The organism is Haloplanus sp. XH21, from assembly GCF_023276355.1.
Classification (GTDB): domain Archaea; phylum Halobacteriota; class Halobacteria; order Halobacteriales; family Haloferacaceae; genus Haloplanus; species Haloplanus halobius.
Genome location: NZ_JALLPL010000002.1, coordinates 1 through 57,671, shown reverse-complemented (window position 1 = coordinate 57,671; position 57,671 = coordinate 1). Strand labels below are relative to the sequence as shown.

At 57.0% G+C, this 57,671-nt stretch carries 47 protein-coding genes (1 of these 47 running past the window's edge); 12 read left to right on the top strand and 35 right to left on the bottom strand.

The annotated features are described in order from the left end of the window. A protein-coding gene (locus MXB53_RS13620) for an archaea-specific SMC-related protein (protein ID WP_248898157.1) crosses the window boundary here: on the top strand, positions 1 to 1,110 show its 3' portion. It extends 828 nt beyond the left edge of the window; only the last 1,110 of its 1,938 coding nucleotides appear in the window; its start codon lies beyond the left edge, outside the window; it ends in the stop codon at positions 1,108 to 1,110. A gap of 18 nt (positions 1,111 to 1,128) precedes the next feature. Here the strand turns inward: MXB53_RS13620 and rdfA are convergent, their stop codons facing one another. Further along, the gene (gene rdfA, locus MXB53_RS13615) at positions 1,129 to 1,758 is read right to left on the bottom strand and encodes a rod-determining factor RdfA (protein WP_345779732.1); all 630 of its coding nucleotides are present in this window, start codon (positions 1,756 to 1,758) and stop codon (positions 1,129 to 1,131) included. A gap of 740 nt (positions 1,759 to 2,498) precedes the next feature. Here rdfA and MXB53_RS15670 point away from each other — a divergent pair. The 3 genes from MXB53_RS15670 (at position 2,499) to MXB53_RS13605 (ending at position 5,235) form a co-directional block, all read left to right on the top strand. After that, positions 2,499 to 2,717, top strand: coding sequence for a DNA cytosine methyltransferase (locus tag MXB53_RS15670; RefSeq protein WP_345779737.1), 219 nt, complete (start codon positions 2,499 to 2,501; stop codon positions 2,715 to 2,717). Between the two features lie 837 nt (positions 2,718 to 3,554). Continuing rightward, positions 3,555 to 4,151 (top strand): hypothetical protein, encoded by a 597-nt coding sequence (locus MXB53_RS13610; protein ID WP_248898155.1) that lies wholly within the window; start codon positions 3,555 to 3,557, stop codon positions 4,149 to 4,151. A gap of 112 nt (positions 4,152 to 4,263) precedes the next feature. Next, positions 4,264 to 5,235 carry a PD-(D/E)XK nuclease family protein gene (locus MXB53_RS13605; RefSeq protein WP_248898154.1) on the top strand — a complete coding sequence of 324 codons (972 nt, stop codon included), beginning with the start codon at positions 4,264 to 4,266 and terminating at the stop codon, positions 5,233 to 5,235. A 381-nt stretch (positions 5,236 to 5,616) separates the two neighbouring features. On the opposite strand, the gene MXB53_RS13600 is transcribed toward MXB53_RS13605, so the two are convergent. The 3 genes from MXB53_RS13600 to MXB53_RS13590 form a co-directional block, all read right to left on the bottom strand. After that, positions 5,617 to 7,089: an orc1/cdc6 family replication initiation protein gene (locus MXB53_RS13600; protein ID WP_345779731.1), complete on the bottom strand. Its 1,473-nt coding sequence runs from the start codon at positions 7,087 to 7,089 to the stop codon at positions 5,617 to 5,619. Positions 7,090 to 7,881: 792 nt separating this feature from the next. Then, the gene (locus MXB53_RS13595) at positions 7,882 to 9,195 is read right to left on the bottom strand and encodes a DUF6498-containing protein (protein WP_248898153.1); all 1,314 of its coding nucleotides are present in this window, start codon (positions 9,193 to 9,195) and stop codon (positions 7,882 to 7,884) included. After that, positions 9,192 to 9,839: a hypothetical protein gene (locus MXB53_RS13590; protein ID WP_248898152.1), complete on the bottom strand. Its 648-nt coding sequence runs from the start codon at positions 9,837 to 9,839 to the stop codon at positions 9,192 to 9,194. Before MXB53_RS13590 ends, MXB53_RS13595 begins: the two co-directional genes overlap by 4 nt. Before the next feature lie 237 nt (positions 9,840 to 10,076). On the opposite strand from MXB53_RS13590, the gene MXB53_RS13585 reads away from it, so the two are divergent. Beyond that, positions 10,077 to 10,475: a DUF8064 family membrane protein gene (locus MXB53_RS13585; RefSeq protein ID WP_248898151.1), complete on the top strand. Its 399-nt coding sequence runs from the start codon at positions 10,077 to 10,079 to the stop codon at positions 10,473 to 10,475. A 93-nt stretch (positions 10,476 to 10,568) separates the two neighbouring features. Here the strand turns inward: MXB53_RS13585 and MXB53_RS13580 are convergent, their stop codons facing one another. Together MXB53_RS13580 and MXB53_RS13575 are read right to left on the bottom strand one after the other, a co-directional pair. Continuing rightward, positions 10,569 to 10,862, bottom strand: a complete 294-nt coding sequence (locus MXB53_RS13580; RefSeq protein WP_248898150.1) for a DUF7521 family protein — start codon at positions 10,860 to 10,862, stop codon at positions 10,569 to 10,571. 324 nt (positions 10,863 to 11,186) lie between these two features. After that, positions 11,187 to 11,531: an ArsR/SmtB family transcription factor gene (locus MXB53_RS13575; protein ID WP_248898149.1), complete on the bottom strand. Its 345-nt coding sequence runs from the start codon at positions 11,529 to 11,531 to the stop codon at positions 11,187 to 11,189. A 303-nt stretch (positions 11,532 to 11,834) separates the two neighbouring features. Between MXB53_RS13575 and MXB53_RS13570 the strand changes: the two genes are divergently transcribed. The 4 genes from MXB53_RS13570 to MXB53_RS13560 all read left to right on the top strand — a co-directional run bounded on the left by MXB53_RS13570 (position 11,835) and on the right by MXB53_RS13560 (position 14,828). Then, positions 11,835 to 12,581 carry a CPBP family glutamic-type intramembrane protease gene (locus tag MXB53_RS13570; RefSeq protein ID WP_248898148.1) on the top strand — a complete coding sequence of 249 codons (747 nt, stop codon included), beginning with the start codon at positions 11,835 to 11,837 and terminating at the stop codon, positions 12,579 to 12,581. A gap of 231 nt (positions 12,582 to 12,812) precedes the next feature. Then, entirely contained in the window at positions 12,813 to 12,965 is a 153-nt protein-coding gene (locus tag MXB53_RS16030; protein WP_486606377.1) for a DUF7837 family putative zinc-binding protein, read from the top strand. A 786-nt stretch (positions 12,966 to 13,751) separates the two neighbouring features. Beyond that, positions 13,752 to 14,342: a DUF7342 family protein gene (locus MXB53_RS13565; RefSeq protein ID WP_248898147.1), complete on the top strand. Its 591-nt coding sequence runs from the start codon at positions 13,752 to 13,754 to the stop codon at positions 14,340 to 14,342. Between the two features lie 3 nt (positions 14,343 to 14,345). Then, a complete protein-coding gene (locus tag MXB53_RS13560; protein ID WP_345779730.1) occupies positions 14,346 to 14,828 on the top strand; it encodes a toxin-antitoxin system TumE family protein in 483 nt (160 codons plus the stop codon). A 348-nt stretch (positions 14,829 to 15,176) separates the two neighbouring features. Here MXB53_RS13560 and MXB53_RS13555 read toward each other — a convergent pair whose 3' ends face one another. Further along, positions 15,177 to 15,788: an ArsR/SmtB family transcription factor gene (locus MXB53_RS13555; RefSeq protein ID WP_248898145.1), complete on the bottom strand. Its 612-nt coding sequence runs from the start codon at positions 15,786 to 15,788 to the stop codon at positions 15,177 to 15,179. A 974-nt stretch (positions 15,789 to 16,762) separates the two neighbouring features. On the opposite strand from MXB53_RS13555, the gene MXB53_RS13550 reads away from it, so the two are divergent. Next, positions 16,763 to 18,346, top strand: coding sequence for a transposase (locus MXB53_RS13550; RefSeq protein WP_248898359.1), 1,584 nt, complete (start codon positions 16,763 to 16,765; stop codon positions 18,344 to 18,346). A 202-nt stretch (positions 18,347 to 18,548) separates the two neighbouring features. On the opposite strand, the gene MXB53_RS13545 is transcribed toward MXB53_RS13550, so the two are convergent. The 24 genes from MXB53_RS13545 to MXB53_RS13430 form a co-directional block, all read right to left on the bottom strand. Then, positions 18,549 to 18,956 carry a DUF8160 family protein gene (locus MXB53_RS13545; RefSeq protein ID WP_248898144.1) on the bottom strand — a complete coding sequence of 136 codons (408 nt, stop codon included), beginning with the start codon at positions 18,954 to 18,956 and terminating at the stop codon, positions 18,549 to 18,551. Next, a complete protein-coding gene (locus MXB53_RS13540) occupies positions 18,953 to 19,771 on the bottom strand; it encodes a ParA family protein (protein ID WP_248898143.1) in 819 nt (272 codons plus the stop codon). Before MXB53_RS13540 ends, MXB53_RS13545 begins: the two co-directional genes overlap by 4 nt. Before the next feature lie 250 nt (positions 19,772 to 20,021). Next, positions 20,022 to 20,891 carry a biosurfactant protein 1 gene (locus MXB53_RS13535; RefSeq protein WP_248898142.1) on the bottom strand — a complete coding sequence of 290 codons (870 nt, stop codon included), beginning with the start codon at positions 20,889 to 20,891 and terminating at the stop codon, positions 20,022 to 20,024. Positions 20,892 to 21,152: 261 nt separating this feature from the next. Next, entirely contained in the window at positions 21,153 to 22,073 is a 921-nt protein-coding gene (locus tag MXB53_RS13530) for a transcription initiation factor IIB (RefSeq protein WP_248898141.1), read from the bottom strand. Positions 22,074 to 22,230: 157 nt separating this feature from the next. After that, positions 22,231 to 23,373 (bottom strand): DNA cytosine methyltransferase, encoded by a 1,143-nt coding sequence (locus tag MXB53_RS13525; RefSeq protein ID WP_248898140.1) that lies wholly within the window; start codon positions 23,371 to 23,373, stop codon positions 22,231 to 22,233. Positions 23,374 to 23,487: 114 nt separating this feature from the next. Next, on the bottom strand, positions 23,488 to 24,408 hold the full coding sequence (locus MXB53_RS13520) for a phospholipase D family protein (RefSeq protein WP_248898139.1): 921 nt from the start codon (positions 24,406 to 24,408) through the stop codon (positions 23,488 to 23,490). 4 nt (positions 24,409 to 24,412) lie between these two features. Beyond that, entirely contained in the window at positions 24,413 to 26,344 is a 1,932-nt protein-coding gene (locus tag MXB53_RS13515; RefSeq protein ID WP_248898138.1) for a DUF1998 domain-containing protein, read from the bottom strand. Positions 26,345 to 26,427: 83 nt separating this feature from the next. Further along, the gene (locus MXB53_RS13510; protein ID WP_248898137.1) at positions 26,428 to 30,333 is read right to left on the bottom strand and encodes a helicase-related protein; all 3,906 of its coding nucleotides are present in this window, start codon (positions 30,331 to 30,333) and stop codon (positions 26,428 to 26,430) included. An 81-nt stretch (positions 30,334 to 30,414) separates the two neighbouring features. Beyond that, the gene (locus tag MXB53_RS13505; protein ID WP_248898136.1) at positions 30,415 to 31,110 is read right to left on the bottom strand and encodes a hypothetical protein; all 696 of its coding nucleotides are present in this window, start codon (positions 31,108 to 31,110) and stop codon (positions 30,415 to 30,417) included. Between the two features lie 19 nt (positions 31,111 to 31,129). Continuing rightward, positions 31,130 to 32,065, bottom strand: a complete 936-nt coding sequence (locus tag MXB53_RS13500; protein ID WP_248898135.1) for a hypothetical protein — start codon at positions 32,063 to 32,065, stop codon at positions 31,130 to 31,132. Positions 32,066 to 32,202: 137 nt separating this feature from the next. After that, positions 32,203 to 34,692 carry a DrmE family protein gene (locus MXB53_RS13495; RefSeq protein WP_248898134.1) on the bottom strand — a complete coding sequence of 830 codons (2,490 nt, stop codon included), beginning with the start codon at positions 34,690 to 34,692 and terminating at the stop codon, positions 32,203 to 32,205. A gap of 58 nt (positions 34,693 to 34,750) precedes the next feature. Further along, the gene (locus tag MXB53_RS13490) at positions 34,751 to 35,017 is read right to left on the bottom strand and encodes a hypothetical protein (RefSeq protein ID WP_248898133.1); all 267 of its coding nucleotides are present in this window, start codon (positions 35,015 to 35,017) and stop codon (positions 34,751 to 34,753) included. A gap of 66 nt (positions 35,018 to 35,083) precedes the next feature. Then, positions 35,084 to 36,217: a homing endonuclease associated repeat-containing protein gene (locus tag MXB53_RS13485; protein ID WP_248898132.1), complete on the bottom strand. Its 1,134-nt coding sequence runs from the start codon at positions 36,215 to 36,217 to the stop codon at positions 35,084 to 35,086. Positions 36,218 to 36,436: 219 nt separating this feature from the next. Beyond that, positions 36,437 to 37,297: a DNA-binding protein gene (locus MXB53_RS13480; RefSeq protein ID WP_248898131.1), complete on the bottom strand. Its 861-nt coding sequence runs from the start codon at positions 37,295 to 37,297 to the stop codon at positions 36,437 to 36,439. 641 nt (positions 37,298 to 37,938) lie between these two features. Continuing rightward, complete coding sequence (locus tag MXB53_RS13475; protein WP_248898130.1) at positions 37,939 to 38,508, bottom strand: hypothetical protein; 570 nt, start codon at positions 38,506 to 38,508, stop codon at positions 37,939 to 37,941. Continuing rightward, positions 38,505 to 38,873: a ribbon-helix-helix domain-containing protein gene (locus MXB53_RS13470; RefSeq protein WP_092663537.1), complete on the bottom strand. Its 369-nt coding sequence runs from the start codon at positions 38,871 to 38,873 to the stop codon at positions 38,505 to 38,507. The genes MXB53_RS13475 and MXB53_RS13470 overlap by 4 nt, the downstream gene beginning before the upstream one ends. Positions 38,874 to 38,966: 93 nt before the next feature. Beyond that, positions 38,967 to 39,296, bottom strand: a complete 330-nt coding sequence (locus tag MXB53_RS13465; protein ID WP_248898129.1) for a DUF8158 family protein — start codon at positions 39,294 to 39,296, stop codon at positions 38,967 to 38,969. 6 nt (positions 39,297 to 39,302) lie between these two features. Beyond that, a complete protein-coding gene (locus tag MXB53_RS13460) occupies positions 39,303 to 39,653 on the bottom strand; it encodes a DUF8105 family protein (protein WP_248898358.1) in 351 nt (116 codons plus the stop codon). A 155-nt stretch (positions 39,654 to 39,808) separates the two neighbouring features. After that, complete coding sequence (locus tag MXB53_RS13455) at positions 39,809 to 40,135, bottom strand: DUF7558 family protein (RefSeq protein WP_248898357.1); 327 nt, start codon at positions 40,133 to 40,135, stop codon at positions 39,809 to 39,811. Beyond that, positions 40,135 to 40,425: a DUF8069 family protein gene (locus tag MXB53_RS13450; RefSeq protein WP_248898128.1), complete on the bottom strand. Its 291-nt coding sequence runs from the start codon at positions 40,423 to 40,425 to the stop codon at positions 40,135 to 40,137. The genes MXB53_RS13455 and MXB53_RS13450 overlap by 1 nt, the downstream gene beginning before the upstream one ends. Positions 40,426 to 40,896: 471 nt before the next feature. Further along, positions 40,897 to 42,930 carry a hypothetical protein gene (locus MXB53_RS13445; RefSeq protein WP_248898127.1) on the bottom strand — a complete coding sequence of 678 codons (2,034 nt, stop codon included), beginning with the start codon at positions 42,928 to 42,930 and terminating at the stop codon, positions 40,897 to 40,899. A 39-nt stretch (positions 42,931 to 42,969) separates the two neighbouring features. Further along, on the bottom strand, positions 42,970 to 47,316 hold the full coding sequence (locus MXB53_RS13440; protein ID WP_248898126.1) for a type IV secretory system conjugative DNA transfer family protein: 4,347 nt from the start codon (positions 47,314 to 47,316) through the stop codon (positions 42,970 to 42,972). Beyond that, positions 47,309 to 49,393 (bottom strand): VirB4 family type IV secretion system protein, encoded by a 2,085-nt coding sequence (locus MXB53_RS13435; protein ID WP_248898125.1) that lies wholly within the window; start codon positions 49,391 to 49,393, stop codon positions 47,309 to 47,311. Before MXB53_RS13435 ends, MXB53_RS13440 begins: the two co-directional genes overlap by 8 nt. Further along, positions 49,390 to 50,094, bottom strand: coding sequence for a TraC-like domain-containing protein (locus MXB53_RS13430; RefSeq protein ID WP_486606380.1), 705 nt, complete (start codon positions 50,092 to 50,094; stop codon positions 49,390 to 49,392). The genes MXB53_RS13435 and MXB53_RS13430 overlap by 4 nt, the downstream gene beginning before the upstream one ends. A gap of 797 nt (positions 50,095 to 50,891) precedes the next feature. Here MXB53_RS13430 and MXB53_RS13425 point away from each other — a divergent pair. Continuing rightward, entirely contained in the window at positions 50,892 to 51,713 is an 822-nt protein-coding gene (locus tag MXB53_RS13425; RefSeq protein ID WP_248898123.1) for an MOSC domain-containing protein, read from the top strand. Positions 51,714 to 51,826: 113 nt separating this feature from the next. On the opposite strand, the gene MXB53_RS13420 is transcribed toward MXB53_RS13425, so the two are convergent. The 4 genes from MXB53_RS13420 to MXB53_RS13405 all read right to left on the bottom strand — a co-directional run bounded on the left by MXB53_RS13420 (position 51,827) and on the right by MXB53_RS13405 (position 56,675). Next, positions 51,827 to 53,794, bottom strand: a complete 1,968-nt coding sequence (locus tag MXB53_RS13420; protein ID WP_248898122.1) for an AMP-binding protein — start codon at positions 53,792 to 53,794, stop codon at positions 51,827 to 51,829. A gap of 134 nt (positions 53,795 to 53,928) precedes the next feature. After that, positions 53,929 to 55,200 (bottom strand): formamidase, encoded by a 1,272-nt coding sequence (fmdA, locus tag MXB53_RS13415; RefSeq protein WP_283102398.1) that lies wholly within the window; start codon positions 55,198 to 55,200, stop codon positions 53,929 to 53,931. Between the two features lie 77 nt (positions 55,201 to 55,277). Then, a complete protein-coding gene (locus tag MXB53_RS13410; protein ID WP_248898120.1) occupies positions 55,278 to 55,802 on the bottom strand; it encodes an AmiS/UreI family transporter in 525 nt (174 codons plus the stop codon). 252 nt (positions 55,803 to 56,054) lie between these two features. Next, positions 56,055 to 56,675 (bottom strand): hypothetical protein, encoded by a 621-nt coding sequence (locus MXB53_RS13405; RefSeq protein WP_248898119.1) that lies wholly within the window; start codon positions 56,673 to 56,675, stop codon positions 56,055 to 56,057. Between the two features lie 110 nt (positions 56,676 to 56,785). Here MXB53_RS13405 and MXB53_RS13400 point away from each other — a divergent pair. Then, positions 56,786 to 57,671, top strand: an 886-nt coding sequence (locus MXB53_RS13400; RefSeq protein WP_248898118.1) for an acetamidase/formamidase family protein, incomplete at its 3' end; no start/stop codon positions are given.

The following is a 57,671-nucleotide window of genomic DNA, read 5'->3' as shown; positions in this document are numbered from 1 at the left end:
GACCGGAAGGACAACATCGAAAGCGAAGTGAGCAATCTCCAGGATGTGATTCAGTTCAACGAGGAACAGTTGGAAGGGAGCGAAGAAGCCGTCACCTCCGCTCTGAATGCCCAAGATGGCGCAGTAACTGATGCGCTTGTCGACGACACTGTCGTCTGTTGGACCTGTGGTTCTGAAGTCGACGAGGAGAGTATCACGCGGACACTCGAACAACTCCGGGACATCCGGCAAGAGAAACTGGAGACTATCCGGGACCTCGATTCGGAGCTGTCCCAGTTGAAAGACAAACAGCAGGAATATCGTCAACAACAGCAGCGAAGAGAGTCTGTCGAGCGAAAGCTCACTGACATCGAGAACGAAGTGGCAGAACGTGAAGAACGTCTGGATAGCCTGCGAGATGAGCGTGAACAGCTCAACGGTGAAATCGAGAATCTTGAATCGGAAATTGAGACGCTGGAGACCGAGGACTTCAGTGAGATTCTGGACCTTCACAAGGAAGCCAATCAACTCGAATTTGAGCTCGAACAGCTCGAATCCGAGTTAGAGGATGTAACGGAGCAAACCAATTCCATCGAAGAGCGCCTTACTGAGGAGACACAGTTGAACTCACAGCGTGAGGAGATCAATACCGAACTGAAGGACCTCCGAACGCGAATCGACCAGATAGAGAAAAGTGCTGTCGAGCAGTTCAACGACCATATGGATGCAGTCCTCGATACCCTCGGATATGAGAACCTCGAGCGCATCTGGATCGAGCGAGTCGAGCGCGAAGTGCGAGAGGGGAGAAAAAAGGTGGAAAAAACTGAGTTTGAACTACACGTCGTCCGGAGTACGGACTCCGGAGCGGCGTATGAGGACACAGTCGACCACCTCAGTGAAAGCGAACGGGAAGTCACCGGGCTGGTGTTTGCCCTTGCGGGCTATCTCGTCCACGAAGTCTACGAACAGGTTCCGTTCATGATTTTGGACTCCTTGGAGGCAATCGACTCGATGCGAATCGCGTCGCTAATCGATTATCTAGCGGATTATCCGGAATTCCTCGTTGTCGCTCTCCTCCCCGAAGACGCACAGGCTCTCGACGACGACTACACCCGCATTACAGAAGTATAGGTCGCAACCAGGCGGTTGCTACGTCTCTCCCTCGCAATCACAGCCGCCACGTTCGAGCAGATCGATGACGCCGTATTGTGCGCCACAGTCCTCACAGAGAACATCAATATCGATGAACAAGCGGAACTCACCGAGCGTAATCCGCCCTGTCGAGCGGAGTCGATCTAGGCTTCCCTCGGTGAGCGACCGAAGTCGGGACTGAAGGCGTCGGATAGAATCAAGAACGCTCTCTACTTGCTCGCTGTCGGAAGGCTGTTCGTATGAAGCATCCCGGTATTCAGTGAGGTACGAGCGAATTGCCTGGTACGAGACGAAATCACGTTCGAGTTGCTCAATATCGACGCCCTCACGTTCGAGGCGGGTTCGAGCCTCAGTCCGCATCCCACTACTCACGTCGTCAGCGGTGAGGAGCCGATAAAGATTGGAGACTTCCCCGTTTACAGTAGAGATGCCTGCAGCAGTCATTGCACTTTCGAGCAGTTGCTTATTAAAGAAATCCGCGAGATCTCGGAGACTTTTGCGCTGTTGGCCTTCGGCCGTCCAGAGCCGTTCAAGTTCGTCACCAAGAGATTCGTCGACATCATATTCAGCGATCATCCTGGCTACCTTGCTCGATCTCCTTGATCGTCCACCGGTATCCTCTGCCATATTTCTGAGTAGCGGGGCCAACATATATAATGGCGGTGCTGTTCAGCCATACTTCCTCACGGTTCAGCTAAGCGGCTGGAATACCGGCCGTAGTGAATAAGTATTCTACATGATTATTCCTGATGAAACGCACCGATTTATCGACCAGTGACAGTAAGAATTGGAGGACGTATCGGGACCTTTTGTCTTCACGCGGCCGCCGAATAATAGCATACTAGTTCAACCAGATTCATAAGTCCTAACAATTTTATTTGAATAATTCGAATCTTATATATTTAGAATCGTATGTGTTCTCGAACAGATATCTATTTCCAAAATTTGTATTTTCTGTAATTTATTGACTCTTTTATCGCGATTTGTTTGATTATTATGATAATTTCTGGTATTTATATTTAAAATTTATACTTTCTCAGGACCAGCGGGAGAACAAATAAATTAAATAATTTGAGGTAATAGGATTATATTAATAAAATTAGTGATTTTGATAAGCAGATATACAACCAAGATGCACCGAACTAAGCCCTGTAACTGATCCAGTGATTCCGACGTAAGCACCGACCATCCCCTTGACGGAGAACAAGGGCAACAATAAGTACCGGATGCTAGAGTGGACCGGACCATCGCCAACAATCGTTGCACATCTGGCGTAGGACGCGAAGGCCTACGTATTGCCGGATTTCCACGAACATGCATATCCAGATCCGGATCCCGAGCGCGCAGAGGTGAAATGAAATCGAGGAATCACGCCTCGGGAGGCGACCCGCCTGCAATCGTTCCCGGTCGGGTATGTGTTCCTCGGACCGTTCACAAGCTGGTTCCGACAGATCGGGAATGCAGTCCCCCCGATAGCCGGGAAACGATTTGGAGTCACACTCTCCCAGTTGGTCACTGAGAAACAGACAGCGATCCGGAAATCACAGAAGAATCAGCCGGAGTCAGAGGCTACAACGGACGATTAGAAGTAGAGGAAGGAGATTTGAATCGCATTTGCTGAGTTACTACTGCATTCTGTACCTGCCAGCTACGCTGAGGAAGCCAGTGAAAGCAAGAATCAGTCGATATAACGGCTTAACCAACAAATCAGAGGTTAGCGAATTTTTGTTGGTTAACACGGTGATCCCACGCAACTCACCACCGGCCCTGTATCCGCTCCCTTGTCCAGAACGGAGGCGTACGGGTACACCCAAACAGTGTCCCGGGTTCACTGCACCGAGTATAGATCACACATCGATAGAGGGGTATGCGCGGTCTCATCTCCTCGGTTACACTTGTAACGGGGAATCGAGAAGGATGCCGGAAATCGGCTTCTGATCCTATCGCTACTGACCGGACAGACGGACGCCACTCGACTAACTAATCATCGTTTGAGTCATGCCGAGTTTTATCTGGAAACATGGTCGAGACGAGGGCACCAGATATGGTCCCCACTCGCAACGCCCGCTTGATAGCGACCCCGACAGCCCAAATCACAGGTCCGGCTCCGAACAGGTTCAGACCCTACACGTTATCACGCCGCCGTTATCACGGAGTCTCGTCCCATGCCTGACTTTGCGACACGGTTTTCGTCGGGGATGAACCGCGCGTTTGAGCATCTACAGCTGGCGCTCGTGCCGATCATATTCGCTCTCCTCGATGCGAACAAGATCCGCGCGATCACGTCGTTCGACGGTATTCATATCGGATTCAAGTTCGGCCACCCACTCTCGGTCGTTACTGTGTGGCAGTTCGTAAGTCTCCCAAGTTCCGGCGTTGCGGTGAGACCGAGACTTCCGCTTGATCAACTCCCTGTCGCGATTGTGACCGCTCCTGCACTGCTGGCGATCCAGACAGCGCTGACGGCAAGCTACTTTGGGAGTCTCCGAAACGCACTCGACGACGAACCGTACCGATTCATCCAGAACAGTCGGCGGTATCTGGTGCCGTTCGCCATTCTGACGGTCCTCCCGGTTCTCATCCTGCTTCCTTTCGCTATCGGTGTCCTCGGAATTGGATCACTCACCAAGAGTCTCAGCGGTGCAGTACTCCTCCTCATTTTTCCGGCACTCGTCATCTTCCTCGTCGCCGGATATCTCTTCTACGCGACGCCATATCTGGTCGTCCTGCGAGATACCGATGTGATCGACGCGGCACGTCAGTCGTACGCGCTCGCGATTCAAGGTGGCCCGTACCTCGCGTACACGGGTGGCTTCGTGCTGTTCGTTCTTCTCGTCTCACCAGTCGTGACTGGAATCGTGGTGAACGTCCCCCTCGTCGGGATTCCACTCGGTGTCATCGGCGGCGGCATTCTTGGCCTCGGCGCGAATTTCGCGACGATGCGCTTCGTTGCCGATATCGATCCAGCGTCAGCGGTCGGCGACCACTGGGAATCGGAGTCTGATAGCTTACCCGAGTGACGGCGTCAATTCTACCCGTGGTATTCATTCGAGCAGGATATTTGGCAAGCAACGACATCATAACTACAGTGATCGGAGAAAACATCATTATTCATCCCGGTGACAGTCGTATATGAAGATCGAACAGGGTACAGCCTTCGAGACCGTCGGAGAGCACGAAATCGACTTTTCGGTAGCTCAGTTGGTAGAAAGCTCCGATTCATTTAGTCGGTGGTTTGTTTCCCAGGCCAACCCTGCTATTGAACTCGGTGAGTACATCGGGGGAGTCATACACGCGAGTTACGCCGGAGAAGGTGAATCTGATATTGAGTTCGGGTTCCTCACGGAAACGGGAGATCGATATATCATGTTAGTAGAAAACAAAATAGATGCCGACAAGCAACCGAATCAAATCGAACGATACTACAACCGAGGTCAGTTCCGTGTCGAACATGACGATTGGGACTCGTATACCGTCTGTTTGTTAGCCCCCGAGAGGTACGTGTCCGAGGAAGATGAGACAGGATTCGACTCAATAATATACTATGAGGACGTACTTGAACAGCTTGGGAATCTCACATACGATGGGGGCGAATTCCTACAGTCAGTGTTTGAGGCAGCTCTGACAAAATCACGCGCGTCAACTACAGCAGATGCTACTGATACCCTACGTGCGATTGAGAACCGGTTCCAGAATGAGACGGATATACCACATCTCGAGCGTGACCCCGAGTACACGGGATATAACAAACGCACTTCATTCAAATCAACGCATCCAGAGCACCACGATGCTATCCGCTACGATATCTTTGTTGGTGAAATCGGAGATGCAGGTCGCACGACGGTCCGATTGCAAATCAAAAGTATAGATGGACTCACAGAGGAAGAACGAGATTCATTAAAATCGATAGCCCCAGACAATAAGGAGATACTTTCGTCCTATAAGTGGCGCTTGGATCGAAAGGTGAACATTGCCTCGAAAAAGGTCGGGCATGAAGCTGTGACCCGAGATGGTTCTTATGACACCTATGTTGACGCAATCGTGGATGAATTACTCACTCTTACAGATACGTTTCATCCAATATACGTCGGTGAGAGTATCTGACGGGGCCTTGGACCAGTCTATTCGAATTTAGAGTCCGCATAGGCGGGATCTGTGGCTTTGATTGTATGAGAACTGCAAAAATATACAGACATCTCAGTTCGGGGGTGGATACACTGATGTTGAATTGCTGAATCGGACCTCTTCAGTACGCCATTCCCATCAGTTATTGAAATTTCGGCAGAGCCGATTAGCGGAATCTCCGCACTTTCAGAACCTCTATACTCGGAACACATATCGATAGAGGTGTGTGACGTGCGTCAGACGCTGGCCACTAATTGATCAAGCAAGCAACGAAAATCCACGTGTGTGCTTCGGTAACAAACAATCTATACACATCGATAGAGGGGTGTGCCGTCGGATCAATCCAGAATAACGGGGTTATCAGGTTTCGTTTCGAATCTGCGCCTGTACAACCGACTCGACTTCATCCGCAGGAACCATATCGATACGCGAGTCCTCTTGGAGTGTCTCCAGAATCGTCTCCGGTCGTTCACCGAACTGGAATTCGAGGAACATCCCGGAGCTAGGCCCATGACTTCGCCGTTCGAAATCGACCAGCGAGTACGTCGTCAGCTCCTTCATCTTGTTGACGTAGGTTTCCTGGTGGTACTGGTCTGCGTCAATCGACTCTGTCAGGAACTGATACACACGATAGCCGGTCGTACTGCGGGCCGAACCGTCGTCCGTTCGTGCTGCGACGGCGGCGGTCGCGTATAGGCAGAGCTTCTTTTGAGTGCTGATACCACGAACGACCTCGAGGACTCGGTTCTTCTCGACTTTGTCCTGGGCTCGCCTGACGTGTTCTTCTCGGACTCGATCATCCCCTTCACGCTCGGCGAGTTCGCCGGCGACCCGCATCAGATCGATCGCCTTTCTCGCATCACCGTGTGTCTGCGCAGCGAAGGCAGCGGCGAGCGGAATGACGTCGCCATCTAAGACGTCATCGTGAAACGCGTCCTGCCGGCGACGAAGAATCGACTGCAGCTGATTCGCATCGTAGTCGTCGAAATGGACGTCTTCCGGGGTGAACGAACTCAGCGCACGACTGCCGACGGACTCCATCATCCGAGCGTCGTTCGAGATTGCAACCACGGAGATATAGGCCGCTAGCTCGTCGTTGGCCCCAGCTCGGGACAGCTGATAGAGCAAGCGAGAGAATGCCGGGTCCTGCTTGTCCCGTCGACCGACGAGCATGTCGAGTTCATCGAGGACGAACACCACCGAGTCGAAATTCTCGTTGACGATCCGATAGAGTTCGTCCCATTTCTCTTTCGTCGCGACGCCGTGTTTCGGGACCTCAATATCGACACCCGCTTCGTCAGCCGCCTGCCTCGCGAGTTCGTAGACTGCCACACCGAGGGTATCGAGATCTTGGCAGTTGACCTCGATCGTTCCGAACTGGATATCACGCGTGTCACAGATACGGCTGATGTTGTTACAGACGGCTTTCGTGATGAGAGACTTACCCGTGCCGGAGGGACCGTAGAGAAAGAGATTCGGTGGCCGGTTGTCACCAAGTGCAACACGGAGCATCTTCGTCACTTCCTGGAGCTGTTCGTCCCGACCGACGATACGGTCTTCCTCGACGACGTAGTTCGGATCGAGCAGTGACCGATCACGGATTAGCCCCTCTTGCTCGTCGAACTCGAGGAGCATCTCTTCGATCGACTGCGACTCGCTCTCGGACTCGTTCGCTGACGACGTCTCGGCAACTGGTTCCCCCGTATCCCCTGCCGCTCCCTTCGAGCGCTGCTCGCCATCGGGAGCGCTCGATGAAAGGTCGGCCTGTGTCGTAATCTCGTCCTCCGGCGTTCTCGAATCCGACCGAGAATCATCGGAGTCGTCAGTACCCATGTCGATGACCATACAGTCTGATGGCAAAAAGGTTCCCCCACCCCTATCGAAGTGTAATGCGGCGTTTCTTGGCTTTGTACGCCTCAATACCACGGCTTGAATAGAATTCAGTGATAACGAGCAGAACCGCCGACGAAGTGTTCTGGAACGTGATCTCAGCGATGTGGGGTGGGACACACACCCCTCTATCGATGTGTTCAGCGGCCCGAAGGGGGTGGGGATATCGAGCATTAAACGAGAGTAAAACAGCATCACGAATAACGGAGCAACCACTCGAGAACGGCGAATACACACGGTTTTGGCAGAAAAGACAGGTAGCACACGAAAAGCAGACTCCACGAGTTCTCGGATCGAGTCGTCGGCTTCGCCTTCTTCTTCTAGCTTTCTAGAACAAACACTCACACACACCTCTATCGATGTGTTCGATGTGTTTTGCTCAACCGTGATTGTGTTGTCTTCCCCACGCCAAAATATCTGAGCGATATCGACATCTCGTGTTTGGTGTAGGATGGTGAGTTACGCCCTCTACACCGTGTTTTTGCTCCGAACCAAGCCGACCATTCCGTACCACCGAGATACCTGTCCTTACGTGATCGGGTGGAACACATCGATAGAGGGGTGTGTCTCTTCCGAGTGCGGTGACAGCATTTGAGCGACTTGGTCGAGCCTCTCTTTCCCTCGAACGAGTTCTCGATACATATCGATAGAGGGGTGCCCCGCTTGCTCTTTGGCTCACGTCCCTTCATTCACCGGCGTTAACCAACACATCTCCCGGATCACAGAATTTGTTGGTTAAATATGACTCACCTGATATCCTCTTCCTGAGTGTATTTCGGCCACGTATCGTCGCCTATCGCTATCCACCACCTTTGAGAACGATAGCAACTGGAGTGAGTGGCCATTATCCTCGATATCAGTCGCTAGCAGGGAGATCTGCGACGAACTCATCTGGAACGTGCGGAATACGGATAGTCCGCCCATCGTGATCGACGGTGAACGTCCGCGTCCCGAACACACGGTCGGCGAACGTTCGATGCGGGTCACTACGCTCCAGTTTCCACCGAGGAAGCCGCCACTGTGGCGTCCTGAACAGTCTATCGTAGCCCACATATCCCGTCCGAGTCGATACTCCATTGCGGAGTATCTCACGAGACCGTCGACGACCCCACAGAGGCCGACGAACACGAGGATGGCGAGCCCAACTCCGCTCCCGAACAGGACGAGTTCCGGATTCGTTCCAAGGGCCCCGAACAAGAGCGAGAGGCCAACGACGAACGCGGTAAGCCCAACCGCCTCCGTTCGAAGCCCCCGGATGACACCGTCGACGAAGACGGCCGACCACCGTGGGCGAACGATATCGACGTGGTCCTGGAGCTCCGCGTCGATAGTCGACCGGCTGTCAGGGGTGTTTGCCCAACCAAAGTCGAGCGCTGAACGCTCGTCGAACGCGACGAGTCGGTCTCGATATACCTCGGCGAGGTCGAACAGCAGCTTAGTACTGACTAGGGCAACGAGAATGACGGTTGCGGGAGCACCCGAGGTGGCTGCCGCACCGCTCACTGTGAGCGCGAGACCAACGACCATGATCGGCCAGATCGCTGTCTGAAGCGCACCTTGGACGGAGACAGATTCGTACTGACCGTTGAGAAAATATTCGGTCATCGTCTCGACGCCCCGGCTGATGACGATGCCGATGATGCCAAGTGCTGCCGTGGACATCGTGTCCGCATCGAATGGGTCGCCTGCTATTGCCACGTCAGTACCGCCGAGTGCGATACCACCGGTGACGAACCAGATGGCACCGAACACCGGGAACAGGACGATGAGTATCGGGATGTTCGCGACCTGGACATCGGGACCGATCCAAGGTACCGCTACGCTGCCGCGCTTGTGCCGGAATGCACCGAGAAGCAAGAGATCAGCGTCGTGTTCTGGCGGCCGCTGTGCGAAGGTCGCTCTGAGAGCGGCGAACCCGAGGCCGACACCGAGCTCAACCCAGTAGACGACGATGAGTGCGGCGATCGACCATCCGAGAAACCCGACACCAACGAGCGGTATGGCGTTGGTGCCGATAACGGCCAGCAGGGGGAGTCGTCGGTCAGTCATCCGACGAGCGTGAGGGCTGCGTCGCGGTCGACGGCGGTATATCCTTGGGCATCGAGAGCGACGGCACGGTACCGTTCGGCGAGCAGCCACTGTGGCAGTCGGTTGAGGCCGAATCGACGATCTGACGCCCACTCGATATCGATGACCGTCTCGGTGCCGCTGGCAGTGATATTCACGTCGTACGTTCCCCATGGATTCTCGCCAGCAGTTACGACGAGGCGAACGTCTGCGTCGTCGATGTCCGTATGCGTCTCCAACTCCATCACGACCGACCGCAGACCGAAGAGATACGAGATCTCGTAGACTGCGCCGTCCGGTGTCGACCGAACGGTATCGGCGATGCCCCACTGAAACGCAAGCATCGGCGGCGTTGCGCCCTCGAAGTCGGCCCGCACCGCGTCGGGTGTCGCGTCGGACATGAGACGCGCAGTCCCTCTAGTTTTGAACAGCGGCGCCCGGACTGCGAGGAGGACCGTTATCGCAATGAGGGCGCCTGTTACGAGGGAGAACGAGAAGATCGACATCGCGACGATGGCGGCGACGAGGAGGGCGACGGCGCCGCTGAGCGGACGTTCGAGTCGTCGATACTGGGCGGCGATATCGACTGCTTCCGACGGTCGATCGACGGTTGGCGCGGAGGGCATATATCACACTGTCGATACGACACCGATAGGCCTTCTGTTTCTCGGGGCTCGGGTCAAACCATCCACCCGCTATCGTCTCTATTGACTGCTATCTACCTCGAGATAGCTGAATCAATCGTGTATCCGAGCCGTGAATTCAGTTCTGGATCGAACACGGGTCGCCTAACCGAAAACTAGTAATTCTGTATTCGTTGTCAATTCCAAGAGCCTTATTTAGACTCGTGAGAAATTATGACTATGCCGCCCTCCCGCTCGCTCCGCGATCGAATCAATCTGTACCGGGGTACCGTTACAGTCGTCTTCCTACTCGTAATTGGTGGGTTCGTATTCGGCATCGAGCGGCAGATCCCACCATCTCTTGCCCTGCTCTTCGGGATGACGTTCGTGTTTCTGCTCGGCAGTACGCTGAACACGGTTCGAGCCCATCCGCTCTATCGCCCTCTTTCAGCAGTCTATACAACGCTCCTCTTTGGCATCGCATACGTCTCTACTGGGTTCGAAACCACGTTCCTGTTAGCGCTGATGGGGCTCTCAATACTGGAGGTCGTCGTTGAAGCGTACAACTACCTGCACGGGACATCTTATCTGCGTCTTGATTTCATGGGAGAGAACACCTCGCAGCAGCTAGATTCGTAAGCTTCTGCCCACTCATAAATGGTCACCGGCGTGTCTCTGCACCGGCCACCAAAGAGATGATTTCTCCTGATTTGGTCTATCTGATAGCCAGGTTCACTCGTAGATGAGGGCGTACAACACCGCACAAAGACCGGTAACAGTTACGAGTCCACGGGAGAGCAGAATGATGCCGGTCCCGGTATCCAGTTGGTTGGCCACCGTAACCGCGACGAAGACACCGGTGGTCAGGAGACCGATCCCAACCGCCAACGACCGCATCTTCGGCGCGTCATTACGCTGGTATCCACGATAGGCTAATGCCGCGACGAAGAGACCGATGACGGCCGTTAGTGCTCGTGACACCAGCGCGATTCCGTCGGGGGAGAGGAGATCGGCGAGGATACTCATCGCGACCCACCCCTATAGACGGCCCATAAGATCGCACCTAGGCCGAGCAGTTCACAGCCGCTCACGAGGACCGACCGGCCAACGGTACCGACACCCGTAACCGTTGGTAGTCCGATTCGCAGAAGTTCCGGAACAGTCGTGAGCAGGAAGAGGCCGAAAGCGAGATACAGCATCCCACGACGCCCCGGACCACGGCGATAGCCACGAACGAGCACCACGGCGATCACGATCGACAGCGCAATCGAGAGTAATGATAGCACGACGACGGCGAGTGCTATCAGTGGCTCAGACGCTGTCGCGCGCAATTGCAACACACGCAACATCTCAGGACAACCCCTCGAATAGATCGGTGAAACGGTCGGATGGATCCGCTGACGAGCGAGTGACGTCGACTTCACACGCACCGTCCGCAAACCTGACCGTCACTTCCTCGACGGTCGCGACATAGCGCTTGTAGTGGTTGCCGTCGGGGTCGACCACCTGCTGTTCGGCCACTAGGCCGACCGACTGGAGTCGGTCGAGACGGCGGTAGGCCGTTGGATCGGACATCTCACAGGCCGTACAGAGTTCGGATGCTGACATCGGTTCGGTGGTGAGTTCGGTGAGGATGGCACGCGCGTACTCGTCGTCGAGCAACGCGAGGAGTTCGACGTCGCCGTCCTCGTCCATATGTTGCCCAGCGAGCGGGGACCAATAAAACGGGCTACCGACTTCCGAGTCGGAAGCCAATCACCTGTTGACACGTCGATGACGACCCTCCGTTTGGATATGCCCCCATTACTAACGGCAGCGTGGGATATCCCACCGTCCCTGCGACGGGGATGGCAGTGGCTTACCTGGCCCGTCTGGAATCGCGACCAACGACGCCTCCGTGCACCACTGCGCGCGTTTCTTCCACTTGTGTCGACATTCCTTGCGCTCGCCTTTCTTCAGTCGACCGTTCGCTCCCGATTCGACCACCCTTGGGTAGAGTTGATCGAACTCGTCGGTTTTGTGTTCATTCTTGCTGTCGGTGCGATTGCCAGTGCGCGATTGGTTGACCGGAGGTCGGTCGCCGAGTATGGTTTCTCGCTCAATCGCCAATGGTGGCGATCATTCGCTGCTGGCGGAGTGATTGTCACGATAGTCAACACCGGTGCCTTCGTGTTCGCTCTCTCCGTCGAGTGGGTGACCATCGTCGGATTCACCGAGACACCGGGCGTCGTCCCATTCCTTCCAGCAATGGCCGTGACGTTCGCCCTCATCGCTGTTGCGGCAGCGTGGGAAGAATTTGTGTTCCGAGCTACGATGTTGAAGAATCTCGCAGAAGGTGCCGATGGATTCCTTCCCCGACGGGCCGCTATCGGCATCGCTATCCTCCTCAGCACCGTCGTCTTTGCCGCCTTGCATGCCGGGAAAGTCACCCACCTCAGTCAGTATGGCTACTACTTACTCGCCGGACTGCTCTTGAGTGGTGCATACGTTCTCACAGGTGATCTGTCCCTCCCGATCGGCTTTCATCTGTGCTACAATTTCACCATGAGTGCGGTGTTCGGTCTCGGCGTCTCACAGCGGACACCCGAAATCTTCGTGCTCGACGTCGTCGGTCCAGTCCGCTGGATTGGTGAGGAAGGACTTGTTCACGTACTATTCGCTGTCGTCGGGGGCGTTCTCTTGCTAATGTATATCTATTGGCGTGACGGGTATCTCTGTTTTCGTGAACGCGTGACACAGTGGTAACCATCTCGAGTCACCTGACACATCCGTGGCGGTTCCGGATACAGTTGACCGGACTGTTCGGCACCTGCCCTCCATTCTATCTAGCCTCTATCGTGACTGTTGATTGGGTGCAACCGACAATTTCGACAGAACTAGTAGAGCAGCGGCTGATATCCCACACAAAGTATACACCGATGCAAAACTCGCCTTTGATTGGAAGGGGGACTGTCACACGCTCCCTTCCCTCCCCTGATGACCAACGGTACCTCGGAGCTTGGCCGGTGTCCAGACTGCGGAGAGGATATTTCTGCAGCGTGGATATTGGTCGAGTACGAGAAAGACGACGGGAGCACCGGGATTTGGGCGGAGTGCCCGGTGTGCGAAACGGTTGTGAGTCCTGAATAGCTCTATTGCAACGCTGTTTCCGAACTCGATTCAAGATCGTTCGATCTATCGTTCTTAACCAACTGATCCGCCATATGCCGACTATTGTTGGTTAAATACTCTCGATCTATCGCCCGTCCAATCACTTACCCGTCTGGCAGACGGATCCAGAGTCACACTCAAGATGGACTCTGACGAACCTTTGCGGTATCAACCAGAACACTATGAAGGCGTTCCGCCGTTTCCTTGCGAGAACTGTGAGACTGCACTTCGATCCCCTAATCGGCATAGCATCTCGTTTCTGTTGCTTGACCAGCTAACGATGCCGATCGTCGGATGTGATGAACATCTGGCACAGTTCGCCTCTATCTGCGGGTACACGACGGAAGCTACCGCGGAACTCCTTGATCACCGGCCTGCTGGTGGTATCGCGTGTCCAAGCTGTCACCTTGCACCCCACAATCCACGTCAGCCCATCATCCCGGTTGAAGACGGTGCTGTCGCAGTTCTCGCTTGTCCTGACCATCAATCTGAACTTCTCACCCGGTTTCAAACCGGACTCGAAACGCAACAGCAACTCACTACTGAACTCAGTTCTCCAGATCTATCCGATGTTCTGTAGTGGTCTTTTCACTCGGCTAGCGCTGGGAAGGCTGGTCGATGGCTGTGTATTCCTGGTGACGGTTAGAGAGACCACCAGCTCAGCATGAATTCGCTCGGCTGGATTTTGCCGGTGTACTATCCTCCGGATAAAGGAATATGGTATTTTGACAAAGAACTATATTCCTCCATACCGTGCGTTGTCATATGAATGACCGAGACCCACCAGAGGAGTTTGCAGATGTCAACGAAGCGGTCGGCGAGGAATGGGAGTCCGAAACGACACCCTACGAGCGCATTCGACACGTCGTTGCGCATACGTACAATCCTGTCTCCGCTGATTCGGTAGCTGACGATGCACGAACCGCTCCAAAGACCGCCCGAAAGCACCTGAACACACTCGCTGACGAGGGGTTTGTCGAGACGACACCCGGCGAACAGGGCGCCACGCTCTATCGTCGCTCACCCGAATCACTCGTCGTCGAACAGGCTGCCGACATCCTTGACCACGTCTCGACCGACGAACTCGTCACGCGAATCCAGGAGATGCGTGAGCGGCTCACCGAGTATCGGTCCGAATTCGGTGTCGACTCTCCCGAAGAATTGGCGGTCAACCAGACGAACCAGGCCCTCAGCGAGACCGGATCCCCACAGGACGAGGTCGACCCAGAGACGATTCGTGAGTGGAAGACGCTCCGTCGGAATCTGGCGTTCGCGACCGCTGCCCTCTCGATCAGCAACGCCGAGCAGTTCGTCGACAGTGACCGTCGCTCGACTGACGACAGCATCCCTGCCTAAGCAATGCAGGATGCTCCTGACCGAGCGGAACTCCATACTCTCCGCGGGGCTACGGATCGGCCGGCGCTACTGACGATTCGTGACGTCGTTGAGAAGATGGAACCGCTCGCGACAGCTGAACTCGACGATTACCTCCATCCATCTACCCTTGAAGTTGTGTTTGACGGCGGGCTGTGTGCGGCCGAGGAGGCCCGAATTGACATCCAGTGGACGACCCGAGATGAGTACAAGTTCCACTACACGGACACGGAAGCGGTGGATCTTCGCTGGGGAAAGCACTCACATGCAGGAGACTACGTTCACGTCTCCGGATTAGAACACTATCATCCACCGCCCGATGCCAGTTCAGATCCCGACGAGGTCGAAGAGTCCTGTATTACACAGTCTCCCGAAGAATTGGTCACCCGAGCGGTCCTCAAACTCTGGCGCGTTGCCTACCATATGGACTCGTATGAACCACTTAACGCAGGTCGTAACCCGCCATAGGAACCAATATGAGTGCTTTCTTCCGCAATCCTTCCCGAGAAGCGAGAACATCTTGAAGATGGCACGAACCTGTCGTTGCTCGCATCAGCCGTTTTTCAGCGCAAGCGGACATATACCGTCGATTCGGATTCAGACCGCCGGTTCTCGGTAAGCCGTGATTGTGGTGGACATTGGTTCCCTGTACGGGTACAATAGCCTTCTTCGTGCTTTCCGAAGTCGTCGACGAGGCGAACTTAGAGCGTGCCCCTTCCCGACCTGTCTTCATCGACCACAACCTCGGAGGATGGATTTGATGCGCGCCTTTTTTCAGAATATTTAATTTGTGGAAATTTAAATGGTTGTCTGTTGCTATCTTCGACGTCTCTGGTAGTACCACAACCCACCAATTATCACGAGCATCGCTATCCCGCCGACAAAAAACATGAGCCCAGGCGGAACAAGCGGTCCAGGGTTGAACGGCCCCGGAACCGGTGTCGGATTGACTGGTTCTGACGGCTCGACAAGTGGTATTTCGTGCGTGATCGCCCATTGAGCGAGGACACTCAAAAATCCAAAAAGGACAACCACCCCGACGACCTGTTCCAGTAGTTCTCGAAGCTCAGACTGCTCGTCAGAGGTGCTCCCGCTGAATACCACCGGTTCAGATGTCGGTGCGTAGATCGACATCTCGACGCCTTTCTCAGAATAGCCTGTTTCTACCTCCTCGATGAGATCCGCATCCCGTAAGTTACGAATGTGATAGTGGACGTTTTGAAGCGACAAGTCGAGAGTGTCGGCTAACTCACTCGGGGGTGCTGGCTCGCTGTGGAGTGCTGCAAGAATACGGCGGGCTGTGGTTGACGAAAGTGCGTCAAAGACGAGATCGGCGTCTTCACTGGTTAGATCAAGAACTCGCGCCGAGGTATTATTCGACTCCGGAAGGGGACGAAATGGGAGGAGTCGCCGGTCGTCGTCCGTCATCCCTCTGAAGAGGTCCGTGTTGTTTTCTTCTTAACGAGTTCGAACTGCGCTTGACATTCGATTCGTCGGGGTCGATCGCCACTCTGTAATTCCCCGACAACTGCGAAGATATACGTCTCCTCCTCAAGATTCGCCGTAATAAATGTCGTCTCCTCAGTATAGGGTGTCGGATGGGGTGCCAGACTGAGGGACCACCTGTGAGTTGATTCTGGACCGATTGAAATCGGCTGTTCGGTACGTTCACCTGACGCACTTTCACTCCAGTTACTCTCTGTCCGACGCATAATCACCCACTCACCAGGGTTGACAACAAATGGATCATCCGATTGGTTTCGGAGCGTTAGACCGAGAGTTTCGACCGTCTGATTGGTTGTAACGACTGTGAAGGTTTGCTCGTCCAACTCGATATACACTGGTTGATTCTCTGCTGATCCTCTATCCGCACAAACCACCCTATCGACTTCAGATCCAAACGTAGGACAGTTTGGCGTTTTAGGTGAAGTGGTGGTGTCCTGTTGATCACTTCCTGCATATCCTGTACCGAGGCAACCAGCTATCAGACCGACGCTACCAACCGTAGCGATGTCTCGTAGGAATGTTCGACGATTCATGTCTGAAAATGCGTAGGGATTGAGGATGGGCCTTGTGTACGATCAAAATTTGGCTATAACTATTAGAGTCCTGTTGCTCCAGTCGTTTGTAATGATGGTGAGAGGGCAGTCTGGATTGCAATCTACGACGAAGCTGGCGGGCTCAAGGACACGATTGTGAATGACCTCGATTCAGCGATATCGTGGGCCACTAATGTATTTTGCCGGTATCGGAAACCCGCTACTCAAGTGATTCGTCGTGGCGGTTGGTCACAGATTTCCACAACTGAACGCCTCACCACACTCGAAGCGTTGATTCTGTAAACTTCCACACTACCTTGTATGACTGGCTCTAGCGGCTCACATCCGAGTGAGAGCCCGCGAATGCGCTATCTGTGTGAGGCGTACCAGCTTGGAATCGCCATCCGAAACGAACTCCAACATACCGATCTCGTTACCGCGGTCGAGAATTTGGACCATTCGGTTGATTCGATTGAAGATGGGTATCCGTCGTGGCATCCTGCTCCCCTCTCCTTTCGCGCGATGGTTCTCTCGTTCGTTTTCATGGAGATTACGGGTGATTCGTATGCCGAGTTCGCACGAAGACTGACCCGGCAACCGGAAGTGGCAACGATCTTCGGGTTTAGTCGAGTGCCCGACGAATCGGCGTTCTCGCGGGCGTGGCGGAATCGATTTGACGACGCTTGCCAGGAATACGTGCAGACCGCAGCTCATTTCGTCGTCAAAGAGGTCCACGACTTCGATATTCCTGCGCCCGAAGTGCGCTCCAAAGAAGAGATCCTTGACGAGCCTCAAGTAGAGGCGGACGCAGCGGAGGACGACTCGTTCTCAGAGAGCGAGATCATCCAGACGACGCGGCTCGCCCGTGATCACGCGTTCGGCTACTTCGAGTCAGACCGGGCCGCGAACGCGTCCTACGAGGACACGCGATTCTTCGAGTTGCAGACCTTCATGGGGATGGTTCGGTGCGGCACCGCCCAGGGAGCCGCGCGCTTCCAGTATCGACGAGGCGAACAGTACGGACCTCATGGAGACACTCATCTCCGCGCTGTCAAGCAATTCGAATCCGAAGAACTTGTGGATGGATTTAATGAAACGACGGATCGGTTGCTCTCGGTCATCGCCTCGGAAGCCTCGTTCCGCCGGCCAGTGACCGTTGCGATCGACATCACGACCATTCCCTACTACGGGGATGTCGAGGAGATGCCGATGGTGAGCGGGACGAAAGACGGTGAGGGGCGGGCGTTCAAATTCGCCACACTCTCGATTGTCGGATGGAATATCCCGCTCGTGCTGGCGGTCGAGCCGGTGCGTGAGAGTTCAGCGTGGGACGAGAACCCACCGAATCAAATTCATCGTATTGTGCGACGACTCGTTCGACGCGCGAAAGAACAGGTCCCCATCGAGACGGTGCTCTGTGACCGCGAGTTCGATTCCATGCGGGTGTTTCAGACACTCTCGAATCTCGACGTGAACTACCTCATTCCAAAGCGCATCACCAGCTCCGAACGCGAGGTGATAGAGCGGATAGAAGAGGATGACCAAGAGGTGGCTGTTGAATCGGCGTCCGTCCATGTGGAGGCTGGGTCGCATCCGATGCGGTTTTTGTATGTGCCGTCGACGAGCGGCGAGGGAACGACCGTCTTCGCGACGAATCTCCGAGTAGGACCGGATGAGGCCGAGACGTTCTGTCGGCGCTACAGCCGCCGCTGGCAGATTGAGAACGAGTACAAGTCCATCAAGGGCGATTTTCTCGCGAAGACATCCTCGAAGGACTATCGGGTTCGATTGTTCTATTTCGTGTTCGCCGTGCTGCTGTACAACATCTGGCGGCTCACGGACTTCCTGCTGAAAGCGGGCGTCGACGACGAGATGGACTACGCACCAGTGTTGACCGCAGGTGAATGTGTCGAGATCGTCGTCTCGGCGTTGATCCCACCCGACTGACCGGCTGAATCCCCGCTGAGTCCGCTGCTCGAAAGTGGCGACACTATTCTGTAGCGCCAAAACTCGCGCAATTTTCCACGTCTATCCGCTAGTTACGTCCATGACGGTTCGATATCGTCCCTCGACCGCCGAGTAGAACCTCGAGGCGACGGAGACATGGCCAAAAACTAGCTCATCCTCCGAAACTGTGCTCTGCACGAGGTCACTCGTCGCCGAGTTCTGAAAGGCGAGCTTGGATTTCCTCAGCATCCGCCTCAGAGAGGGCCTCAATACCGAACTGGACGAGTAGCGGGTAGAAGTGGCGGTTCTTCTTGAACTCGTCCTGCCCCGCCTTGCGGAGCTTCAGCTGGGACTCGAGGTAGGTATCCTCCATCTCGTCGAGGACATCGTCGGGAATGTAGATCGTCCGCCCGTTCCACTCGTCCTTGATGTTCGTCTTCGTTTTGCTCGTTTCGTTCGTTTCACTCGTTGAAGTCGATTCCGTCGTTTCGGTCGATGAACTGGTTTCCACCGTTTCACTCACCTCAGTCGTTTCGCCGGAATCTGCCTCATCGTCCTCCTCTTCGTAGTTGCCCTCGATGCCGGAAGCATCACCCCAGCCGTCGCTCATGCTTCCACCCCCTCAGGTGCGGTCTTCTCAAACGTCTCGTCGAATAGGTCGGCGATCTCGTTGAACAGGTCGCGTGCGTCTTCGACACGCTGGTTCTCCTTACCGAAGCCGAAGACGGACACCCCCTCGCCAATCGACTGAGAGAGGTCGGTCCGCTTCGGGATCTCGAACACCGGGAGGGAGTATGCCGACTTGATCTCCTCGATGGTGTCGCGGTGTTCGGCGTTCTGCTCGACACGGTTACAGACAATCGCGAGCCGATTGATGTCTCCGTAGGCCTGTTCGAGAGAGCTCAGCTGCTTTGCGAAAATCTGGAGGCTGTTGGCGTTGAGCTTCTCGGGAATGACGGGGATGACGACGTTGCCAGTCGCGACGAGGGCGTTGTCGGTGAGGACGTTCAGGGATGGCGGCGTGTCGACGATGATGTAGTCGTAGTCCTTGTCGAGCTCGTCGAGTGTCATCTCCAGCCGCTCGCGACTCTTCGGCGCCTCAAGCAGGGTCTGGATGTTCTTGTTGTTCGCGAGCTTCTCGCTGGCGGGGAGGATGTCGAATTCCTGGTGCTCGACGATGATGTCGTTCACCGACTCCATCTGGTCGAAGTCGAGGACGTCGAACAGCGTTGTACGGTCGGTATCGTAGTACAGATCGTTGTAGCCAAGTGAGCAGGTGAGCCCTCCGTGGTAGTCGATATCGACGAGGAGGACGTCGTGGTTTCGGGCGGCGAGTGCGCCGCCAGTATGAATGACGTCGGTTGTCTTCCCCGCGCCACCCTTCTGATTCGCCACCGTGATTCGTGCGGTATTGGTGTCGGCCATTATCTTCGTTCCTTTCGTTATGTTCGTTTCGTTCGTTTTGGTCGTTTAGTTCGGTGCGTTCGGTGAGGGTGTTTCACTCGGTGAGAGGATTACTACGGTGTTAAAACCAACTGTTCGTTCCACTCGTTGAAGCAAACTCACTCGTTGCCATCAACTCATTCATTCTGTTCGTTACGTTCGTTTCCTTCGTTTTGTTCATCGGGCAGAGGGTGCCAGTTCGTTCCTCAGAATTGGCGAGATTCCTCCTGCCCTATTCGGGAGCAGGCCCGTAGCGACCTGTGCCACACACCTGGCACTCCCAGATTGGTTGGCCCGTCCAGGTCTCGTCAGGGAGCGACTCGCGTGTCCTGAACCGATGTTCTGTTTCTCTCGTACAGTGCTGGCACTCGAGGGCTGTCACGGTCGGAATATCGGCCCCGGTACTGGTGGATTCCGTTTCACGAGGAACTGTTTCAACAGCGACTGCTGGGACGATCCACAGCTGGTCGCCGTGGTCGAGAGCGTGCTCGAGGGATGACTCATCACGAATTCCCTGGCCACGCTCGTCATAGACGCGTGGGATATCCGTCTGAGAACCATCGCTCCTCTCGTCCCACGCTGTCCGCTCACGGGTCGCTGTTAGCAACGCCTCACCGGCCGCTGAGGTCACCTCGGCGGCCGCGGGGAGCGTAGGCCACCGTTCGGTTAGCTGGGGTGCGGGCTCGTCGTCGAGATCGTAGATGAGCGTACAGTCGTCGATCGGCTCGTCGTGACCTGACGTAAGAAGTGTCGCTGCAGCTGCCCCTTTCGCGACAGCACCATAGAACGTCCCGGATTCGACGAGGAAGTGGATCACACCACGGAGTGATTGCTCGGAACTCGCAGCATCCGACGCTGAGGCGGCGTCGAGTTCGTGTTCGAGACAGAACCGGCATTTTTGTTGCGATTCCGGGATCGATGCGCCACAGGAGACACAGGCTCGGTCTGTGTCGGTTGTTCCGTCCGGATATCCGCCCGAATGCGAGGCTTCACGCTGGCGGGTTGGCTGGCCGTCTGCTGGCTGATCCAGCGCTGGGTCCGGCACCAGAGCGCCTTCCCCGACAGGTTGGAACGCGTCTCGGTCTGAGTTGCGGTCCGTCATCGATTCGCTCCGCGTTTCCCCCGGTTTGGTATTTAAACTCAAGGGTGAGGAAATGCGGGGGACGGATTCGGCGCCGACGAAATAAATCCGGGCCGAGACGGAGTCAGTCACGGAGCTCAGCGACCGCTCGACCGACCTCGCGAACGTGCTCACTCCGCTCGATATCAAGTTCTGTCGACAGATACTCGACAGTCTCTTCCAGATCCATACCCCCTGGTAGACTCTCTGCCGGTATGTAGGTACTCCTCCACCGGATGCGTCTCACATCGCTTGGAGTTCGTCTCGCCGGCTTCGGAGCGTCACGACTGACACCTCTGCTGCCGACGCGACGGTGGATTGGGTAATCAACGCGCCCTGCTCTTGGGCGGCCAGATAGACGCAGGCGGCCGCGACGCCCGATGGCTGACAGCCGTTCGTGAGGGCTGTCCCTTCGGCGTGTTCTGCGAGTTCGTTCGCGCGGCGGCGAATGTCGTGGTCTAACTCCAGCTCCGAGATCAGCCGCGGAACGAACGACGTCGGGCGCATTGGTGGTGCTGGGAGCTCTAATTCGCGATTCAGTGTTCGGTAGGCGTTGGTGACACGAGTGGACTCGACTCTGGCGGCGTCGACGACATCCTCGAGGAGGAGCGGGTGTTGGTTACATCGGCAGGTACCGTAGATGCTCGCTGCACCGATGGCTTCGATGGATCTGCCACGAAGCAGATCCTCGCTCTGAGCGCTCCGGAAGAGCTGACAGGCTTGGTCACGAATCGACTCGGAGAGTTCGAGCGTACTCGCCAGCCGGCGTACCTCGCCCAACCCGTGTGCGAGATTCCGTTCCGCTTTGGACCGCCACCGGCCACGGGTCTGTTCGCGCCGCATCCGGGCCAGCCGCCGGCGTTTCTGACTAGAGAGTTCGTTCCCGTGTGCATCGGTTCCGTGGCCGATTTCCGTCGAGAGGCCTCGATCGTAGCGGGCCGCCGTTAACGGTGCGCCTGTTCGCTCGCGCTCGTCTGCATCGTATGCTCGCCACTCTGGCCCGTGATCGATACGTTGCTCTTCGATGACGAGGCCACAGTCCTCACAGACCGTTTCCTTGACGTTCGTAGTGACGTGTCCGTGGCACTCGGGACACTGGTTTGCGCTCGACTCCGTGTAGACGTCTTCGTCGAATCCAGTCGCGTAGATGTCTCTCGTTGCCATTGTTCTCTCCAGTTTAGTGGGAATTCGCCAGTACGGCGAATCCCTCACCCATCGAGGGGGTAGAAAAACTGTAAGACAGCTACGTCAGTGACACATAGATCAGATAAGAGTGCGGCAAAGATTCGCCGACACTAGAGAGTGTCTCTATGGAATCGGATCAACTGGGAAACATCCTCTCGACTGACGGACTATACAACATCGCTTCCACCAAATCCGGAGGTACAGCATTTCCTACGACCCTTTCGGCCGCGCTAATTCGATCAGGTAGTTCGAATTCTCTCGGAAAAGTCATCAGTAGTGCAGCTTCACGAGGAGTTATACTCCGGTTAGCTTCGGGATGAGTGAATCGGCCACAACTTGGGGTCGTGCAACGCGTCGTAAGAGTTGGTGCTGGCTCTTTCCACGCCATTCTTCCATAGGCTGAGCCAGCACCTGAATCAATATTCTGATGGCACTCTCGGATAAGATCCTCGTGCTCGGTTCCTCGGAGATCCATCCAGCTTCCTCCGTCGTCAGGGATTGCCTCCATTAGATCGATGGTTTTCTGCCGATGATTCCTCGCTCGATGGGCTGGATCGTCATCCTGTTTTTCTCCCTTTGACAAGTTCTCCAGATCGTCTCGAACGATCGCATCTTGGACCCACCTCCATCGCTCTCGTTCGTCGTCCTCATCCGGGTTTTCTGTGTGTGTTGGTGACCGAACTGCGATATCGTCTGGGTCCGCACCGTACACACATACGCCAATGGTTCGCTTCCTCCGTTGCGGAATCCCGTAGTTGGCGGCATTAACGAGTTTCAGGTTCACACCGTATCCGCCCTGTTCTTCAGTGTCCTCTTCGCGTGTCAATTTCTCCATTTGATTTCGGAACCACTTGATATAGGCACCCTCTCCCGAACTGAGGATGCCTTGGACGTTCTCAAAGAACACGATATCGGGCTTTTCTTCCCGAATCCGTTCAACAAATGCCCGGAGTAAGTCGTCCTTCGGTTCGTCCTCCGGCCAGGGCGTAGTGTCTCTAAGTGAGCTGAAATTCTGGCACGGAGGGCAACCACAGATTACGTCTACTTCTCCCTTTTCGAGGCCGAAGTGGTCGCGAATCTCGTCGAAAGTCGTTTCCTCTAAATCTGCTTGCAGAGGTTCAAAGTCGACTATTCCCTCGTCCGTGAGATTTCGTTCGTACGTGTCGAGTGCGTCTTCGTCGATGTCAACCGCACCTCTTATTTCAAACCCTGCCTGGTGAAATCCGAGAGAAGCCCCACCAGCGCCGCAAAAGAGGTCAACCACGGTACCTCTGCTCATTACTCACCCATACAAATTCCGACGTCTAATTTTTTGTGATTCAGGTGAAGTTCCCGGTTGGCGAACGAGGGGAGTCGCACCTTCGTAGAGTGTGGGTTAAGCGCTGCCGACATTTTATCGTAATAATGGTAGTTCGACCGGGTCGGCAGCTGTGAACACGTCGTCGAAAACTGCTGCGGTTCGCGTGGCCGGAGCTCCCTCTACGATGATCCCAAATTCGAAGTTGGCGCTGAGATTCGTCTTGGTGAGGTTAGCCGAGCCGACGTAACAGCTAGTTTCATCGACGATGGCAAGTTTCGCGTGGGTTGCGAGCTTGTGCCTGCCCCAATCCGTTTCTTCGTATAGATCGCGAACTTCTAGACGCGATCGACCTTCTCGATCAAGGCCCTCGTGTAACGTGTTTAGCGCATCAATAAGGTCGTCACCAGGATCTTCTGTCTCACGAGTGAGAACGCGTAGGTTGACCCCTCGTTGGGGCAAGCTTGCGAGGTCGTCGACGATGCGCTGGTCAGCGTCGAAGTAAGGGTTCGCGATCCGGACTGTGTCACTGGCCCCGAGGACTAGGTCCCGGGCCCGAGCACTAATCGCGCCAACGGCATCACCCTCACTGAGAGTCACACCGTCCGGAAGGGTCGCAACTAAACTGACGTCGGGTGTACTCTCACGCGAGCGTTCCGTAACCTCTTCGATAGCCAACGCCGCGACGTACTGGCGATCGAGAGTGCGTGCCGCCAATTGCGGAGATACGCGAAAGGTGTAATCGGCGTAACGATCTCCTGTCGAAATCTGCTCGGCCTCAGCGTCCGTCGCGAGGCCAACAAAGACAGCCTCTACTGCCCGCGCCGACAGAGTATATTCCGAGGGTGCGTATTCCTGTAGCGTAGTTTGATTCACCGTGGTTTGGGGTGAGTCCCGAAATTTAGCGAACCCGTCACGAAGGTGTTCGATTACTCTTGGTGGAAGTTGCTGGGCGATTGCGAAATCCCGAGGTGGGTCATCGAAGCCGACCATATCATTCTCTTCACCGTCCGGCATACTATCACACGTTCCAAAACGCAGGCGTAGCTGGTCCACCGACGAGCGCTCGCCGGTCGAGGTGCTCGTTGAACGCCTCACAAGTGACGGTCGTTAGATGAAGGCAAGCGTGACACGCAGCACCGTCGTCGTCCTGACTGCACGCGGGGTCGAGCAGGCATTGTTCGGCAAAGTCGATCGTGTGGTCTACCCACGGGTGAATTCGAGTCTCGAAGAGGGTCGACATCCCACCGAGTGCGAAGTGTTCGGTCGACTTCGCGTACAGAATAATGGCCGGGACGTTCGGTAAGATCAGCTCGGAAATGCTGTCAGTCGCGAGGCCACACTGATCAGATGCCGTGGAAACCAGTGCGTGGCTCATGCTGTGTAAGAGTCGATACGCCGATTCGGTGGGTTCGTGATCGACATCAGAAAATGGATTGTCGACGGCTACGGGATCGACGTTGTTCAAGAGCCACTTCTGGTACGTTTCGTCGCTGGCGTCAGCGTCCGGCGTTACCGATTCGTCGACGACGTTGGCGTCAACTAACCACTCCACGAGGGCCTTGCGGTCGACCTCGAGAATCAGCGCTTCTGACGGACTACGATCGGCGAAAACGGGAATCGTCCCCTCGTCACCGTAAGGATGATCGAACGCGTTCAGGTCGACCTGAGACGGATCTGGAAGTTCCCGGTAATAGCCGTAGAGCACCGAAAGTAGCGGGAAGTTGTCCACCACCCACACTTCGTTCACGTTGATTCGATCCAGCTTATCCTGGTACTTTCGAGCTCGCGGGTACCTCTCTTTGAACTCTGGGGTGAGAACATCCGAAAGTTTCCGCGGTTCTGGGTACGTGCTCGGATCGTAATCGTCGTGTTCGGGATCCCCTTCGTACCCTTCCGTTGAGCGGATGAATGTGAATAGCTGGTCAGCGATCAGAGAGTACGCTCGCTGTTCTCGAGTTTCGTCGTCGCCTTCGGTACCAGGTGGGTCGATTTCACCTCGGGTCTTCTCTGTCACGTACTCACTCGTCAAATGGTCGACGGCGCGCCCCGCGTCAGCCTGCATTTGGAGGTACCTTTCGATTTCATCCTCGGTGTATCCCTCTTCGCGAAGGTTCTCGATTTGCTCTTGCTCCCCGGCGCGAGTCACCATATCCTCGATCGTGTTGTCTTCCGTGAGGGGAACGTCGTCGTCAGTGAATGCAGCCATCAATACTCTAGCCCAGGACTCCTCCCGTTCCAGGTCGTCGCGGTCCATCCCGACTGGCGGAATGGCCACCTGAAGTAACGTGGCTGGATAGTATATCCCCCCACCACCTGGTGGTGTCGGTCCTCCCACGTACTCGTTACAATCTTCGCAAAAGGCACCTAGCGGTCCCATGTCGTCCCCACAATAGTCACAGCGGAACCTCCACGTCGCGGGGTCTCGGGTAGGCTTGTGCAAGTACGGCGCGACGTAGTCGTGCGTTTCGCATTCGTCAGTTGGTCCAGGAGGAAGCGCGTTACCACACTCGTGAGTGACGACGAATGGAACTTGTTGTAATCTGCCCTGGCATCCGTCTCGAGGACAGTCACCGGGATTCTTGTCTTCGCTGTCAGTCGCGTAGTAGTCAGTCGGATTTTGTCTGATGTCTACGCGACGGCACTCCGGTTGGTCACACACCATCGTCAGAGGGAACAACCGTCCTTCGACCTTGCGTGGACGATAAGCGTCGAGGTCAGCGGGAGAGAGTTCGTTCCACGGCGACTCGTCCGCGTTACGGAATCGATCCGCTTGACTACGCATCTCTCCGGTCACTCGGGCGACTGGCAAATCGTTAAACTGCCGCACCTTCACCCCCTTGTCTTTCACCCGCATCGCAACGTCATACTCTCCGTAGTCGAACACGTTTCCGGGGCCGAAATTGTACAGTACCTGTGCGATGCCCCGCATCATGTCGGCCTCTTCGTCCATGCGTTACCACCCCACCGGCGGGACAGACTCGTTAACGAGGGCTCTCTGGACGGTTGGATTTGCCGTAAGGTGTGCTGTCGAAGTCATTGGTTCGTGAAGAGGTTGATGGCCTTGGCAGTGTTCGTGTCCGGTTCGATCGGAATTTGCTCGTCTATGTCACGAAGATTAGTCATCGGTTCTCGCGCACCGACGAGGGGTTCGTCGTTCTCGTCTGTTAGCGTTCCAAACACGTGGGGTAGGAACGTGTTATCGTCGTCAGGTTCAGCGTCAATTAGCGCAGGCCAAAGGTCGTCGAACATCTTCTCTAGCCGCTCCGAGTAGATCGACGCCGCGTCTGCGTCCGACGGAGACGCGTCGTGAACGTCGTACGCTCGAGCAAGGAGATTCTCGACTCGTTGCCGGTCAACGTCAATCTCGTCGCGATGAATTGCTTCTTGAAGGCCTTCCCAGTCGTAGAGACGCTCCGAGAGTTCACCCCCGTACTCTCCGTCAAACAGCTGCAGGAATAGAGCACAGAATAACCCGGAGAACGTTTGCTCGATCCCGTACTTCGCCCACCGCTCGAGCGGCGTAGCCTCTACCAGGAGGTCTTCGTACTCGTGGTGATGATGGAATTGGTGGTAATGGGATTGGTCTTTCACCTGCATCGGGTGGAACGACATATAGACTGACCCTGGATGTTCCCGCCCCACCCGGGAATACGACTGAATGTACTCCGCCGTCGAGCGCGGAGTGCCATGGAACGCTATGAAATTGAACCGCTCGATGTCGATACCGTGCGAGATCATTGACGTCGCGATGACAACGTGAATGGGCTCTTCGCGATCCTCAGGATCAGCTTCGATCTCGTCCTTGTACGTCCGGACCAGGCTGAGTGGCGTTTCGCCCGTCATGAGAACGGGACGAAGGGTGTGATAGTTTCCATCGGCCGTCGCCAGGTTTCGGTTTATCATCGTCCGGACTGAGCGCTTCATCAGTTGGGTGTTGTCCTTCGCGTAGTGATAGGAAACCTGGACCTCGTAGTCGTCGAGAACGTCGATCAATTCATCCTTTCTCTCGTCCTCGCCGGGCGAAAAGTCCAGTTCGTCGTAATCGTATTCTCCTTCGTTGGGGTCTCGGGCAGCTATCGCCGCGTCCAGCTCGGCAGGATTTTCCTGAAACTCTTGGACGATCCGTGCTTGCTCTTCGTGGATGCGGTTGATGGCGAACGTCCGAGATACGTTCCGTGGAATGCCGCCGATCATATTGCGGCCGACTTTCCGCGGGTGGGCGTAAGCGTAGAATGACTGCTTCAGGCGAGGGCCCTGTGCGGGGAAGGTATTGTGTTCCCGACGATATAGTGCCTCTACCTGCCGTTCAGCACCCTTAATGGTCGCAGTCGCCGCGACGACCTTCATTTGCCAACCGTCGCCGAATTCTTCGGCCAAGGTCTGCAGTAACGTCTCGTAATGGGAGTCAAAGGATCCGAATTCTTCTCGAAGCAGGTGAAGTTCGTCCTGAATTATTAACGACGGAGGGTCCACGGAGTCAACCTCTACGAGGTCCTCGTTGTCACACGTGTGCTTCGAGGGATAGTCGTAGTCGTCTACCAGACAGTCCTCTTCTCCGGTGAATCCGTGGTGGGGACACCGCGCCTCAATATGTCCGAGTAGCGTCCGAAATCGACGTTGCATCCCGACGATAGAGATCTTGTCGATCGTCGAAACGACGAACGTGGGCGCGTGGCGGTAGACTTCTCTGTCCGTGACGTAGACGGGCAGGGGTTCTTCACCGTCGTGTAGCTTGACCCACGGACACTCTGAGTGGGTGCACACGTGATCGACGCGTGCTCGTTCGTGGTCACCGTCTATTTCGACGCTCTCGTTCCCACAGAAGGGGCACTCGGAAAGGATGAGGAACTCGTGGTCCTGATCTTCAGGTGAGTCGTCCTTCGCTTCCTGGATCCGATCGACGCGGTCGTAGCGCCGCTCGTCCATCAGCTTGTTTGGAACGTTGTCCTTGCCCACAAAGTAACCTACACTGAACGGATCACCATCGAGGCCGTTCTCGCGACGAACCAGTTCAGCATGTCCGAGCACCTCCGCCGCGCGCTGTAGCTGTTCGAGAGACAAAAACCGAAGCGGGAACTTCGTCAGAGCTGTAGTTCCGAACTCCTTTCCCCGCAATCTGTCGTGAAACGCGGTGAATGTGACTAACCCCAGATACGCTTCGGTTTTCCCACCGCCAGTCGGATAATAAATGACGTCTGCAGTGTCCAGTCGATTCGTCACCTCCCGGTCTGGATCAGCTTGTGCAACAATATCGGGAATCGACATCACGATGAATACTAGTTGAAACAGTCGCCAACCCGGGAAGTCACCCATCTCGATGAACGTCTCATTCAGGAGTGTGAACGCCTCCCGAACTCTGTCTTCGTCGCGAATGAGTTGACGTCCCTGCTCGAATCGTCGACGTTCGTCTCTGAATGAAGATATCGCCTCCTCAAACCGTCGCTCGGCCTCGTCGGACTTGTCAGACAGGACGTCATCTCCAACGTCGAGGTAATGGCCTTCAGCCCTTTCCATCTCATTTTGAAGGATAAGGAGTAAGTCGTCTAAGTCGATCTCGTCAGTCCCGTTCACTTGCTCGGGGAGGTCCTCGAGGACGTGGGTGGGGAGGTCGTCTCCGGACAACGAGGCATTGTCAGCAAGGACATCGAACTGCAGCGGAATTGGTTCACGGGGGAGGTATTTTGACTGTTCGTAGACTGGCAGAGTGACGGTCCGCACACCGACTGGGTCGGGATCAGCCAACGGATTGCGTTCTTCTGCAGGATATATCGGTTCTGCCGCACAGTTCTCCCCTACCGCGTACATTCGGCCGTCGTACTGGTACTCGTCGCGAATCTCGTCGAGCTGGAAAGGCGTGATGTCCGGTCCGTCGACGCTGGCGTCAATTCCCACGTCGAAGAGGAATGCCCGCCACATCTTGTACTCATAGTCGCCGGCGTCAGGGTAGTCCGACCCATGAGTGTTCACGAACGTGGCCTCGATAACGAACCGATCTTCTCCTTCGTCTCGGGACTCTTCTCTGACCTGGACACGCAAATCACCCTCCCAGAGGGGATCGACGACATCACTCGAGTAGGTTTCGTCGATCCATCCGCGAAACGCGGACTCGTCTTCGAGAAGCTCTACCGGAATTTCTCGTCCGTCACGTTCGCTTGTTCCACTAGGTAACTCTCGAAACGCGAGTGGGTCATCACGAACTGTTTCTTCTGCGGCAGTGAACGCTGAAGACAGCGAGACAATTTTCGGACCGGGTTTGTCAGCGAGGGAGTGGAGGTCAGATCCGGTGAGAACCAACTCGTCTCCACAGTGTTCTTTCAGATCGAGTTCAATTCGCTCGTACACTGGAAGCAGATCGACGACTGCTTCTTCCTCTCCGTCGTCACTTTCTCCGTCACCGCCGTCCGATCTGAGGTCACGACCACCGTCCGTTGCCTCCTGTGGCACGTCTGGTTGGTGGCGCGACGATTGAGGCCCTCCACGCTCGTAGGTTGGCGTGCGGTGAAGATGCCTTTCTCCTCCACGTTCACGTTGTTCGTCAACTTCTGGAAATCGACGATAGTAGACGTTGGCACTGGGCGTCAGTTCGACGGTCGCGTCCTCGTCGATGTTCGTCGGGACGCGAAATGTTACTCCAATACGGAAGGGCGCAACGTCTTCCGCGATATCCTGAAATGCTTCGTCCTGAGCCAGAGCCTCGCGGTATTTGTACTGGGAGGCGAGAACACCCGCGAAGTACTGACGAGACGGTTTAGATCCGTAGTGCGTTTGCTCGTTTGGACCTCGACCGGTTAATCGGCGTACTAATCTCCGGGTGATGACGTCGTTTGCGGCTTGATGTTGTCGGAATGTGGGGTCCTCATCAAGTTCATATGCTTCGTCAGGAGGGCGGACGTATCGTGGATTTGATTGAGGTGGAATATCACGACGACCAGCGGGCATAAAAGGGGGATTTGAGACGTAACAACATAACGTTAAGTGAGGACATCGCTTGGATCGGTGAATAGTCGGAAACGGAAATAGCTATTCGAACTCCCAGCCGTTGACTACTGAGATCCCAGAGAGACATTCCTCGATTTCATCGTTGTTATCGATAATATCGTTAGCGTCGAATGTAAGAAAGCCAACTCTTGACCGGGGAGTTACAGTAACTAAATGATATGAGTCCAATAAGATATCTCGGTCCAAGTCATCCAACAGATTAGAGAGCTCTTCGTATTCCTCTTCGTACTCGGATTCATAGCTGACCAATCCTTGATCGAAATGAGCAAGTGCTATAGCACCGTCCTCTGATTTTAATCGTTGTATGCTCTGTTTAGGAGCGTCAAAGTCATCAGAGATTTCCTCGAAGGTGGACCGGAGAGCGCGTTCTGAATCGGTCTGCGTGAGCCCTAGAAATGCGTTATTGTGATAATCAATGTAACTGAGGATCGGACCAACCTTTTGCCAATCGTCGCCAAACTCGCTATGAACGAACCTCTTCACGTCTTCTATCGTATCATATGGCCCGGAGTCGAATTGCTCAAAGACCCGATCTGCGGCTTGCCGGACGCGTTTCCGCTGCTTTTCAATCACGCTGAGTGCTTCGTCAAAGACTCTCGTACTCGCAATTAATTCTCGTTCCGACGCGCGAGTTTGTAAATAGGAATCTACAGGCGAATTAAAATCGTCCCACTCTACTGTATAGCCGAGAACGATGTTAGTATCCCAAAAATCCATTTCACTTTGGCTGGCGACGTTACTCAGGTCTATTTTCTTCTAGCAGGGAAGAATTCACGACGCCCCAAGCGCTATCCTCAGAAATCCGTACAGATTCTTCGGATGGGTCGTCATAGAGATCGTATTGCTCATTGAGTGTCACTTCGAAGCTACGCAGGTCACTATCGAACGATTGTAGTGAGCTATTGTACTCTAATTCCCATGAGTCTACATCATCATCGTATTCGTCGTCGTGTTCTTCGATCCTCAGACGTTTGGCGAATAGCTCCCATGCGTCAGTTGCCAACTGTTCAAACGTCTCTACAGCCCTCTTTTCGGATTCATCCACTTCCTCTAGATAGGTCTCTGCTAGTGTGATAAAACGAGAAAACAGGTGTCCACACTCGTTAAATGCGGGATTGGTTGGGAACTTAGCTTCTGCTCGAGCAAGACGGAACTGTATCTCGTCTGGGGGGTGAGTTACAATATAATGTTCCCCAGCAAACTCTTCTATCGCTGGAAGAACCTCGAATTTATAGTACAGCTGGAAATCATATGGAGCGTCCACGTAGATATCGTCCCGAAGTCGCTCGTCAAGATCACTGAAAATATCGTACTCTTCCAGAACCTCGTCAATGGCCTCTTTTGCCCGTTCCAGATCCTCGTCTTCTTCGATCTCTGGAGGGTCCGTTTGCCCAGGCGTATAAACTTGGCCCGCAGTAGGAGTCGTTTGGCCATCAATGATTCCCTCCTGCTTAGCGGTGTTAAGGGAGTAGCTGACCGCTTTGCTCATAGGACCATGGATGTACCAATAAAACGGGAGTGACTGTGCGACTCTGTTATCCGCATCAAGCCGTTGCTGAGTCAAATAAAATATCTTTTGAGCGTCAATATACTTGAGCTCGGCCCCCTCAGGTAATTCTTCGAAAATATAGTCTATAAGATAAGTGAGGGGATCCAGATCAACGTTTTCCATTGTATCCTCCGTACTCCGCCGTTACGACGTAGTGCGATAAAAACTTTGGTAGACCAGTTCGTTCGACTTTGGTAGACCAGTTCGTTCGACGGGGTTCTCGTCACTTTTCCCGCTGTAAGCCGCTATTTGAACAAATTTTAGTCACCTATCTCCACGGACTCAATATCTTTCAACCGATAATGAGCTACCTGATCCTCGTGGACATCAACCACTGTGTGAGGTTCAACGATTCGCTGTCCTTCCTCGTCGATTACGTCGAAGTCAGCCAGACGGATGTCCCAGTCCTCTGAGAGAACGACTTGCTCAGGCTCGTCGCCAGCCATGATCCGGTAAGCTTGCTTCCGCAACTCTCTCAGTAGGTTCATATATGTTGTTTTTATGTCCTGAGTTGCTTCCCAGATCTCCTCAGAATTCTCCTTCACAACCGTTAGGTCATAGGCTTCAGCGATCGTAGGCAGGTCATCGTACGTTCTGGGATAGTCGACTTCGAGATTGTACCACCGGCGGTACGTGTCGTCCCCGTGGTCCGCTCCAGCCTCTCTCATCCGCTCTTTGAACTCGTCGAAGTCGTCTCCAGTCTCGTCGAGCGCCTGCTCGAGCCGAATCTTCCAGCGCTCGGCTCGCATAATGACCTTGTCATCGCCGCGTCGCTTGATCAGGTCGTATAGCTGTTGACGGAGCTGTTCCGTCTGACGAACGTGGACGATGGTATCTCCAGATTGAACCTTACTGGCGTACTTCGAAACCGTTCCCCCACGATCACCATCGACGACGTGTACCCGAGATCCGCGCTTGATGGGCATCGATCTCCCGTCGTCGAACACGAGGCGAAGACATTTCACCGACCCAGACCGGCCGTCACCACTTTCGGATCTACTGCTGGAAGGTACAGACGGATCGCTAGACGTGTCGAGTGAATCTATGATCTCGTCGACAGACATTGGCTCATGCTCTTCGACTACATCGTAGCCTTCAGCGATAGAGCTCTCCCTCTCTGAGGTGTCTTCGTCTTCCGACCGTCCCTTGGGCATAGGCACATTCACCGAGACACCGTCAACGACGGGGGCGTCCCACTCCTCGTCCTTATTTGCCGTCTCAGCTGCCTCTCGATATAATTCTCGGTCAGTTACGTCTCGAAGCGTGTCGTCGAGGTGGTCGTACTGGTAGCGGAGGAGTGGAAGCTGGTGTTCGTAGGCGAGTACGGTTACCTCTGGTGCGTGATTCGTTCGAAGAATCCATCGATCGCGCCATGCTGGGGGTCCAACGAGTATAACGCGATCGGCCGGAGGCGCGGTCGGTAGTGCTCCCGTCGAAATTACTCCCAGTTTCTCCCCTAAAGCGTCGTACAGGGGACCTCCACGTGCTTCGAGATCTAGTTCGACTGCCGAACGGTCACCGTCGCTGGGAACCACGACTAACACGCTCTCGTCGGCGTCGAGTGCCCCGTGTAACAAACGGTAGAGGTGACCGCGCTTGGTCTCCGAGAGGTCGTAGTCCTCCCACTCGTCGTGAACGTCCTCCAACGCTCTGACTGCGTCGCCGTACACGCCGTGAGCCGGCCCTCCTGCGTCGTCGTCTCGGATTTTCTCGTAGTTATGACCGAGTCGATCAAGCCACCCCGAAGGCGCGATCGTCTCCCACTGGTTTCCCAATGCTCTGTCGGCGTTACCCATTGAAGCGACGATGTTGGAGATGATGTTCAGCGCCATTTTGAGGTCGCTAATCCCGTCGTCGAGGACATCGCTCTGGAGATCGTCGTTAACATCACCGAGTTCTTCAATTGAGGACCATACATCAGCCAAGTCGTCCGCGACCTCGCCTTCTTCGACGACGTGAACCTCTCGACTAACACCGTCGACGTGATTCTGTAGCTGTCGCGTTACGCGCGTCTGTCGATCCACCTCTGGGACGGTCTTTACTCCGCCATCTGCAGCCGTCGATTCGTCGACGACAGCGTCCAATAACGCTGGAGGCCACGCCCACCCTGAGGCGTCTTCAGATACGTGACCGAAGGTTGGACCGAGAGGATCGTGGAGGCAGTAGATCACGGAAGGAATGTCGTTCTCGTCAAGCCACTGTTGGAACCGGTTCCATCGATTTGGACGGTACGTGATGGTTTCGTCGTGAATGACGCAGCCGATTTCGGATGCTACGCTCTCGTCGGGTAGGTGAGTCAGGTGCTTGGAAAAGAGGGCTCTTGGAGGACGTCCTTCGTCACCGCGAGAGGTCGTTTTCTGATTGACTTCGCCATTCGGTTTAATGGTGGCGAGCGGAAACCGCTCTTTGCTCCAAGGTCGTCGATGACCAGGGCGGAGTTCTTTGTAGCGCTCACGAACGTGCGCGTCCCTCGAGAATACGAGAACGCGATTCCGGTCCGTGTCTGCACTCATGAGTTTGAACAGCGCGCTTAACGTGAGTATCTCTAAGTACTCGTGTCGGAGTGTAGGAGACAATAACCATACGTTGCTCTCACGCTCGATTGCCCCCTTGAGCAACGTATCGTGGACATCTAGAGTTTCAGGCCAGTGTACTCGAGTATCCCCCAGCCGAGGGTTTTCCGGTAGCCTGGGCTTATTGGAGATGTCGTTGCTTTCACACAGCGCGTCGATGAGCGGACCGGCTGGCACTCCTTGTGAATTGTTATGGGCTTATTATAAATTCAGGGGCGGCGACAGGTGAGAGTCACTACCCCTTGTTTGTACTATCGTACTGAATCCCTGAATTCTCCTCCTCTGGAATTTGAATAGTGCACTTGTGCTGTTGAATCCGCTCTGGGAGTCCGACCTTCCCACAGACGGGACACTCCCGTAGGGGTGTCGGCGGCAGGTCGGTCCAGGCGTCCAGCGCGGCCTCGAGCTGTGCTTCCACGATTGGCGAGTCGGTCGTGCGGCGGGCTTCGCGGAGGTGAATGCGAAGCCGTTCACGGGCCGTGAGTGTCGTGTCGTCGGTCATAGTGGGACGGGATAGCTGGTGTCCCCGCCACCCATCGCCGGGGGCGAGCAACACCACCGGACGCGGTTAGCGAATATCGGGCTGAAGCGGGGCGAACTCCTCCCACAGCATATGATGGCGCTGACAGAGCGTGATCAGGTTCTCAAGCCGGTTCGCCCGCTCGTAGTCCAGAACACCGTTGGCGTCGATGAATGTGCCAAGCGGCGTAATGTGATGGACGTTCAGGTCACGGTCCCAGCGCTCACGATGAGTCTCGCGGTCGATGGAACAGCCCGGCTTCTGGCATTCGAACCCATCCCGTTCCAGTGCCCGTTTGCGCTGCCGGTACCAGTTCGGGCCGTATGAGATATCTCCATAGCCGCCCTTCCAGAGATAGTGATCTTGGCCGCTTGGGTGGCCACGATACTCCATCCCGGCCGCCTCGACGGCTTGTTTCCAGGATCCAAACCGGTCGAGGTAGAGATAGATCGTGAACTGGCCGTGTTCGTGCATCTCCGTCGAAGAAGGAACGTGACCTAATTCGTCGCGAAGCCGCCTCAGTTCCGCTATGAGTTCGTTTTCTGGAACATCTTTTCTCGAGATTGGCTTGAACCCTGCTTCCCGGAGGGCAGCGTTCCAGCTACCGAAACGCCGTTGAGCGACTTTTGTGGAATACGCCCCACGCTCCTCCATTTCAGCGGCGGTCGGAGCCCGTCCGAGTTCATCTGCGAGTGACCGAATTGCTGTGATTACCTCTTGCGACGACGTTTTGGTAGCTTTCGTGGTGGTCAATCCCGCTGCTTCAAGCCCCTCGTTCCACGATCCGAACCGCTTGGAGATCGTGTCGGATGAGATGCCCCCTTCCGCGTCCATTTCCGCAACTGAGGGCGAATGTCCGAGTACATCAGCCACACGCTGGAGTTCGTCGATCAGTTCTTGATCTGAATATGAATGAGAGAGTGGCTCGAGACCTGCGGCTTCCAGACCAGCCTTCCAGCTACCGAAATGTGACTGGACCGCGCCGTGTGTACAATCCGCCTCCTCGTTGAATTCAGGTTGTGTCGGGGCACGACCTTTCTGGTCGGCAACGCGGGTGAGTTCAGCGAGGATGTGGTCCGGATCGATCGATGACCGATGGCTCTGGACGTGGGTCGCAATATCGACGTTTCGCTCGAACGATTCCCCGCAGATGTCACAGGTATAGTCACCTTCGACTGTCATACGTATTCCCGAGCGCTTGTGCGCCTGCACCCCTCACAGGGCCCGATAAACGCACTCGGGTCGCGCACCCTTTCCCCCGATTTCACTGATAAATGTTAGACCTGTACCCGAGGTTGTGGCTGCGCGCGCAGCGACCACCGGGAGCGAGCACGGAGCGGTGGGTGGGGCGGCGGGGCTTGGGCCGGTCCGGCACGCACCAAAAAAGAAGGGGCGTCGCCCCTACTCTTCCCACCAGCGGCGGTCGCGCTCTGGGAAGACGATCATACTGTCGTAGGTGACTGCGAGGGAACAGCGCCCTTGATGCCAATTCTTCTTGACCGCGCGCATCCGCACTTTCTCACCTTCACGGACGATCCGGGGCTCGGACTTCACCCAACTGGTGAACTTGATTCGCTCAGTGTCATCTGCGATGAGGCCGACTTGCTCGATCTTTGGCGAGCTGGGTTCCCAGAGGGTCTGGATGGTACCTTCAACGCTCACCTCATCCGTCTGCACGTCCGGGACGTCCTCGATCGGGCAGATCGCGCCCGGGGCCGCCTTGAGCGCGTCCATCGTGTCGAACACTGCTTTGGTGATGTCCTGCCCCTTGGCGACCCGCTTTGCGAGTGCCCGCGAAACGGCTGCCCGACTGTGACCGGTGCGAAGCCGCTGTGCAATCCGGTCTGCTTCCTGGTTCACCTTCGCCAGCTCCATCCGGGAGAGGCGCTCGCGCGGATCCGTCCGGTCCGGGGTGCGTTCCGCCCGCTTGCGCTGCCGCCGTTCGGTGACGACCTCGCGCGTTCGCTTCGCCCGCCCCTCTTGGGTGCCGAGTTCTGCCTGGGCGCTGATGTGGTCCAGTTCGGCCTCTCGGGCGCGAATCTTCTCTTCCTGCGCGAGGGGCAGGTGCGAGAAGTCTTGGACGATGCCGTCGGGGTGGTTGGAATCCACCTTCGCCTGCTTTTCCTGCTGGACCGTCGCCCGGAACTCCGGCTTGTCGTCGACGACCTCGAAGCCGTCCTCGTCGACGCCGGCGTCTTCGGTTCGTTCGAATGCCTGTTCATCGACCGTAACGACCTTGCGACTCGAGTTGTTACTAGACATTGGTATCCTCCAGATACCACTGAAGGCGCTTGCGCGCCGCCACCGCGATGTCCCAAGCATCGCGGTTTTCCGACGATGTCGACGTCCGATAGCACCGACTGCGCGCTCTCGCTCGCGCCTTCGCGAGCGCCCTACCGGGCGCGAGCGAGAGCGCGCCCGAGTGCGGTGACCCCAACCAGCACCGCGCGCCGACCCGCCCGGAGCGAGCGGCCAGCGCATTCCCCGTTTCGCCCGCGACGCAACTACGTCCGTCGCGGGTCGGAGAGTCCCGGAAGCCTCCGGAAGTCCGGGACCGAAACGGGAGAAGCGCTGGCGCCGAGGGCACATTCACTTTAGCCCGGCAGCCCGCCCGCTACTGCAGGCAGGCAGCCCGGAATGGTCGGTCGCGAGCGATGCGGAGGGCGGCAGCGGCGAGCGGGGCGGGCCGATACGAACACACCTATCCAGCCGGCTGCGACACTCGGCGATCCAGCTACCGTCCTGGCGGACTTAGAAAGGGCGAGGCCGCCTCGGTCGTCCCCCGACCCCGCAAGCACCGCAGGGACGAGGAGCGCAGCGGTGGTCGCGGGATGCCGAGCGGCCGAGGGCTTTCGGGTGTCGTCGCCGGCGCTGGGTATTCGGCGTCGCCACTCGGTGGCCGGTTACTCGTCGAGACGGTGGAGCAATTGCGTGACGTAGGGACTATTCTCCCAGCTCCGATGCGGGCTAATCGTCGTGATCAGCGTTCGCGCCTCTTCGGGGCTCAGATGTCCGTTCCGGGCGTATTCGACGATGAGCCGCGGCGTCGGGACGATCCGCGGCCCCTGCAGCACGGCGTGGATGAGTGGGAAGTTCGTCCCGCCGAACTCGTCGGTGAGAAACCCATCGACCCCGAGCGCGTTCGCAAGGACGATCCCGTCGGTTTCGCCGTCGTCGAGCCCGAACGTCGGTCGGGAGTCCGGTGTATCCTCACGCTTGTAGGGGTCGTCAACCGTGTAGTGGCTACGGGCCGCGAGGACGTTGTTCGCAGCCGCGGCGTGGATGTCTTGATACTGCGTGATGTCACCGAGTTCCGCGACCACTTCTGGTGGTACGAATACGTCACACGACGTGAGTAGATACTGAAACGGGTCCGGAGTGTCAGTGTCGACGGCCGCATCGGCTCTGGGAACCGCGAGACTGACGAGCGCGCTGGTGTCGGCGACGACCGTTCGCAGTCGCCGGCCGCTCATTGCTCGTCGTCGGCTGCGGTCTCGACCGCCGTCGCGTCGCCATCGTAGACGTCGACGTCGTCGGGGGCAGCAAGATCGAGTGGTTCATCCTCGAGATCTGCTTTGAGAAGCCGGAGGCGCTGGGCAGTCTCGGCGCCGACCAACTGCTTGACCGTCTCGAACTCAAGCTGGTCATCGTAGTACTTCGTCGCGACGAGTTCCTGGAAGGTCTCGCTGTCGGCCGTATCTTCGATGTACTCACGAATCGCCTCGACAAGCAGATCCGTCCGATCCTTGTCGAAGAGCTCCGCGATCGCATCCAGCCGGTCGACGAGATACTCCGGCGACTGGAAATGGACCCGTCGCGGATCATCACTAGCGCTCATTCTATGTGCAAGTTCTGCACATAGAGTGATAACCGTTTCGGCGTTTGCACAGAGCTTGCACATCGGAGCCCTGACGGGACCGTCCCGCCAGTCTCAGCCGTCGTCCTGTGCGTTCAGTTCCTCGAGGAACCAGCTGGCGGCGGTCCCGATCCGAACGCCGTCGACGTTGCGCATCTCAAGGCCGTTCGTGGCGGTTCGAAACGGCTCGTTGTCGACGAGGATGCGGTGGATGACTGTCCGGACCGACTCCGTTCCATACCTGTCGACGAGAGCCGCTATCGCCGTATCGAAATGCGCGTCCTCGTGCTCGGTTCGCGGGTTCTGCGCTCGCTGGATCACGAGGCCGACCACATCGTCGACCGATGCGTGCTCGGGATTCCCGGTTTGCTCACGAACGCCATAGTTGGCCTCTGTATCAGGCATTACGAGTCACTCCGTGGCGTCGTCCGTATCGGTCGTCGCTGCGTCGGTTTTTCGTTGCTCGCGGATTGCAGCCAGTGTCTCCTCAAGCGTACCCACACTCTCGATCGCCGCGAGTTCATCGGTAATCTCGTCGATGAGTCCGGCTCGCTCGACAGCGGTCTCGTCGCCGTCGGTCGTGTCGATCGATGTGACGCGAAGCGCCCGCGTTTCGTGCCAGCCACAGTCCCAACAGTCTCGGGTCACCTCGATCTGCTCGTCCTCGTCCGCTGCGAGGACGGCGTCGGACAGCGACGTCGACAGTGGCCGGTCCGGTCCGACCTCGAGGGTGACAGGGGACCCGCACGCGGGGCAGTCCATAGTCATCCCGAGGAGCGCCCGTTTGTTGAAGATAGCGGAGCGACGGGACAGCGACACAAACAGTGCCGATAGGCCGTGGGACGGTGTAGCCACGGCCAACTGTGACCCTCCCACCGTGGTCGCCGTTCAACTCGTGTCGGCGACCGCTTGACGGGTCAGTCCGTGACGATGTGCGCCTCGAGATCGCGTGTCCAGTATGTTGCCGGGCCATTTGGACTACACCGCGCACAGACCTGTATCGGACCTTCGAGATGGCCGAGTTCAATCCGAAACCGTGTGAGCGCTGCGAGCGCGTCGACGACGAGGCCACAGCTGTCACAGGCGTAGTGATCACGCTCATCGGGATCCGGCGTCTCTTGGATCGCACAGTCGACGCAAATCGGGTGGCTGACCAACTCTTCTTTCCCCCACGTGTAGGCAATCCCGGTTTCTGTCCCGGGTGGCGCCTCGCAGAACGCACAGCCGGCCAGCGTCTGCTGTATCATTCGTCCGCCTCGGCGGCGTCGCGGGCGGCCGTCCAGCCTTTGTGGAAGACGGCGAGCTGGTGCATCGATTCGAACGCTGTGTCGCTGGGCTCGTGAACGAGGAGCCGTTGGTCGACGACCGGTGTGATCGTTCCGGCATCGAGTAGCTCTCGAACCAGCTGGCGGGCCGTTTCGTCGTCGAGATCCGCCGTCGATGGTGACCGCGCATCCCGATCCTGAGCGAGCAATTCCGCTTCAAACCGTTCGTGATCGTCTGCCGTATCGTCGTATCTTTCCGGACCAGACATACAAATCAGGGGCAGCACAGGAACCGCCCCGCACCCATTCCGGGGCACAATAAACAGTCGCCACAGTCATCCATTCTCAGGAAGGATGTCGACCTGCTCCCTCACCCTCCACGCCCCACGCCATCGTCCGGGTGGCAGCCCGGTTACGCTTGGCCTGCGGCCTGGCATCTCGGCCCTGTTGGCCGCGAACTCAACTTTGGGCGGCCACCCCCACCATATATCGGTTGATTTTTCGGCTGTCAGGTACCCTCAAATCGCAAGACGGCGCTCCCTGACAGCCGATTTCAGTGCCGACCGAAAAAACACAGACTCCCGGAACAGCTGTCTAGTGCTCCCGTCTGGCGATTTTCCCATATTGGGAGGGGGTGAAGCCTGTCGGGTGTCAGGTAGCGTCGCTGGGGGTGTCAGGTAGATCGGGCAGAGTAGCTGAGTCGCTATGGTTACACCGTCTACCTGAATAACAGATACGCTCTACTGATCGAAAGAGACGAGCTCCCTCGCTCGATCCAGCGGGGATCGGTCGTCAGCAGGGTCTTCTTCCGTCTGCTGTTCGGAATCCTGATTCAATACATCGTCTTCGAGAGCGGATTCCAAGTGATTACGTTCCGATCGAACTGTTTCGAGTTCTCTCTGTAGACGCTCTAGCTCAGCCTCTAGGGCGTCGATCCGATCGGTCTTTTCGTCTAACTCTGCTTCGAGCTGATCCACTTTCGCCGATAAGAGCCGATTCTTCTCGCGAAGATGAGCTTGATCGAGTTGCGAAGCTGGGCTATCTGCCGAGGCCGTATCACTACTCGCGTCCTCTTCGTTCTGGTCCTCGGTATCGGGCCCTTCTTCCGGTGAGATCGGATCGCGTCCGTGTCTTAATCCGGCGTCCTCGATAGCTTCTAGCGTCTCGTTGTAGGTTTCGTAGCCGGGGAATCCCTCGTAGGATCCATCCTTACCCTCCCGATCGACGAACGCGTCTTCGGGACAGATCTCGAGCGCGACAGCTGCTTTGCGAACGGCCCAGAAGGGCATTTGGTCGTAGGTCCCGCCGTCGACGCGGTCCGAGCCGGCCTCTGGAACCCACACCGGAATGTCGTAGCCGGCGCTCCGCAGTTCGTCGACGGCAGTCCAGTAGTCCTCTCCGTCGAGGTCCGCATCGGCGTCGGATAGGATTCCCGTCGCGAGGGCCATCAGCTTCGCCGGCCCGCCCCCGGCATTAACCTTCGAATCGCCGAAGATGTTGGCCTGCTCGTCGACGAAACAGGACTGGCCGCTTTCACTGTGGCGCCAGCATGGGTCGAACTGCGGCCGCGGCTGGTTTGGATCCGTATCGTAGGCATCGCTCGCGTAGTGCCGGGCGATCTCGGTGATGTCGATATTCTCGACAGCCTCGTAGACGTCCTCTTTGAACGGCGTAATGGGCCGGCCTTCGAGGGTGCCATCGAGTTCTGCCAGCCGCTCCTCACGTCGCTGAAGCGCCGCCTCACGCTGTCTCTCTCGCTCCCGTTCCTGCTCGCGCTCCGCTTCGACCCACGCCTCCAGCGTTGCCCGCCACCCGTCGTGATCCTCGTACAGGTCCGGCCAGAGCGTTGCAACCAGCGAGTCGACACAGTCCGTGTGCTCGACTCGCGTGAGGTCGTTGGCCCAGCTGACTGCCTGCTCGATGAGTACATCATCGACTGTCTCGAACGGACGGAGCTCGTAGCGGACGTCGTCGGTCGCGATGGGCGTGACGACGGCATCGTGGTCGGCGTGAACCGACAGCGGCGGCTTGTACTGCCGATTCTTGTTGTTCACCCAGTCGGGCTGGATGACGTCTCCGGCGCCGTCGATGCGCTCGTTCACGCGGGCCTCTGCCTCCTGGAGCCATGCGTTCGAGCGGTCGAGGAACTCGTCGAACACTCGTTCGAGTGCATCCGGATCATTGCTGAAGTGGTCCGCAATCGGGAGCGTGGCCTCCGGTGCCCCGAAGACGTACGCGCCCCCGACGGAGTCCAGCGCATACACCGCCTCCCGCGTGCCGTAGAGCGTCGCATACTCGTCGATGTAGGCGTCGAGCGTTCGCTCGACGAGCCCCTGGGCCTCAGCATCGAGGTCACCACGCTGCGGCTTGATGTCGTCGGCGAGGTCGATATCGCCCCAGGCGGGAACCGCCCGGAGGTCGGCATACCCGGGGGTCGGGGGCTCATCCTGCCAGACAGTCGTCTCCTCGGACTCGTCGTAGCGACAGGGTTCCCACTGCTGGAAGGCGGACGGTGTCTTGTAGGTGGTGACGGCGTAGAGCGTCCGTTCGAGGCGGTCGTGGATCTCGTCGTAGTCACGATCGAGGCGGGCAACCCGCCCGCGCTGCGGATACCCGGCCTTGATCGCCTCGACGTCGTCGTGGTCGCGTTTGATGTACCATCCGACGAAGTCGTTCAGCCCGATGGTCGGGTAGTCCTTGACGGTCGCCAGTGCCTCGTAGACGGGTTTGGCACGACGGTAGTACTCGCGGATAGCTGATTCGGAGAGCGTCATCTCGTGTGCTCCTGCACCTCCTGAGCGGGAGCGAAACGACTACGCACCGGCATCACCCGAATCCTCTTGATCGCCGGCGTCGCTCAGTTGGATCCCGATGTAACAGCGTCGGGTTTCTTCATCCACCCACTTCCTCTTACGGTCGAAGTCAGCATACTCACGGAATGCTGGGGTGAACCGGGGTTTCTTTTTTCGCTCATACTCACGATCCTCGACGTATTCTTCGTATGCCTCGTAGACATATGCGATCGGGACGAACTCCTCATCACACTCGGTGATCTTATCGCGCACGAAGGCCCCAATTCCGAACGGATCTTCCTCGGTATCCGTCGGTTCAATCCCTGCTGGGTGAAGTTCACTACCTTGAATCGCCTCAACGAGTACTGAGAGATCTTGGACCGTATCCGATACCGGCTTGTAGAGCTGAAGATCCGGTTCACCGTCGCTGGTGAGAATACTAATTGTATACGAACTCTGCGCATAGTCCGGAACGGGCAGGTCGGTACTGGGCACGAACGGACGCTTGACGGGCACCCAGTCCGCTTCGAACGCCTCTCGTGACTCGTAGGACTCGGGGAGTTCTCCCGGCCTGAAGACGGTGTAGGTCTCGCTCTCGGCGTCGTAGCTGTACGTCGCTGGGAACTGGTCTTTCGACACGGCGTCGAAGGAGTCGATCCGGGCGTGCTGGTCTCCAGCACTGTCCTCAAGGACGAACGCACCTTCTCGCACGAACCAGCGGGTATGGCGACTACCACCGGTGGCCGGTCGGACGGCCGTCACCCCATCCGCGGCTCGCGCACCGCCGTTGAATGTGACGTTGTGGTTCATCGTATACAAGCGCGTCTCACCGGAGGAGAGCTGATTTCGCGGCTCGCTGAGGATTTTCGCGAGCCGGTCGGCGATCTCGGCGGCTGGTTGATCGTCGTGGTCTGCGACGACGAACAACGGAATTCGCTCCTGTTCCTGGGCTTTCCGGAGGTTCGAGAGGACCTTCGCCGGGCGGACATGGGTGGTGGTTTCGACTTCGATCTGGAGCTCCCAGTCGAGGTCCGAATGGGTTGCGATGGCATCGGGTCGGGACTCACCGTTCTGATCGAGGACCTCCACGGAGAACCCCGCAGTTGCGAGCGACTGCTCGACCGTTTCAAGGACTGCATCGTGGTGCTCGCCCCCGCCGGTCGGTGACGTCGACGTGTCGGGCGTGGCTGCCTCCTCACCCTCATCTGTGAGCCGACACTGCACCGACGATCCCCCGGACGGGAGATCGACCTCGATGAGCGAGGACGCCTCCCGTACCTCCGGCAGCGTCTCGTAGCCCTGCGCCTCGATGGTTCCTTCCTCGATTCGCGAGAGCAGTTCGTCGTCGACTTCCTCGACGGAGACCCAGCCGTTCGTCTCGCGGACGTCGTTCGACAGCTGGACAGCGCGAATCGCCCGGGCCATCGCGACCTCCAACGGCAGATCGTCGGCGTTCTCCAGAGCGACGTCAGTCGCAGCGTCACGGCTCTCCACGGTCGTCCCGCCAGCCACCCCGTACTCCTCTCGGGTATGCTCGTGAACGGCCTCTAGGGCATCCTGGAATCGCTCTTCCTGCGCACCAGTCAGAGGCTGCTCGCTATCGGGAGGACCGGGCGGAATCGGGAGGGGTTCGATACTGAATGGGTCGGGACCGGTTTCGCCGAATTCCGGACTCGGGAGCTGGGCGATCCACTCGCCACGCGGGAGCGAACTGATCCGATTCTTGAACTCGACGGGATCCATCGCCTCGTGTGAGAGTGCCTCGGCGATGTCGGCGTCGACGGCGATCTTCCCGACGAGCGGACTGCCGATGTTGTTCAGGACGTTCAGGTAGACCTCGCGGTTGCCAGCCTCCTTCATCTGCTCGGGGAACTGCGTCACGAGTTCGATGGAGAGCCGGAACTCCCGTCCCTTTTCGAGCAGCGTCGTCAGTGTATCCGAGACGACGACCGACGACGCTTCGTCGATGAGCAGGTTCGCAACGTAGTCGTCTGGCTTGCGGGCCAGCTCGTCGCCGTCGCGACGCTTGACAGCGTCATAGAGTTGTGTCAGGATGACGCCGGTCATCACGCGAGCGGCCTCGTCGCGGAGATCACCGAGGTCGAAGATGACTACCTTGTCCTCGTCGAGGAGGTCGCGAAAGTCGAATTGCGACTGGGTATTGTTGAAGATCCGGCGGAGGTGGGCGTCCTGCGTGATGTAGTCCATCCGGTTGCTGATGCCGCTCACGACGTTCGAGAACGTCGCCGGGTTCGAGCGCAGGTGTCGCTCAAGTTTCTCCGCGACTTGCGGGTCGCTGGCTCGCGGTGCATCTTCGGGTGTCGAATCTGGTGGCCCGGCGGCGTGGAACTGGGTCACCGCCTGCTCGAACTGGTCGTGGGTGAAGTAGTTCGTATCCTGCCGGAAATGTCCGTTTTCGAGGCCGTACTCCTCGTCGTACATCGCCTTGATGAGGTACTTGATGAGCGTCGGCGAGGCGATGGCGTCCTCGTACCGCTCCGGCCCCATTACGAGCTTGATGAGCTCCTCGTAGTGGTCGGCCTTGTCCTGAATCGCGTCGACGCGACGGACCCCGTCCTGTAGCGCCGGCGTGATGTCGAAGAACGCGAAGCCAGGCAGGATGTCGGGCACCGAGAAGTGGAGGACGTTCTCCTCGAGGTCCTCAGTCCCGAACCGCTTCGCGTGGGCCCGCATATAGTTCTCGGGGAGGTTCCCGCCCTTGGAGTCGATGAGGAACACTGGGCCCGTGGTCTGGTCGTACAGGGAGAGCGCATCGTTGATCAACGCGACCGATTTGCCGGCGCCGCTCTTCGCGAACCGGCCGACGTGGAACGGAAGTAGATGCGGGGGAATCCGCATCGGCTCCGGCGTGGGCGTGCCGTCCTCCCCGAGACCGCGGCCGATAGCCATCCCGGAGTCGGTAAACGCATCCATGTGGTCCTGCGCCGGGAGTGGCAGGGGCGTCCGGCTCTCGGGTTCGGCGTCGGACCCCCGCCCGCCCTCGGTCGTGAGGTCAGTCGCCGGCGGAACGACCACGAAGTTCGCCAACTCAGCCGGCCCGAGGACGAGATCGGGGCGGGTTTTCCGCCAGTCGCTCTTGGTAGCCAACGTAGCGTTGAGTACCCGGTCGGCGTGCTTCTTGGCCCGCCGTCCCTTTCGAAGCCCACGGCGGATGCGCTTCGGTCGGAGCCGATAGTGCGGCCCGTTCAGGTGATCGAACACGGACCCGATATCGTCGAGACGATGGTCAACCCGCTCTCGTTGTCGCTCGGAATCCACGAGCGAAAGTGCCCGCATATTCACCGTGAACGTGTGCTGTGGCTCCTTCTCGTCGATAGCCTCGACTCGCTCCCGCCCACCGATGTCGAGATACCGACGCTGTCGCCCGGTGTTCGACGGGCTCTGTGGTTCGTTCTCCGTGTTTCCGAGGAGTTCTCCGAAGAACCAGTCGACGACTCGATCTTCGCCTTCCCGGAGCTTTCGCTGGCGCTCTCGTGCCTCGTGCGTCCAGTCCGATTTCCGCTGAAAGAGTACCTGGAACGCGATCGGGTGTTCGGCCCGGGTCAGCTGATCGATGAGTGACGCGAGCGGGGCCCGAGCGTGATCGTCATCGTCGTCTTCCGTATTCGTGAATTGGGTTAGTGTCGTCATCCAGTCTTCCCGCCGGGTAGCCTGCCCGTGCCAGCTGATTCCGAGTGGGGTCGTCTCATCGACGGTCGGTTGCGTATGAGCCGGCTGGTGATCGGCATCGAGTTCGGAGTCGGATGGACCAGCCGCTGTGGACTCATCACTCGAATCGGCCTCGAACAGATCCACGTCCTCGTCTAGCGACGTGGAGCTCTCCGACAGCACACTTCCGCCGTCACCGACCGGTTCCTCCCCCGATGAATCGAAGAGAGTCACAGGCTCTGAATCCGAACTTGGGTCTCCGGAGGATTCCTCAGCTGTCCTGGAGTTTATTCCGTGGCTCTCGTCTCCCCCGGCACTGTGGTCCTGCGTCGGGTCTGCTGTCGATGGGAGTAGCTTCGCTTCCAAGTCAAGGGTGGCCCGCTCGAACGTGACGGTCGGTGGATACAGCGTCCGGAGGCGTTCCTCGAAGGCATCCAACCGACGGTTGGCCCCGTAATAGAACTCGACCGGCTCGTCTGCCCCCTCACTCACTGCGAGGAACTCGAACACCGGTGGCGGATCGCCGAAGGGACCGATACTTTCGAGAAATCCGTCGTTGCCGGCGTCAAGGCCGTGGAGGCCGGCCAGCTGACGGACGACGGTCTCCGGCGCGAGGTCGCTTCGGGAGGGAGTGATCCGGATATACTCGTCGTCGCCGTTATCCACTGCCGGGAGTTCTGACGGGGTCTGCTCAGTCATCCTCCTGAGAGGTAGTGCTAGTTGGTTCACCGCCGTCGGCACGCGTGCCGGCGGGTCGGCTATCTGGATTCGTCACGCTCGTCGTCGGTTCGGGCTCGAGCTCGGCCACGTCAGCAGCGCCGCCGTCGATAACGTGGGCCTCGTAGTCGCTCGCCCGAATTCGGAGTGGGAACCAGCCCTCCTGGTCGATGCCGACGAGCGCTTCCGAGTAGCCGTCCTCGTCCTCGCCGGCCTTCGCGGAGGTGACCCAGTTCACCTGGCGCTCGCTGAGGTCGAACCACTTGGCAATCTTCTCTTTCTCCTCGTTGACGCGGTGGAGGACAGTCAGCGAACAGAGGTTCGCGATGGTGCGTGCCTCCGGCGTCAGCGCGAATTCGCCCCCCGTTTGCGTAATGAATTCGAGGCTCAGATCGAAATGGCGGCTGTGCCGGACGGCTGTCTCTAGGAAGTCCAGCGAAACGGAGTCGTTCATCAGGTAGTGCGCCTCGTCGATACAGAAGACGACGCGCTTGTCGGTCTGTTTGACCCGCTCGTAGACGCTGTTGAACAGCACCTGCATCATCAGGCTGGTCTCCGCCCGGCCACGGGTCCCCTCCTCCTGATGGAGATCGAGGTAGATGACCTTCGAATCGAGGTCGAACTCCGAGGGGCGAGCAAGGTTCTCGAGTTCACCGCCTTCGCGGAACGACGGGCGGAGATCCTTGAGTAGCGACTGGGCATCGGACTGGACGGCTTCCTGCTCCCCATCTGTGACGTAGCCGTACTCCTCGGGATCTTCGACCATCTCTTCGAGGACCGTGATGACGTCGTGGATGGTGGGCGAGTCCCGGGTGTGCGTCTCCGGATCGCGGGTGATTCCGCGCTTCTCGTAGGCTTCCTGTACGGCCCGCCGGAGCGTCTGGTTGCGCTCGCCGAGTGGATGGTCTGCGACGTGCTCGAAGAACGTCGCGAAGAAGGTCATCACCCAGTTGATCTGTTCGCCCCACGGGTCGATGTCGTCGACCTCCTGCAGGACGTGGTCGGGCGTCGGTTTGATTTCCAGCGGGTTCAGCCCCCGCCGGCCACCGACCGTGATGCGCTCGCCATCGAGTGCCTCGTTGACGCCGGCGAATCCCCGCATCGGGTCGAGCATAATGACGACCGTATCCTCGTCGAACATCGCCCGCCGCACCAACCGGAGCTTGGTCGCGAACGATTTGCCCGCGCCGAGTCGGCCGATAACCATCATACAGTAGCCGGTTTGCCGCTTGAAGCGGTCGAGGATGAGTGGACTCGAATTCAGCGCGTACGTCCCGTATTCGATGCCGGGTTCCGCAAACGCACCGGAAACGAAGGGGAACATCGCGCCGACTGCCCCGCCGAGCATCGGCGTCTTGCTGTCGAGCGTCTCGTTGAACTGATCCAGGGCGATCGGGCTCGCTGAGGTGAACGTCTTCAGCTGTGACCACCGGGGCGTCACCGGCGTCAGATTCGCAGGCGCTTGTCGGGCTGTCGTCGACACCGACTCGGCGTCGATGTTCTCGCGATCGTTGCCCCTGACCGTGAGATACATCGAGACGTCGAACGCCTGCATCGTCGTGTTCCGAAGGACGTCGTACATCTCCTGGTGGTCCTCGAGGTCTTTCTCGACGCCCCGGGCGCTCGCACGATGCTTCTCGGTCAGGTACTCGTAGTCGGCTTCGAGGTCCTCGATCTTGTTCTCCAGCGAATCCAACGTCTCTCGCGTATCACGAGGATCGATGTGGATGCTGACATCCGTCTGCTGGGTCTCGGCGGCCGCGTACAGTTTTTCGAGGAAGCCATCCATCGGCGCATCGGGATACTCACCGACCCACAGACTCTGCGCCCACTGGGTGTCAGTCCGGAGGGCGCTGGGCGTTCGCTCGATACTCGACGGCGAGACGACGGTCTGATGGATCTCGGGGATGCCGTCGACTGCCTCACCGTCGGCCTCGTAGTCCACGGTAAACTGTGATTCAGCATCTTCCCCCTCTTCGTCGGGGGCCTCGTCTGCCGTGGCCTCGTCGTCGGTTTCCGAACTATCCGAGCTGGTGAACGGAAGCAGGTTTCCAATCATGACTTGTTGATGACGGGGGACGTTCGAAGCACCTGTTCGGGGTCGCCGTACTCGATTTCCGTGCCGGTCCAGTATTCCGCGATGAGGCGGGTGAGTTCGGCCGCATCAACGGGGCGCGTGTCACACCCCTCGATGCCGCGGAGGCCGCGCTCGACCCGCCGGCGCCGCTCGTCCAGTTCCTCGAGCATCGCGGCTCGCTCTTCCTCCTCCGGCGGCGCCGTGACAATCTGGATGAGGATGCCCAGTACAGGAATCCCAGCGAGCTTTTCGAGGAGGCTGGCCCGTTCGTATCGGACCTCCTCAGGTCGCACTGGAATCAGGACGTAGTGGTCGCGAATGGTCATCTGACGCTGCGCAAGCTCCCGGTCGTACCAGTCGACGTAGTGCTCGATGAGCGCCTGGAGTTTCTCGTTCGATTTGACGTCCGGGTCGCTCAACCGATCTTCGTACCGCCCGACGTACTCGTCGGCGGGGAACGCCTGCGTCGTCGAGTAAATCTGGATCGGGAACTCGACGGTCGTATTGACGAAGTCCTGGAAGGCCTCCGCCTTCTGGGCCCACTCCTCGTCGGTCGCGAGCGCCATCGTCGGTGGCGACACCTGAACGGCTCCGACAAGGGCCCGATCCGTCCGCTCGATGGCGTTGTGTCGCGGGTAGACGCGCTCGACGTGGGTGTACTCCTTCGCTTCCTCGTGGGCGATCTCTGTCTCGCTGCGATGGAAGTTCTATCTAGCGGAGCTACTCGATCAACGTCGATGTTCTTGTACGACCTCCAGTTCGCACGAGAGTGATTGAGTCGTGGCAACGTGGTAGTAGAATACGGTACTGTTCAGATTAGTGCAGCCGAACTGAGGTCATACGAAAGCCCCGATGCCCTCGGAATGAGGGCTCTGGTGTACTCATGGGTGCTCTACTCTCGTGAACATCCGGATTATCGAAATGTCGGGTCCTATCACTCTCCAGTCCCGCCCGTATTGGGCTGGAACATCATTACAACAGAAGGATGTAAACGCCTATAACGCTCTTCTTGGCCTTGAACCGGAGGAATATCTCTATTATTGTACTATTATAATAAACTGGTAGGAAAGTATAATATTATAATGACATCTGGTATAGCGTATGTCTCCTGTTTTGGAATATTGGGGAAATATATTAAAATAAATTATAATTGACGGGTAAATACTACACATATATGAGAAAAATGGGAAATATATTCTGATTTCAACTCTATCTACCTGACACATATGGAGAATATTTGTCTCTTGAGTTCATGGGAATATATTATATCCAAATTCGTATCATATATGGTAATTATTCTATCCGAAGTTGACTACCTCACAGCGTGGAGCTACTTTGTAGCTGTGTCTAGTTCTACATTTGTTGTTTCTTAACAACACATGTGTTGTTAATCACCGTTGGCTCGGTAGGATTACATATCGCTCTCACCCGAACCGGTTCAAACAAAGTTTTATGGTATTACCTACCACACTGCATGCTGATGGCTCACGTTGAGAATCTTTGGGTCTACCCAGTCAAGGGATTGGACCGGATGACAGTCAAAACCATTAGCATCAACGACGCCGGCACTTTCCAGGGTGACCGGGAGTATGCAATGTTGGACCCAGCTGAAAATAACGTGATTGAGGACCGATTTGATTCAGTCGGCAAGACGTTCAACGGGAAAGAGATCGATCACACTCACGAGGTGCAGTCAGCCTTTGATCCGGAGTCCCACGAACTCACGTTGACCATGCGCGAAAATGGGGCGGAAGTCACGTTCGATCTGCAGACCGAACGCGACGCCGCAAGTGAATGGTTCAGCGAGTTCGTTGGAAAACCGGTCGAACTGCGCCATCGAGAACCACCATCGTTTATCGACCGGCCGAACCTAGGTCCCTCCGTCATTAGCACTGGAACCCTCGAAGAAGTGGCATCGTGGTTCGACGACATGACCGTGGACGGAGCGCGGATTCGTCTCCGGCCAAATATCGAAATCGGCGGCGTCCCACCCTTCTGGGAGGACCGTTTCCTCGGCGACGATCCCTCCGGATTCGAAGTTAATGGAACGTGGTTCGACGGTGCTGAAGCCTGTGCCCGCTGTGTTGTTCCCTCAAGAGATCCGGACACTGGCAAGCCGATCGAGGACTTCGAACAGAGATTCGCGAAGTATCGCGAGGAGACACTTCCGGACTGGGCACCGAGGGAGGAGTTTGAACACTTCTTTACCGTCATGCTCATCACGAAGGTGCCAGAGGAGGACTACGGGAGTACGATAAGCGTCGGCGACGAGGTTACGGTTGGGGATCCGCTCGAGGTGTAGCGCGCTATCGAGGGGCACAGTACGGTCGAGACATGGACGCTATTCCCGTTGGAACGAACGTTTCCGCCTCGGTATGGCCGATGGACGGTTATCTCTGTATTATCTTTGGCTTTTCAGGACAACTCGCTGTCTTCGAGACGGAGGCGTATTTCGACCGCAATGTCGTCCAAGATGTCGGGATTACGGAGAAGATCTGTATCGCCGAGCCGTTCGCCGTTCACTAGATCCGCTAGTACTTGACGCAATATACCGCCGGAGTAGGTTCGCGGGAGTTCGGAAACTCTGAAAACCGCTTCGGGACGGGCTTGGGCGGCGAGATCGTCTTCTACCTTCTCAGCGATACGCTTCTCGAAGTCCCGGTCGGCACACTCGGTAGTAACCACGAATGCATACGGTGCCTCTCCCAGGATCTCGTGTCCGCCACAGATAACACCAACATCTTCAACGTCTGGCATTTCAGCGATAACTCGCTCGATTTCACTCACGTGAACGCGGTTCTTGCTGTAGTGGCCGATGTTAATCACGTTATCGAGGCGCCCAAGGACGGTTATGTATCCGTCTCGATCAGCCATCGCTCCGTCTTCTGTGAAGTACCTCCAATCCTTCTCGGGTGTTCCGAACTCAGTCCAGTACTCTTGCGCCTTATCGTCCGGTTCTCGTACTGGTCTGAAGATACCCGGCCAAGGCTTCTCGAGAACCAGATATCCCGCCTCCCCTGGATCGACACGCTCCCCGTCAGCATTGACAATTGTCGCTTCGATACCGGGGAGCGGCGGCCCGACTGATCCCGGCTTCATATCACTAATCCCCGGAATCGTCGAAAGTGTAATCCCCCCCGTTTCGGCTTGGTACCACGTATCGACAATAGGGCAGCGTTCGTCCCCAACGTTCTGATAGAACCATCGCCAAGTCTCCGGCTCGATACGCTGGCCAACGGTACCGAGTAGCCGAAGCGAACTGAGATCGTGGACGTCGGGATACTCTTCTCCCCATTCCATGAACGTCCGAATGGCGGTCGGTGTCGTGTAGAATTGTGTGACGTCGTTGTTCTCGATAATTCGCCACGGACGATGCTTGTCTGGATATGCCGGTGCGCCCTCGTAGAGGATGCTCGTTGCCCCGTGGGCGAGCGGGCCATAGACGACGTACGAATGCCCAGTGATCCACTCGATGCCAGCGGGGCACCAGAACGTATCTGCCGGCTTGAGGTCAAGTACTGTCGCAGCTGTCCAGGCCACATAGGGGAGATACTCCCCGACGACATGTTCCATTCCGATCGGTCCTCCAGTCGGGCCCGAGGCATAGCAATAAAAGAGCGGATCGCTTGACGCTCGGGGTACCGGTGTCACTGTTTCGCCACGACACTTCTCACGCAGGCGCTCGAAATCGTGCCCGAAGTTCGGACTTTCGTTATGGATGTGAGCCAGCGTCACGCTCGTAACGTCCCACGGCAGCTCTTCGACTCCACACCGAGCTTCGCTGCTGAGAGACCGTACTTGGCCCTCCTGATAGAATCCATCGCAAGTCAGCAAGGTTCGTGCGCCGGTTTCTCGCATGAACGACTCGAGAACAGAACCCGAATATTCCGCGAATACAACGACGTGAGGGGAGCCAAGACGTGCGGCAGCCAGCATCGCAATCGGAAGTTCTGGAATCCGTGGCAGGTAGAGCGCCACTGGATCGCCGGCTGACACTCCGAGCTCCCGGAGCATCGCTGCGACTTCATTGACCTCACGCTGAAGCATCGAGTAGGTGTATGTCTTCGTCACTCCACGTTCGCCGATCCACCGGAGCGCTGGCTCGTCACCACGGCCGGCTTGGACGTGACGGTCGACACAGTTTCTCGATGCGTTGAGTTCGCCACCGACGAACCACCGGGCATAGGGAGGGGAATCCATGGGCTCCATGGTTGTGTCGAAGGGCCGATCCCAGTCGAGGCACTCAGCGGCCCGTTCCCAACAGTGAGGCCACTGTTCCTCGAATTTGGCATAAATATTAGGATCCGTAACATTAGCTTGATCGACAAATTCTTCGGGAGGAGCTATGCTCCGTTCCGATGAAGTCTCAAAATCATTAGACATGTTGAATATTCAGATAGTTCGTACTACTGTGGCAAAACTATTGGGTGGCAAACGAGTTCTAGACCGTTTCCCACATCGTGCCGGTGTTCCAAACCGTGGCCCTACCGAAAAAATGAGCGGTGACTTCTATCGGGCTATCCGAGCGGGTCGTCGGTGACGACGAGGTCACCGCGATCCTTAGCGTTCCCGAGACTTCCGGGTGAGATGTCGAACTCGAAGGCACCGGTGGGGAGCGCAAGCGTCGAACACGCGTTCGGCACGTCAACGACACCGCTCTGGCGGCCCTCGATGGGGACCGTCCCCAGAATGTGGAGCGCCTGCTGACCCGTGTACCCGAACTCCTTCAGGTAGTCGATGGCCTGCAGACAAGCCCGTCGGTAGGCGGTATGCGAGTCGATGTACTTCTGTTCGCCGTCCTCGGTGACGGAGTAGCCACAGAAGGTGACGTAGTCCTCGAAGTTGGGTCCACGGTGACCCGGCTCGAAGATCGGATGAGTGACGCCGTGCTTCTCCATCCCATTTTTCACAACCTCGAACTTGCAGTCGACGTAGCCGGGCATCTCGATGGCGCCACAGAAGGTGACTTCGCCGTCGCCCTGTGAGGCGTGGAAGTCACCGACTCCGAACTTGCCACCCTCGACGTAGACGGGGAAGTAGACGGTCGAACCGATTGAGAGGTCCTTGATGTCGTGGTTACCGCCGTGTTCGCGTGGCGGGACCGTGCGGGCGGCTTCTTCGGCAGCAGCCTCGGCCTCGGCGGGATCCATTTCGCCCATCTGAGCACCCTCTGGGGTCGGCGGATTCGCCACTCCAGGCTCGTGCTCGCCAGTCGGATGGTTCGGGATCGATTCAGGGTCCTCCTCGAACTTGTCGATGAGCGCCTGCTCTCGCTCGTTCCATTTGTCGAGGAGTTCCTGACTGGGGGCACATCCTGCAAGTCCAGGATGAATCTTCCCCTCGTAGCGCACGTCGGGGATGTGTCGGGAGGAAACGGTGTAGCCGTCGACATCCCAGATAGACTTGGCGGCGTTCCGGAAGTGATCTGTGAGGAAGCCGCCGCCGTTCTGCTGTGAGAAAGTGCCAGTGAACCCCCATTCGGCGCGGCCGTTGAGGGGACCCATATCGAGGAACTCAACTTTCAGGAGGTCACCGGGTTCGGCACCATTGACGTGAACTGGGCCGGCCAAGTAGTGAACTTGGCTGAGGTCGACGTCCCGAACTTCGTTCGGGTCGTCGTTATCGGTGATCTGACCACCAGTCCAGTCCAGTGCTTCGAGACGGGCAGTCTCACCATCGTCGACTTCGACGACAGCGGGGATGTCGGGATGCCAGCGGTTGAAGGGGTTGGCATCCGGCTGTTCATCGGGGGGACTATCCACATCGACTTCGAATTTTACTTCGGGCATTGGTATCGTGGGTGACAGTCACCCACTATCAAGTGGAAATTATATCTACTTAACAATTTTGAAGTGTATGATTTATTTCATGCCCAAGGCCAGAACCCCGCTGCCATCAGATAGCCGCCAACAGCAGTGGCGACACCTGTTGCTGCGGTGAACCAGCCGACTGGAACGGTGAGGTCATCACGCTGGAGTCCGAGGAGGACGAAAAAGGCGGCCCAGAGGACGGCCCACACCCACCATAGTGCGGTGAGTCCGATATCGCCGGTGAGCAAGACGAGATATCCAGTTGGGGCGGCTGTTAGAGCGACGAAAAAGCAGTACCAGCCGAAGGAGCGCTGATCCTCGACACCGCGGATTGCGTTTGCTCCGATCCAGAGGTACGTAAATGAGAACAACATCGTTCCCGCTGCGTTAAACGGTGTCCCGTCAGATGCATCGCCTCCGAAAGCCCACCAGAGGACGATTAAGAACGTTATGAGTCCTGTGAGGAAATTAAATATCGCGACGTCACGGTTGTCTCCGTACCCGAGTAGCCACAATCCGTTGACGAAGAGGACCCCTCCGACGAACAGGAGCCCCATCCCCAGAACCTCATACAGTGGCATTTGTACACCTCCAGCCGGTTCGATTGCTGTCTGCTGTTGTTGTCTGGTGTGCCATCACATATCTAACCATGACTATCCGATATTTATAATTTTCTGAGATGAATCCCCCGTTCGAATGCTATATCGAGTGCGGACGGTCGTGGCCAGCAGTTCAGTAATATTTATCATCCGGGTTGATAGCACGGTAATCGCGTTTGACACTGTTCATTCACTCGATCACAAAATTGCGTACAACCGGGTGTCTACTGATTTTCACCCACTACTAGATTTCTCAAGAAACAGGCGAAAGATGAGTTCTGATTCCGACGATTCTCCTCCGACTACGTCGGTGCCGGTCTTCTCCCACTTTTGTTTGATGAGCCTGTCGGCAATCTGCTGTGCTTGATCCGCGTTCGTGCCGGCTGTCGTGATGGCCACACCTTGACCCCCATTGTCGGTCGCGGCCTCGGAAACGTGCTCAATCCCATCGGAAACCGTTGTTCCGGGGGAGATTTTGACGACTGTGTACGTTCCGCCCTCGAATGAGAGTTGCTCATCCGAGTTCGAATCCTCGTCGGTTCGGACGAGTGCTGCTTGAATCAGTTGATTGACTGCCGCGGTTCGCAACGATTCGGTACTCCGCAACTCGGCGGCGGCGGCATTCGGTTCAACGGCGATCTGATATTCGGACTCGATCTCTTCCAATAGCCCGTAATCCACGAGCTCGTTGAGTGAGGCTTCTGGTTCTCCCTCCTCAGCCACCAGTTCGTACTCGTCACGTTCGATTAACCGTTTCGCGAGTGCACTGGCACCGAATGGTTGGTCTCGAAATAATTTCCAGGCGTTCACATACAGTTCGACGCTGTCTTCGACATCGGAACGTTCGGCGGGCATAGTACGAATGGACGGAAGCATCGGTAGTAAAGTTGCGGGACGCCCCGTCAATCGATTATGATGTCGGTCGACAAATATATAATGGATTATCATAATTGTTTGACTGGAGTATGCCAGAAACCGTATTCGAAGTAGACACAGATGCACCGCCAGAAGAGCAACCAGATCCAATCGTCAACCGGTGGCATCCGGACACGCCACCTGCATCGACCGTCCAGCCAGGGGAGAAGTTCCGTGTCGAGTGTCTAGATTGGACCGGGGGACAGGTCAATAACGACGATAGTGCCAACGACATCCGCGATATGGATCTGACCCCCAACCATCACCTGAGCGGTCCAATCGAGGTCGAGGGTGCTGAGCCCGGTGACTTACTCGTCGTCGACATCCTCGACATCGGTGCCTTCCCAGATCACGAATGGGGATTCACCGGGATCTTCGAACTCGACAACGGTGGCGGTTTCCTTACGGATCACTTCCCGGAGGCTCGAAAGTCTATTTGGGACCTCGACGGCGTGTACACCAAATCCCGTCACATTCCGGGCGTCGAGTTCGCTGGCCTCACACACCCCGGAATTCTCGGAACCGCACCGTCACACGAACTTCTCGAGGAGTGGAATCGGCGCGAACAGAAACTCATCGACGACGGTCCAAACGCGGAAACTGCAGTCAACCACGAGACTCGTGAGGACGAACCGCCCCTCGCACTCCCACCTGAACCCGAGAACGTCATGCTCGGTGCGATGGAGGACGAGGACCTCGAGGAGGCGAAAAACGAGGCCGCCCGTACCATCCCACCCCGTGAGAATGCAGGTAACTGCGACATCAAAAACCTCAGTCGCGGTTCGCGTGTGTACCTCCCAGTGTTCGTCGAGGGGGCGAACTTCATCACCGGCGACATCCACTTCTCGCAGGGTGACGGCGAGATTACGTTCTGTGGCGCCATCGAGATGGCCGGCTGGATCGACTTCCGCGTCGACGTGATCAAGGGTGGCATGG

Coding starts and splice junctions, on each gene's coding strand:
- rdfA (WP_345779732.1), bottom strand. CDS start 1,758: ATGGCAGAGGATACCGGTGGACGATCAAGGAGATCGAGCAAGGTAGCC.
- MXB53_RS13605 (WP_248898154.1), top strand. CDS start 4,264: ATGAAGATCGAACAGGGTACAGCCTTCGAGACCGTCGGAGAGCACGAA.
- MXB53_RS13600 (WP_345779731.1), bottom strand. CDS start 7,089: ATGGGTACTGACGACTCCGATGATTCTCGGTCGGATTCGAGAACGCCG.
- MXB53_RS13595 (WP_248898153.1), bottom strand. CDS start 9,195: ATGACTGACCGACGACTCCCCCTGCTGGCCGTTATCGGCACCAACGCC.
- MXB53_RS13590 (WP_248898152.1), bottom strand. CDS start 9,839: ATGCCCTCCGCGCCAACCGTCGATCGACCGTCGGAAGCAGTCGATATC.
- MXB53_RS13585 (WP_248898151.1), top strand. CDS start 10,077: ATGCCGCCCTCCCGCTCGCTCCGCGATCGAATCAATCTGTACCGGGGT.
- MXB53_RS13580 (WP_248898150.1), bottom strand. CDS start 10,862: ATGAGTATCCTCGCCGATCTCCTCTCCCCCGACGGAATCGCGCTGGTG.
- MXB53_RS13575 (WP_248898149.1), bottom strand. CDS start 11,531: ATGGACGAGGACGGCGACGTCGAACTCCTCGCGTTGCTCGACGACGAG.
- MXB53_RS16030 (WP_486606377.1), top strand. CDS start 12,813: ATGACCAACGGTACCTCGGAGCTTGGCCGGTGTCCAGACTGCGGAGAG.
- MXB53_RS13565 (WP_248898147.1), top strand. CDS start 13,752: ATGAATGACCGAGACCCACCAGAGGAGTTTGCAGATGTCAACGAAGCG.
- MXB53_RS13560 (WP_345779730.1), top strand. CDS start 14,346: ATGCAGGATGCTCCTGACCGAGCGGAACTCCATACTCTCCGCGGGGCT.
- MXB53_RS13555 (WP_248898145.1), bottom strand. CDS start 15,788: ATGACGGACGACGACCGGCGACTCCTCCCATTTCGTCCCCTTCCGGAG.
- MXB53_RS13550 (WP_248898359.1), top strand. CDS start 16,763: ATGCGCTATCTGTGTGAGGCGTACCAGCTTGGAATCGCCATCCGAAAC.
- MXB53_RS13545 (WP_248898144.1), bottom strand. CDS start 18,956: ATGAGCGACGGCTGGGGTGATGCTTCCGGCATCGAGGGCAACTACGAA.
- MXB53_RS13540 (WP_248898143.1), bottom strand. CDS start 19,771: ATGGCCGACACCAATACCGCACGAATCACGGTGGCGAATCAGAAGGGT.
- MXB53_RS13535 (WP_248898142.1), bottom strand. CDS start 20,891: ATGACGGACCGCAACTCAGACCGAGACGCGTTCCAACCTGTCGGGGAA.
- MXB53_RS13530 (WP_248898141.1), bottom strand. CDS start 22,073: ATGGCAACGAGAGACATCTACGCGACTGGATTCGACGAAGACGTCTAC.
- MXB53_RS13525 (WP_248898140.1), bottom strand. CDS start 23,373: ATGAGCAGAGGTACCGTGGTTGACCTCTTTTGCGGCGCTGGTGGGGCT.
- MXB53_RS13520 (WP_248898139.1), bottom strand. CDS start 24,408: ATGCCGGACGGTGAAGAGAATGATATGGTCGGCTTCGATGACCCACCT.
- MXB53_RS13515 (WP_248898138.1), bottom strand. CDS start 26,344: ATGGACGAAGAGGCCGACATGATGCGGGGCATCGCACAGGTACTGTAC.
- MXB53_RS13510 (WP_248898137.1), bottom strand. CDS start 30,333: ATGCCCGCTGGTCGTCGTGATATTCCACCTCAATCAAATCCACGATAC.
- MXB53_RS13505 (WP_248898136.1), bottom strand. CDS start 31,110: ATGGATTTTTGGGATACTAACATCGTTCTCGGCTATACAGTAGAGTGG.
- MXB53_RS13500 (WP_248898135.1), bottom strand. CDS start 32,065: ATGGAAAACGTTGATCTGGATCCCCTCACTTATCTTATAGACTATATT.
- MXB53_RS13490 (WP_248898133.1), bottom strand. CDS start 35,017: ATGACCGACGACACGACACTCACGGCCCGTGAACGGCTTCGCATTCAC.
- MXB53_RS13485 (WP_248898132.1), bottom strand. CDS start 36,217: ATGACAGTCGAAGGTGACTATACCTGTGACATCTGCGGGGAATCGTTC.
- MXB53_RS13480 (WP_248898131.1), bottom strand. CDS start 37,297: ATGTCTAGTAACAACTCGAGTCGCAAGGTCGTTACGGTCGATGAACAG.
- MXB53_RS13475 (WP_248898130.1), bottom strand. CDS start 38,508: ATGAGCGGCCGGCGACTGCGAACGGTCGTCGCCGACACCAGCGCGCTC.
- MXB53_RS13470 (WP_092663537.1), bottom strand. CDS start 38,873: ATGAGCGCTAGTGATGATCCGCGACGGGTCCATTTCCAGTCGCCGGAG.
- MXB53_RS13465 (WP_248898129.1), bottom strand. CDS start 39,296: ATGCCTGATACAGAGGCCAACTATGGCGTTCGTGAGCAAACCGGGAAT.
- MXB53_RS13460 (WP_248898358.1), bottom strand. CDS start 39,653: ATGGACTGCCCCGCGTGCGGGTCCCCTGTCACCCTCGAGGTCGGACCG.
- MXB53_RS13450 (WP_248898128.1), bottom strand. CDS start 40,425: ATGTCTGGTCCGGAAAGATACGACGATACGGCAGACGATCACGAACGG.
- MXB53_RS13445 (WP_248898127.1), bottom strand. CDS start 42,930: ATGACGCTCTCCGAATCAGCTATCCGCGAGTACTACCGTCGTGCCAAA.
- MXB53_RS13440 (WP_248898126.1), bottom strand. CDS start 47,316: ATGACTGAGCAGACCCCGTCAGAACTCCCGGCAGTGGATAACGGCGAC.
- MXB53_RS13435 (WP_248898125.1), bottom strand. CDS start 49,393: ATGATTGGAAACCTGCTTCCGTTCACCAGCTCGGATAGTTCGGAAACC.
- MXB53_RS13425 (WP_248898123.1), top strand. CDS start 50,892: ATGGCTCACGTTGAGAATCTTTGGGTCTACCCAGTCAAGGGATTGGAC.
- MXB53_RS13420 (WP_248898122.1), bottom strand. CDS start 53,794: ATGTCTAATGATTTTGAGACTTCATCGGAACGGAGCATAGCTCCTCCC.
- fmdA (WP_283102398.1), bottom strand. CDS start 55,200: ATGCCCGAAGTAAAATTCGAAGTCGATGTGGATAGTCCCCCCGATGAA.
- MXB53_RS13410 (WP_248898120.1), bottom strand. CDS start 55,802: ATGCCACTGTATGAGGTTCTGGGGATGGGGCTCCTGTTCGTCGGAGGG.
- MXB53_RS13405 (WP_248898119.1), bottom strand. CDS start 56,675: ATGCCCGCCGAACGTTCCGATGTCGAAGACAGCGTCGAACTGTATGTG.